We start from the raw sequence: 40908 nt of genomic DNA on the forward strand, positions 1-40908 counted from the left end.
GCAGGTGGCATCTCCAAGCTGCTGACCGCCACGGCGGCGCTGCAACTGGTGGAGCAGCAACACCTGGCGCTGGATGCGCCGATCCAGCAGACCCTGCGTGAGTTCTACGTAAGGTCCCGCTTTCACAAGGCGATTACGGCGCAATCATCCGCTACCTGCAAACCCGCATTCCCCGGGAGATGGCTCGGGACAATGTGGCGGGATTGTCGATTGCCCTGGTCAATGGCCAGGAGCTGATCTGGGCCCGCGGCTTTGGCCTGGCTGACAAAGACCTGGGGGTGCCGGTCACGCCCAATACCGCGTTTCGCGCAGGTGGCATCTCCAAGCTGCTGACCGCCACGGCGGCGCTGCAACTGGTGGAGCAGCAACACCTGGCGCTGGATGCGCCGATCCAGCAGACCCTGCGTGAGTTCTACGTAAGGTCCCGCTTTCACAGTGACCAGGCCGAGGCGGATCGAGCGATCACCTTGCGGCGCTTGCTCAGCCATCAATCCGGCTTGCCCAGCGAGCACCTGCGCGACCTGCGCAGCACCTATGCCATGGGGCAAATGCCGATGCGTGTGTCGGGTGTGTGGCTGAGCAGCCTGCCGGGCTCCCAGGTGGCGTATTCCAACCTTGGCTATGCCTTGGTGGGCGCCGCCATTGAGCGCAGCAGCGGCAAAAGCTTCGAAGCCCAGTTACAAAGCAGCCTGCTCACACCCTTGCGAATGAACCAGTCCAGTTTCCTGGGTACCGGTGCGCAAATGAGCTATCGCGCCCACGGCTACGAGGATGGCAAGGCCAGCACCGACCCCCAGGTGCGTGACCTCGCCGCCGGCGGCCTGTGGACCAGCCCCAAAGACCTCAGCCGCTACGTACGCATGCTGTTTGCCAAGGGCACCTACAAGGGCAGCCACATCCTCGGCAGCACGTCTATCGACGCCATGTTTACCCAGCAAAACACCGGCAATGCCTTGGATTTCGACTGCCAGATGGGCTTGGGCTGGTTCTTGGCGCCCTGTGGTGACGAGCCCATCGGCCCCGGTGTGCGCACCTACCAGCACAGCGGTGGCGGCGACGACTTCGTGGCCCAGTTGACCCTGCTGCCGGATCAGCAACTGGCCGTGGTCATCATGGCCAACGACAGCAACGCCGAAGACATGGTGGTGTCGCTGACCACCGACAGCCTGCGCCTGATGCTCCAGGCTCAGACCGGCAAGCCCGTATGCGCCGATGACTGCCAGGCCCCCAGCCACGGCCTCAAGCTGCGCCATGTACCGGCGGCGGTGGATCGCAAGCGCCTGGCAGGCTTCTACGCGACCGCCTGGGGCGTGTTCCGCATCAGGGATGAGCATGCGCGCTTGAGCGGCGAACTGGCCGGCTACGATTTCCAGCTATTGCGTGATGAGCAAGGCTGGCTGCGGGCGCAGAAAAAGATACTGGGTTTCTGGCGCAAGGACCTCGGCGAGTTGGGCCGCGTGCAGTTGGATGTGGTCACGGTACAAGGCCGCCAAATGCTCACCGCCCGCAGCCACGGCCAACGCATTGCCATCGGCGAGCGCATCGAGCCGCCGCCCTTGTCCGCCGCGTGGGCCAACACGGTCGGCACCTACCAGGTGCTCAGCAGCCATGAACCCGACGCGCCATTGAGTGGCATCAGCGTGCGCCAGGAGGACGGTTTCCTGGTGATTCGCGGCCAATTGCACGGCGAGCCGCTGACCGACTACATCCTGCTGCCCATCGACAACGCCCATGCGGTGCTGGCCGGCAACGGCTACGGCCTGGGCGATACCGTCAGCCGCCAGGTCAACGGCCTGAGTGCTTCGGGCTACTCGTTCAAACGCACCCATTCACCTTTGAAGCTCTAGTGGGACGGTTAGACTCGCGCCCTTCCCCATGCCAGGTATTCACATTAGAACTACTCAGCATATGCCCACGTCATCCGAAACGACGCCCCGCCCCACTCCGAATCCAGCACTTCGACTTGCCCTCCATGCCACTGGCTGACACGCTTGACCAGCGCCAGGCCCAGACCAAATCCGCCTGTGCGGCGGTCGCGGCTGGCGTCAAGGCGCAGGAAGGGTTCGAATATCTTGGTACGGCCCTCCAGCGGCACCCCAGGCCCATCGTCGTTGACCCGCACTTCGTAACCGCTGCCAAACTTGACCAGCGACACTTCCACGCGGCGATCGGCATAACGAATCGCGTTGCGCAGCAGGTTGATCACGGCCCGCGCCATAAAGCGTGGCTCGATCTGGATAACGTCCACCTCGCAGGTGCGCAACAACAACTGCACCCCTTCCGCTTCGGCCTCCAGGGCCACGCTGCCGATCACACTGTCGAGCCAACTGTGGGCCTCGATTTGCTCGCGGGTGACCTGGGTAGCGCCCGGCTCAAGGCTGGCATAGGTCAACAGCTCGGAGACCATTTCTTCCAGTTCACCGAGGTCGGCGTACATGTCGTTGATCAACGCTCGGCTTTGTCGTGGGTCACTCTGCTGCCTGAGCTGGTCCAGCTCGAATGACAGCCGCGCAATCGGCGTACGCAATTCGTGGGAGACCGCGTTGGTGAGTTCGCGCTGGTTGGCGATCAAACCTTCGATGCGCTCGGCCATCTGGTTGAAGTGCCCGGCCAGTGAACGCACGGTGGAGCGAGTCGGCAGCAAGATGCGCGAGCCCAGGTCATTGTCACCGAAACGTTGCGCTGCCAGGCGGATGTGCTCCAGGTCGCGCCAGTGTGGACGCACCCAGAAATACAGGACGATGGCCAGGCTCACGCCCAGGAAAGCGTAGGCCCAGAGGTACAACCACTTGGGTTCTTCCGGCAACCTGATTTCGAGCAGTTGCGGGCCGTCGTCGATAGGCGCAAGAAATTTCATGAAGTCTTCGCGCACCACCACCTGACCAGCCGCCAGGAGTTTCTGTTCCCGTTCGCTCAAATTCTGGGCGTCGCGCTGCACCAGTTCGAGCCGCAAGCCGTAATGCGGTTGCAGTTCGTCCAGGCGTGCCTGGCGCGCCTCTGCCTGCACGGGGCGCAACTGCTCCACCAGGGCCCACGCCGGGCCGCGCAGGGCTTCACGGTTATAGGTCTCGTTGGACTCGGGCATGTAAGCGTCCAGGCCGAAGTTGACCAACCAGATCGACCCGGCCAGACCGAGCGCGAGAATCAAATAGAGGCGCAGGTACAAGCGCAGCATCTACACCTCCCACGCGAACGGATTGAACAGGTAGCCCTTGCCCCAGATGGTCTTGATGCACACCGGCTCGCGGGGGTTGTCATTGAGTTTGCCGCGCAGTTTGCTGATGTACACGTCTACGCTGCGGTTCAGCCCATCAAAGGCAATACCGCGCATGCGATTGAGGATGTCGTCGCGAGAGAGAATCTTGCCCGCGCTGCTGGCCAGCAACCACAGCAACTCGAATTCCATGGTGGTGAGGTCAATGGTCTCGCCGCCCAGGCGGACCACCCGGCAACTGCGATCAATCGACAAGCGGCCAAATTCCAGGGCGCCGCGCACGGTGGGCTCGGGCACCTGGCGGCGCTGCAGCGCACGCAGGCGCGCCAGCAACACCGGCGGTTTGATCGGCTTGATCACGTAGTCGTCAGCACCGGACTCAAGGCCAAGGATATGGTCCAGGTCATCTTCCTTGGCGGTAAGGATCACGATGGGCGTATCCGACACGTTGCGAATCTCGCGGCAGACATGCAGCCCGCTCTGACCCGGCAGCATCAGATCGAGCACGACGATCTTCGGCTTGAAATCCAGGAACGCCACCAGCGCTTCATCGCCCCGGTACACCACCCGTACCTCGAAACCATGCTGCGACAGAAAATGCGAGACCAGCCCTGCCAGCTTTTCATCGTCCTCAACGAGCAGGACCTTGCCCAGACCCAGGTTTTCCATAAGTTCTCAGTGTGAATGCGCGGATTGAAATGGGGCCATTATAGGTGGCAAGCTGGCCGACAGAGGTGGCTGACCAGTCCCCAGCGAAGAAGCTTCATGCTTTTAAGAGTTTTTAACAAATAGCCTGCAGTTTTTAACGCCATTGACAGGGAGTTCCATGCGCAAGGATTACCTGGCGTTCTTCATTTCGCTGTTCCTTTCACGGCTGGCCGACCAGGTTCTGCTGTTTATCGTGCCACTGATCGTGTTCCAGACCACGCAAAGCGTGTCGTGGGCGGGGTTGGCGTTTTTTGTCGAGTCACTGCCGCGCTACCTGGCGTTTCCGGTGTGCGGCGCGTTGTGCGACAGGTTTTCACCGGTGCGCATCCTGCATATCAGCCAGGTGTATCGGGCCCTGGCCTGCGTGGTGGCGATGGCGCTGTATGGGCTGTTCGACGGTATCCATTGGCTGGTGATGCTGTCCGCGTTGTGCGGCGTGCTGACCACCCAAGGCATCATGGCGCGGGAAGTGGTGATGCCGCATATCTTCGGGCAGTACACCTACGCCAAGACCTTGTCCTATTCGCAAATCGCCGACCAGAGCGGGCTGGTGCTCGGGCCGTTGGTGGCGGCGCTGGTGCTGGAAGTCTGGGCGTGGCCTTGGGCGGTGCTGGGGGTGGCCGTGCTGTTTGTGCTGGCGGACCTGGCAATGCTGATCTGGCAGCGCAACACGACGGTGAACCTGGAAATACACCAACAGCGCCCGGGTATCTGGCTGCAACCATTGCGCACCGCCTTCGGCCATATCTTCAGCCGGGTGGAGTTGAAGCGCATCATCGTCCTGGCGGTCGGCGTGAACCTGATAATCGGCGTGACACTGGCCACCTCGGCTGCCATGGTCACCGGCCACTACGCAGCGGGCAAAGACGCCTATGCCCTGCTGCAAGCCGCCGGGGCGCTGGCGACCATCGCGATTCTGTTCTACCTGGCGCGCTCATCACTGAAGCTGAAGGTACTGGGCGGGTTGTCGTACTCGATGATCACCGTCGGCGCGCTGATCACCGCGCTTAGCCCCGGCGTGTGGGCCTACGCGGTGGGTTTCCTGCTGGTGACCGGTTTCGACAAGATGTTCAACGTGTACCTGCGCAGCACCCGCCAACGGGTGATCCCGGTGCAGGACTTCGGCAAGACAGTCGGCGTGATGACCTTGCTCAACAACCTGGCCCAGCCCTTGGCGGGCTTGATGATTGCCGGGCTGGCAGCGCCTTTGGGCACGCCGACGGTGATCCTGTTGCTGACCGGGATCACCGCCTTGATCGGTGTGGCCGTGGCCTCAGGCTGGCACGCCACTGTGAAAGCGGAACTCGACGTCGGGTGATTCGATCAGGTCCTGCTCGGTGGCCCGCACCCGCTCGATCACCTGGGCGATGTCCTTGGCGTCGCCGTACTGGTAAGCCAGCTTCAAGTAGCCCTGGAAGTGCCGCGCCTCGCTTTTGAGCAAGCCGAAATAGAACTTGCCGAGTTCTTCGTCCAAATGCGGCACCAGCGCTTCGAAGCGCTCGCAACTGCGCGCTTCGATAAAGGCGCCCACCACCAGGGTATCCACCAGCTTGACCGGCTCATGGCTGCGCACCACCTTGCGCAAACCCGAGGCGTAACGGCCGGCGTGCAGTTGACGCAGTTCGACCTTGCGCTTTTTCATCAGGCGCATGACCTGCTCGTGGTGCACCAACTCTTCGCGGGCCAGGCGCGACATCATGTTGATCAGGTCAACGTGGCCGTAATACTTGGCCATCAGGCTCAAGGCGGTGCTGGCGGCTTTGAATTCGCAGTTCTTGTGGTCGATCAGCAGAGTTTCCTGATCGGCCAACGCGGCCTGGACCCAGGCATCGGGGGTGCGGCAGCCGAGGAATTCATGGATTTCGGGCAGGTTCATCGGGCTCACGGGCAAAGGATCACAAAAGGGCGCCGATTATACCGACCCCGCCGCAGACCACCAGCCACCGGCCTTGATGTGTATCAACATGACGGCTGCCGGCCAGCAACTATAGTTAACCAACGCCCGCCCTTTTGGAGATCCCGACCATGCAAGCCATCCGCAGCATCCTGGTGGTCATCGAGCCCGAGCATTCGGAAAGCCTGGCCCTCAAGCGTGCCAAGCTGATTGCCAAAGTGACCGACGCGCACCTGCACCTGCTGGTCTGTGACAAGCAGCACGAGCATTCGGCGCTGCTGAGCCTGCTCAAGGAAGGCTTGCAAGAGGACGGCTACAGCGTCACCACCGAGCAGGCCTGGAACGACAGCCTGCATGAAACCATCATCGATGTGCAGCAAGCCGAAGGCTGTGGCCTGGTGATCAAACAACACTTCCCCGACAACCCCCTGAAAAAAGCCCTGCTGACCCCGGCGGACTGGAAGTTGCTGCGCTATTGCCCAACGCCGGTGTTGCTGGTCAAGACCGCCACACCCTGGGCGGGCGGCGTGATCCTGGCGGCCATAGACGTGGGCAACGCCGACGGCGAACACCGCTCGCTGCACAATTCGATCATCGACCATGGCTTTGATATCGCCAGCCTCGCCAAAGCGCAGTTGCATGTAATCAGCGCTCACCCCTCGCCCATGTTGTCGGCGGCAGACCCGACCTTTCAGCTCAAGGAAACCATCGAGGCGCGCTACCGCGAGCAATGCAAGGCCTTCCAGGCCGAGTTCGACGTGGACGACAGGCACCTGCATATCGAGGAAGGCCCGGCCGATGTGCTGATCCCACATATTGCCCATCGGTTGCAGGCGGCGGTGACCATTATCGGCACGGTGGCGCGCACGGGGATTTCCGGGGCGTTGATCGGCAATACCGCAGAAGTGGTGCTGGATGCGGTGCAAGGCGATGTGCTGGTGCTCAAGCCGCAGACGCTGATGGATCATCTGGAAGAGCTGGCGACCAAGCCCTGACACCGAACTTCAGGCAATGTGGATCAAATGTGGGAGCTGGCTTGCCTGCGATTGCGGTGGGTAAGCGGGCGCATTTGCTCCTGATACACCGCTATCGCAGGCAAGCCAGCTCCCACATTGACCTCGCCAGTCAGTTAACCCAGCGCATCTTTCAAGAAGCCCGGCGCGATATAGCGCTGGTAATGCGCCTCGGACAAGATAAAGAACTCGCGATCAATGGCATCGCGCAGTTCAGGCAGCGCCCAGTCGCGAAACTCCGGTAACAGCACCATGCCATAGGCCTCCAGGTTATTGATCACCCGGGCCCCACGGGCGATCAACTGGTAGGCCCAGCAATACTCGGACTGGTGTGGCACAAAGCGAATCTTGCGTTGCTCCAACTGCCCGCGCAGGGTCTTGGGGTCGAAAACCTCGACTTTACCGGCCATGACCTGCACCAATAGTTGCTCAAGCCTGAGCCAGACCGCGCGTTTTTCTTCTTCGTTATAGCCGTTCCACTGGATCACTTCATGGTGGAAGCGCTTGCATCCACGGCACACGAGATCGCCGTAGACCGTGGAACACAGGCCGACGCAGGGGGTCTTGATGGTTTGGTTGGGCATGGGCAGCAACACGCAAATCAGCGAAACAGTGCGCCATGTTAGCCCTTTGTCTAAGGTTGATCACCCAGCAAACTTGAGCAGGCAACTTACCTTTAGATTTTTTTTGCCGTAGAATCACCCGGCCTTGTAAGGCGCCAATAATCCGCTGGAAGCTGTTTTCAAAGCGTCACGAGCACAGTCGTTCCTTCAGAACGGTGTTGGCGCAGGTTCGACCTGGTAGGTCAGAGCCCGCGCCAACCCTCATCAGCTCCGTTCTGCAGGCGTAAAACTTTGAAAGCAGCTTCTGTAAGGAATGCCGGCAGCGCTGGCTTTGCGGCCCAAAAAGCCCCCGAGCGCATGCGTGCCGTTCATTTCTGGATGAGCGTCCCGTGGGACCACTGATGAGGGTAATAACTGTGCTTGAAGCCTACCGCAAACATATCGAAGAGCGTGCAGCACTGGGTATCGTTCCCCAGCCGCTTAACGCCGAACAAACCGCAGGCCTGGTCGAGCTGCTGAAAAATCCTCCGGCTGGCGAAGAAGAATTCCTCGTTGACCTGATCACCAACCGCATTCCACCAGGCGTTGACGAAGCCGCTTACGTCAAGGCCGGTTTCCTGTCTGCCCTGGCCAAGGGCGAAGCCACTTCCCCCCTGATCGACAAGAAGCGCGCTGTTGAACTGCTCGGCACCATGCAGGGCGGCTACAACATCGTGACGTTGGTCGAGCTGCTGGACGACGCCGAACTGGCGCCCGTCGCGGCCGCCCAACTCAAGCACACCCTGCTGATGTTCGATGCGTTCCACGACGTCGCCGAAAAAGCCCGCAACGGCAACGAGCACGCCAAAGGCGTGATCCAGTCCTGGGCTGACGGCGAGTGGTTCCGCAACCGCCCTACCCTGGCCGACAAGATCAGCCTGCGCGTCTTCAAGGTCACCGGCGAAACCAACACCGACGACCTGTCGCCGGCGCCTGACGCCTGGTCCCGCCCTGACATCCCGCTGCACGCCCTGGCCATGCTGAAAATGGCTCGCGAAGGCATCGTGCCGGACGAGCAAGGCAAGACCGGCCCGATGAAGCAGATCGAAGAAATGCGCGGCCAAGGCTTCCCGATCGCCTACGTGGGTGACGTGGTCGGTACCGGTTCGTCGCGTAAGTCGGCGACCAACTCGGTACTGTGGTTCTTCGGTGACGACGTGCCTTACGTGCCGAACAAGCGCGCCGGCGGTTTCTGCTTCGGCAGCAAGATCGCTCCGATCTTCTACAACACCATGGAAGATGCTGGCGCACTGCCAATCGAATTCGACGTCACCAACATGAACATGGGCGACGTGATCGACCTGTACCCGCATGCTGGCAAAGTCTGCAAACACGGCACCGACGAAGTCCTGACCACCTTCGAAATGAAGACCCCAGTGCTGTTGGACGAAGTCCGTGCTGGCGGCCGTATCCCGCTGATCATCGGCCGTGGCCTGACGGACAAGGCACGCGCTGAGCTGGGCCTGGGCCCGACCGACCTGTTCAAGCTGCCTGAAGCGCCTGTCGACACCGGCAAGGGCTTCACCCTGGCGCAGAAAATGGTCGGCAAGGCCTGTGGCCTGCCAGAAGGCAAAGGCGTTCGTCCAGGCACCTACTGCGAGCCGAAGATGACCACCGTGGGGTCCCAGGACACCACCGGCCCAATGACCCGTGATGAACTCAAGGACCTGGCGTGCCTGGGCTTCTCGACCGACCTGGTGATGCAGTCCTTCTGCCACACCGCGGCTTACCCGAAGCCGATCGACGTGACCACCCACCACACCCTGCCTGACTTCATCATGACCCGTGGCGGTGTATCGCTGCGTCCAGGCGACGGCATCATCCACAGCTGGCTGAACCGCATGCTGCTGCCGGACACCGTCGGTACCGGTGGCGACTCCCACACCCGTTTCCCGATGGGCATCTCGTTCCCGGCCGGTTCTGGCCTGGTCGCGTTCGCTGCAGCCACTGGCGTAATGCCACTGGACATGCCGGAATCGATTCTGGTGCGCTTCAAAGGCAAGATGAAGCCTGGCATCACCCTGCGTGACCTGGTGCATGCCATTCCTTACTACGCGATCCAGGCTGGCCTGCTGACCGTAGAAAAGAAAGGCAAGAAGAACGCCTTCTCTGGCCGCATCCTGGAAATCGAAGGCCTGAACGACCTGACGCTGGAACAGGCTTTCGAGCTGTCCGACGCCTCGGCTGAACGTTCGGCTGCCGGTTGCACCATCAAGCTGTCCAAAGAGTCCGTCACCGAGTACCTGAACTCCAACATCACCCTGCTGCGCTGGATGATCGGCGAAGGCTACGGCGATGCACGCACCCTGGAACGTCGCGCCCAAGCGATGGAAGCCTGGGTTGCCAACCCGGAGCTGATGGAAGCCGATGCCGACGCCGAATACGCCGAAATCATCGAGATCGACCTGTCGGAAATCAACGAGCCGATCCTCTGCGCGCCAAACGACCCGGACGACGCCCGTCTGCTGTCCAGCGTCGCTGGCGAGAAGATCGACGAAGTGTTCATCGGTTCGTGCATGACCAACATCGGTCACTTCCGCGCTGCCGGTAAGCTGCTGGAGCAGGTCAAGGGCCAGCTGCCAACTCGTCTGTGGCTGTCGCCGCCGACCAAGATGGACGCTCACCAACTGACCGAAGAAGGCTACTACGGCATCTACGGCAAGGCTGGCGCACGTATGGAAATGCCGGGTTGCTCGCTGTGCATGGGTAACCAGGCACGCGTTGAGCCGAACTCCACCGTCGTGTCGACCTCGACCCGTAACTTCCCGAACCGCCTGGGTGATGGTGCCAACGTCTACCTGGCATCGGCTGAGCTGGCGGCAGTCGCCTCCACTCTGGGCCGCCTGCCGACAGTCGAAGAGTACATGGGCTACGCGGCGAAACTGGACACCATGGCCAGTGACGTCTACCGCTACCTGAACTTCGACCAGATCGCCGAGTTCCGCAAGATCGCAGCAAGCGCCAACATCCCGGTGATTCAAGCTTAACGGTGTGTTGATGTGAAGAACGCCGCGTATCGCAAGGTACGCGGCGTTTTTTTATGCCTGGAATTAACCTTTACTGCCAACACAAAACAAATGTGGGAGCTGGCTGCCCTAATCCAGTGTAGGAGCGAGCTTGCTCGCGAAAAACTCACCGGCGCCGCGTTCATCCAGGAAGCACGCGTTATCGTTGACGTTCTTCGCGAGCAAGCTCGCTCCTACGCAACCAGCGAATACACCAACGCCGTAATGGCAACCAAGCCAACTGCAGTCACAAACACATTCGACGCCTGGCCACGGTACTTGGCCATGGCCGGCACCTTGCGGATGGCGTACATCGGCATCAGGAACAGAATCGACGCAATCACCGGCCCACCCAGGGTCTCGATCATGCCAAGGATGCTCGGGTTAAGCGTGGCGACGATCCAGCACACCACCAGCATGAAGGCGGCGGTCATGCGGTCCAGGGTCTTGGGTGCCGGACGACGGCCAGTCTTGACCACCAGGCCCTTGAGGCCCTCGCTGGCGCCGATGTAGTGGCCCAGGAACGACTTGGCAATCGCCACGAACGCAATCAACGGTGCGGCAAAGGCAATCGTCGGGTTATCGAAGTGGTTGGCCAGGTACGACAGGATCGACAGGTTTTGCGCTTTGGCTTCGGCCAACTGCGCGGGCGACAGGGTCAGCACGCAACTGAACACGAAGAACAGCACCATCGCCACCATCAGCAAGTGCGCGCGGGACAGGATCTGCGAACTGCGCTCCTCGGCGTGAGCCCCGTACTGGCGCTTCTGGTCCACCGCAAAGGCCGAGATGATCGGCGAATGATTGAACGAAAACACCATCACCGGAATCGCCAGCCACAGCGTATTGAGCAAGGCTGAAGGCGCGGGGACTTCACTGGCGGTGCTGAGGATGCCGCCGGTCCAGTGCGGCACCAGGTACACCGCCAGGAACAGCAAGGCCACAATAAACGGGTACACCATCAGGCTCATGGCCTTGACGATCACCTGTTCACCGCAGCGCACAACGGCGAGCAGGCCGAGGATCAATACAAACGCCAGGATCGCCCGGGGCGGCGGCAGGATGTGCAGTTGGTGCTCCATGAAGCTGCTGACGGTATTGGTCAGCGCCACGCTGTAGATCAGCAGGATCGGGAAGATCGCAAAGAAGTACAGCAAGGTGATCAGTGCACCGGCCTTGATACCGAAATGCTCTTCCACCACGTCGGTGATGTCGGAACCTTCGCGGCCGGACAGCACGAAACGGGTCAGCCCACGGTGGGCAAAGAACGTCATCGGGAAGGCCAGCACCGCCAGGATCACCAGCGGCCAGAAGCCCCCCAGGCCCGCGTTGATCGGCAAGAACAAAGTACCGGCGCCAATGGCGGTACCGAACAGCCCGAGCATCCAGGTGGTGTCCTGGCGGCTCCAGCTTGTGAGCGTTGCAGGTGTCGTTGCATAGCGTTCGTCGACGCTATTGGCCTGATCATTCATCCGGTCGGATCTCCGCATTCACACGGCCAGGACGAGTCAGAAAAACCTGACAGGCAGCGCCCTGACCTTAACAGGGGCGCGATTGTCCGGGATTCTTGTGAATAAGCAAAGACTTAGCTGAGGAACGGCAATGCAGTGCAAAGGCTGGAAGGCGGTCCATGGGCAGCTCAGTTGAGTCAACGCCAGATGCGCACCGCCTTTACCCACCTCACGAGCCCCCCCCTGCCGGCGTGGCATTGGGAGGGTCGATCACGCAAGGCCGGCGAAGCTGTGTTTAAACAAACCCAGTCGCTCAAAGTTCTCCAGTGGCAAGCCGCTGACAGAAACCCAACATCAATTAAAGTTACGCCCCTCACATATAAGAAAGTTCTTACAGACAGTTAATCAGCGCATCTGGACTGAAACTCTAATTATTGCGGGTTTTGTTGCAAGGGTTTTCCCAAGCATTGAGAGCCCCTCCTATCACGTCTATATTCCAGCCCAGCCAAAAAAACAAAGTCCTCTAAACCCACGACAGCAGAATTAAAAACCTCACTCGCCAGGAGCGACTTGATGAAAAAACACAACCTTATTTTCTCCCTGATACTTGCCACCGGAATGCTCAGCCCATTGGCCAGTCAAGCACAACCGGCAGTAGAAAACTCCGACGCAAGTGCCCTGGGCACATCCCCCCGCTGGCTGACGACAAAAGTTTATATAGAAGGCGCCCCTGATGTTGACGTCAAGGAGAAGTATCCAGGTGTCGTGGGCATTTCGATGTGGGATCCGGAGCGCAACCGCTACGAATTCTTCTATACCGACACAGGCCAATCCAAGTACGAACACGGCGGCGGCGGGTACTTCATGGTCACAGGCGACAGGAAAACCCACATCCTCGTGCCGGAGAAGGGCCCGTACAGGTCTATCGTGAGGCGGCTTGAGACATTGAACAACCGGGAGTTCACCTATTCACGGGAGGTACCTCGCGACATGGTGGCAACTAACGAAAACGTGCGCATCTATGTGGTCCATGCTCCCTACAAGGGGCCCATCAAAACAACGCCCACTCAGTAAGCAACTGGGACACTACCGTGTCAGTCAAGTTTGTTCGCATCAACAAGTTACTTAGCGCTTCCATAACACTAACAAGAAGGCACACTTATGAAAAACCCACTTAAATTACTACTCCTATCTACAGCTCTTGCGTCAGCCTTTATTTCACCCGGCACTATTGCACAAGGCAAAACACCTGCCCCCGTTAAAGAGACATTTGCCACGCCCGACAATGCGTTGCTACTTACAGTGTTCTTGAGGCACGATCAGTCACGCTCACTGAGTGAGTTGAGGGCTCAACTCCAGAAGCAGGATTTTTTCAAGTCATTCCCTCCACCGGGGGTAGAGGTTGTCAGCTGGAACATCACAATGGGCATCGGCCACATCATTGTGTTGCGCTTGCCCGCGTCCAAACTGGTGGCGCTCAACATGGCGCTGGAAAGTACCGCTTGGGGCCCTTATAAAACAGAGTTCTTTCCCAGCTACGATTACCGGGACATCTTCCAGGGGTTACAAAAGAAGGCTCAGGAAGGCAATTAATCCTCTGGCAACTACCCGGCGCCTCCTGGAACCGAGGCGCTGCTTCTGGATTGCCAAATGGGTCGGGCATAGGCCCAGGCGTCTGTTCGACCAAGCAAACATTCTTTGGGCATTCGGGTTTTAGTGTCGAAAAAATCCCGCATACTCCCAGGATCGAACGCCACCGTAAGAGCTGCGCCATGCCCGCCACTGTCCTGGTCCTAGTTGAAACCATTAACGAATACCTGCAAATCATTGAAAGCAATGACTTTCATGTGATCCTGGCGCCGACCCCCTCTGAGCGCGCCCAGGCGATCAAGGCCCATGGCGGGCAGATCAAGGCCGTGCTGACCCGCGGGCCGCTGGGGTTGTACGCCGAGGAAATTGCCGCGTTGCCACTGCTGGAGATCATCTGCGTGATCGGCGCCGGCTACGAACATGTGGACCTGCAAGCGGCCAGCAACCGCGGGATAGTGGTGACCAACGGTGCCGGCGTGAACGCGCCATCGGTGGCCGATCACGCCATGGCACTGTTGTTGTCGCTGGTGCGCGGGATTCCCCAGACCGATGCCGCCGTGCGGCGTAGCGAATGGCCGAAGGTCATGCGCCCTTCCCTGGCCGGCAAGCAATTGGGCATTATCGGGCTCGGTGCCGTGGGCATGGAGATCGCCAAGCGCGCCGCCTCAGGCTTCGGCATGGAGGTGAGCTATCACAACCGCCAACCCCGCGATGACGTGGACTACACCTACTGCTCAACGGCCGTCGAACTGGCGCGCACCTCGGACTTCCTGATCCTGGCCACCCCCGGTGGGGCCAGCACTCGCCATCTGATCGATAAACACGCGCTGGATGCCCTGGGCCCCAATGGCTACCTAGTGAACATTGGCCGCGGCAGTGTGGTGGTGACCGCCGATCTGGTGGCAGCCCTGGAGCAACGACGTATCGGCGGCGCCGCGCTGGATGTATTCGACGACGAACCCAAAGTACCCGACGCCCTCAAACGCCTGAGCAATACCGTCCTGACCTCCCATGTGGCCGGCCTGTCACCGGAGGCAGCCCATGACACCGTGCAGCGGGTGGCCGACAACCTGGTCGAATACTTCGCCGGTCGTCCGGTGCTCACGCCGGTCGCGCTGCCAGCGCCCGCAAAATGACCAATCAGGCACGCTGATCACCCTTCAACACGCTAACCTATTAAACCGCCCCGACCTTGTCGCTGGGCGACTATGCGCATTAGATTAGGAAATAGTCCAAGGCCTTTAGAATAAGCAGAAGGGATAAGCATGGCGCTGAACGACCAATCGACCCAGATTCGCCCAGGCGAAGAACTTGATGCCAGCCTGATCGATCCCTACCTCAAAGCTCACATTCCGGGCCTGAGCGGTACCGTCAAAATCAGCCAGTTCCCTGGTGGCGCGTCGAACCTGACTTACCTGCTGGAATACCCCGACCAGGAATTTGTGCTGCGTCGCCCGCCGTTTGGTCACAAGGCCAAGTCTGCCCACGACATGGGCCGCGAATACCGCATTCTCAACCAGCTCAAAGATGGCTTCCCGTACTGCCCCAAGGCTTATGTGCACTGCACCGATGAATCGGTGATCGGCGCCGAGTTCTATGTGATGGAGCGCGTCAACGGCATCATCCTGCGTTCCGATCTGCCGGCTGAGCTGGGCCTGGACGCTACCCGCACCGAAGCCTTGTGCAAGAGCTTTATCGACAAGTTCGTCGAACTGCACCAGGTCGACTACCACGCCTGCGGCCTGGCCGACCTGGGCAAGCCCGAAGGCTACGTGGAGCGGCAGATTCGCGGCTGGGGCGAGCGCTATGAAAAAGCCCTGACGCCCGATGCGCCAAAATGGGAGGCGGTACGCGCCTGGCTCAACGACAAGATGCCTGCCGACCACCCCACCTCCAGCATCGTGCACAACGACTACCGCTTCGACAACGTGATCCTCGACCCGCACAACCCGATGCAGATCATCGGGGTGCTGGACTGGGAGCTGACCACCCTGGGCGACCCGCTGATGGACCTGGGCAACACCCTCGCCTACTGGATCGAGGCCGCGGACCCGGCGCCGGTGCAATTGATGCGCCGCCAGCCGAGCAACGCCCCTGGCATGCTCACCCGCCGCCAGTTTGTCGACTACTACGCCGAGCGCTCCGGCATCCAGATCGACAATTTCGATTTCTATTACACCTACGGCCTGTTCCGTCTGGCCGGGATTGTGCAGCAGATCTACTACCGCTTCTTCCATGGCCAAACCCAGGACAAACGCTTCGCGCAGTTCATCCACATGAACAAACTGCTGGAGCAGATGAGCCTGAATGTCATCGGCAAATCAGCGCTCTGAGTGCAACTACAAGGAACCCTCATGTCCAAGACCAACCTGTTCGACCTCGATGGCAAGATTGCGTTTGTTTCCGGCGCCAGCCGTGGCATCGGTGAAGCCATCGCCAAGTTGCTGGCCCAGCAAGGCGCCCATGTGATTGTCTCCAGCCGCAAGCTGGAGGGTTGCCAGCACGTGGCCGATGCGATCATCGCCGAGGGCGGCAAAGCCACGGCCATCGCCTGCCATATTGGTGAAATGGAGCAGATCACCCAGGTGTTCGCCGGCATTCGTGAACAGTTCGGCCGCCTGGATATCCTGGTCAACAACGCCGCTACCAACCCGCAGTTCTGCAACGTACTGGACACCGACCTGGGCGCATTCCAGAAGACCGTTGACGTGAATATCCGTGGTTACTTCTTCATGTCGGTGGAAGCCGGCAAGCTGATGCGCGAGAACGGCGGCGGCAGCATCATCAACGTGGCCTCGATCAACGGCATCTCGCCGGGCGTGTTCCAGGGCATCTACTCGGTGACCAAGGCCGCCGTGATCAACATGACCAAGGTATTCGCCAAGGAGTGCGCGGCGTTCGGTATCCGTTGCAACGCGCTGCTGCCGGGCCTGACCGATACCAAGTTCGCCTCGGCACTGGTCAAGAACGATTCGATCCTGAAAGTTGCCCTGGCGCAGATCCCGCTCAAGCGTGTGGCCGACCCCAGCGAAATGGCTGGCGCGGTGTTGTACCTGGCCAGTGACGCATCGAGCTACACCACGGGCGTTTCGCTCAACGTGGACGGTGGCTTCTTGTCCTGAAGCCGCCGGCACTGTCGGTGGCGAACGGGCTCGCCTGTTTGTCACCGCGCACGTACAGCGCTCATGTCGATCTTAAATAGCACCAGTTTGCCATCTGGCAGGGTCGCACCAATGACCTTGAAAAGCCGTTGACGTGCCAGTGCATCCGCAACCTGCTGCCCGGCACCTGGATCGTGACTGTCCAGTTTGCTCAGGACCCGTGTGACCCAGCCATCCTCCATCTGGAAGTGCTGATTGACCCTGGCCATGCTGACGTGGCCGGATTTGGCATGTTTGACTTCAAGCACATAGACATCGCCCGCCGGCCCCATGAATACCAGATCGAAGCCATTCTGGCTGCCGCCGTAGGTCCCACCGGGAATGATTCGATAGCCATCATTTTTAAGTAACTCACGGTACATTTGCTCATTGGCCGCCCCACGCTGCCTGGTCTGCTTAATGTCCAACGCCCTCCATTGATCAAAAAAATCCTGCTCATCCCCGCGCCTGCCGCGATAGGGATAATGAAGCTGATCATTGACGGCAACGGCCTCTAGATTGAACGTTCCCTCACGACGGGCCGCCACGGTGGCCATGCCTTGAAACGCATCAAACTGCACAACACCCGGTGGTAGTGCGACGCCCTCAGCCCTGGCGTGCATCCCGAGCAACAGGCGCTCATACGGGTAGCCATGGGTCCAGATGTGTGCATCAATCATGCGATCTCGCTGCTGCACGGGCGCGTTGCGGATACGCGGGTTATCGAATGCAATCATCTGCCGCGCATATTGGCGCATATAGCAGTACGTCTGCTTGTCCACGGTCGACATCAAGCCCTGGCTCATATCACTGGTAACACCGGAGTAGCCCAGCGATTTTCGGGCGGCGTTAATGATTGCGCCGATGCTGTCCAGGCGCATTTCGGGCACCCACGATGCCCGGCTGCCGCCAGTATCCAGGTAAATACCCGGCGCGCTGTTGGAACCATTCGGGATCAGTTGGTATTTATTTCTCGTGCTATCAAGCTCGACGCGAACCAGCACGCTCCCCACCTCCAAATAGGCGACGGCCGGGTCACCAGAGAGCTGAATCATCCCGTCTTCGCTGATGGAGCCGCGAGGCTGCAACACACCATTCGCATTCTGCATGTAGAGCCTGTTATCGCCTGCCTTGTAGTGGTCCAACGAAAACAGTTCATCACCGTAGTAGTTTTGCCCGCCAATGACGTACTGTTTTTTCCCCGGGATAGGAGTCCCCGTCGCTGCACCAGCACCTCGCGCATCGTAGAGCTGCAGATCCCACTGCGGATCTCGCGGCCCGGGTGTTGGCATCGTCACTGGCGTGACTATCGGAACACTGGAATGCGCTGCGGTCGTCACGTTTGCCCAGGTTGAAGTATTCCCAACCCTCTGTACCACAGCTGAGCCGGCAGCCAGTTGATGCGCCAAGCGCGTGTGATAAGTACCACTGGCCGGCTGATGGATCACTTGCACCGTTTGCCCGGTATCCAGATTGACGTAACTGCGGCCGTTCACATCATGCATACCCTCGGCATTGACGGCTCCAAGCGTATCGCCTGTCACCCATACAGCCGTTGGCGGTGGCGGCCCAGGCAGATCCAAAGCACTTATTTGCGGGACCCCAAGCAAACCACCATTGCGGTATCGCGTGCGCTGTGCGCCTTGATACGCCGGTTGAGTGGTACTGGTCGGGCGGCCATAGTCCCTGACCATGACAGTGTCGGCACCGTCACCGGCACGCCCAGAGGGTCGGCCGGCAGTTCTGGGCGATTGCGGTTTTTGCTGCATAAATAAAAAATCCCTTTTAATGATCAATCAGACTGGGTCACACCGCTGAACCGCAAGTCCGCAGACGTTACGGTACGCAGCGGATCAACATCCGCCCCCCAGCAATCGCGGCCTGAATCGTAATGAACGCCTGACACCGTGCCGTCGCTCAGCTCCAAGCCGATAACGCGCAGTTTATGCGCCATCAAGGTTGACCACTGGCGAGAGCGCCGCAACGCTTCCCAGACCTCGGCTACAGTCTGATAAGGGGAGGCATCCAATTGCGCGAGATAGATGCCCCCCAGGTCCTGGCGGATGTCGTATTGCTCGCCCTGCTTGGTGAGTACGCTGACTTGTTCCAGCGGTACCGAAGGGTCTGTCACGGGGGGCAGCAGCACCTTCACACTGCCGAGGGTCAGCGTGTTTTCGATCAAGACGATGTGCGCCCGCTCAATCAGCTCGCCAAGCTTGGCCGTATTGATCCGCCAGAACGATGCGTCCGACTTTTTTGCCAGCGCGCCCGGCGTGGACAGGTAGATCGTTGAGCCTGTGCTGGGCACCACTTCATAGGTCGACGCCCGCCCCATCAACGAGTAAGACTTTTGATAATGCGGTGGGGCAGGAATAACGACTTTCTGCGGCGACGATTGCAACCAGACCCCCTTGGCGCTATGCGGTCGAAAAAAACCGTGTATCCCGGGCCTTTTTACCAATGCCGAGCTGCCATCGAAGGTATTGAAACCTGGTGAGGCGCGGTCCTGGCTATAGGTTTGCTGGGCCGCCTGTATCCGGTATGAGACGCCATCATTCATGACCAGTACAAACTGGCAGTCCAGTTTGAGGCTGACCGCGATGATGTTTGACGTCACGTTAGTGCGTATCGAGGATCGATCACTGGCATATTCGCAGAGGACCAACTGACTGCCGTCGGTGAAACTGATGGTTAATTTCACGTCGCTATAGGTCAGCGAATCGAAGTGAACCAACCTGCGTAGGGTTACACGGTAACCGGCCAATACCTGGAGAATCTCCTGCGACGAATAATCCACGTACAACACGCAAGCAGTCGCGTCGCTTTTATGGCGAACTTCGACCACCTTTCTGTGTGGCCCACGTTCGATGAAACAGCGGGTCGAACGCCCATGGGGCACCACGAACGTTCCGGCGTTCAACACCCTGTCCAGGCTGACGTCCTGGCCACCCGCTCTCACGGCGACGGTCACGTTGGCGTCCTCGTTGCCAACCAATGTCGGTTCGAGAATCGGCTCAAGCATGTAGCCGTCCTCCGTGAGAAACAGCAGGCTGTGCTTGTTCAACCAGCGCCGGTCATCACCTTGCGTATAGAGCTGCTCAAGCTTGATCACGTGCTGCGGCAGTTCGCCATTAACGCCCCGCCAGACCACAATGACCAACGCACACCCCTGGATGCCCCAATGGGCGATAGCCGAGAGAGGCCAGCGCATCTCGATCACGGCACCCTCGGCCCAGTCCTGCTCGTATAGCGAGACCGTGCCGCGGTTGGTGGCCAGAACATAACGGTCCTTGCCCGCTCCGCCGTCCACCCAGGCGTTGGAACCCAGCACGATCACCGTATCATTGCCCTGCGCGGCCTCGATCCGATCGCCATCGCCGTTTGCAATTATCGTATTGGCCTGTTCCGAACCCTTGACTTGGCTGGCAACCCCGGCTGGCGTGGCGATATTTTCTATCGAGTCAAGGCTGATCGAGTGATGAGGCAGCGGTTTGTCGATATCTTTGCGCCGCACGACGGTGCCCGCCTGCAGGTCGATGGCATAACCCTGCGTCTGGTGCTCATAGATTGCCGAGTTGGACAGGTAGAGCGTATCGCTGCCTGCCTCGCCACGCAGCTGACTGGCCGGGCGATGTGCGTCGGCCTCGTCCAGTGTGCCCGTCGGCATGTTATAGCTGAATACGTCGTCCCTGGCGCCACCGGTCAGCTGCTTTTGGCCTTCACCGAACTGAAAAATATTGGGGATCTCAGCGAAGCCTTTGACATCGTCATTACCGCCCCCCAACCGCCAAAGCACCGCGGAATTCGCATCACCCTGACCAAGCACCACACCAGGCAGACGGCCAACCGAGGCGCTGGAAGCATCTATTTGATCATTCTGGTCGACGACCATCGGCTCGGTGGTGTCGATGTAGGGATCCTCACCCTCGGCTTCGTTCCATCGATGCTTCCAATGCCGGACCGGGCTCAGCCGCACCTCAAACCCACCATTGACTACCGCCTGTACGGTGCCTCTGAGCGCCCCCCTGAGCCAGGTCTCGGCCTGATTGGTCAGGTGCTGCGCATACCAATTTTCCATCCTGGCCAGGGCGAACCGCTCACGTATTTCTTTCTCCGGTTCCTTGCCCTGAAATGCCAACCAGCCCGTGTGCAGCCGCTCGAAAACACTCAGCTCGATATAGTCATCAATTTCATCCACCTGACGAACCGCCGCATAGAGTTGCGCGCCAAACATCAATACGGCGGCGGCGGCAATACCCAGCGGGCCGGCCACGCCGAATCCAGCCAACGCTGCAACCCCCAGGGCCACACTGACGCTGGCGCTCACGATACTGAAGCCGGCGTTGACGTAATGATCAAGCGCTTCCTTGCCAGTGCTGTTCGCCGCCTTATGCAGCGATTGCTTGGCATTGTGATAGTCAAACGGCAACGTCAGCACCAGAGCGAACAGGCCGGCGCCCCGTCGCAGGATCTGGCCAAGAGAACTGGCGCTGAAACCTGCTAACACCTTATGCCCGTTTTCCAGCAGTCGTCTGCCCAAGTGCTCCAGCGCCAACTCCAATGCCGTGCCCGTGAGGTTGGCAAACAACTCTGCGCCTGTGACTACAGCCTCATTGATATCGCCGGTCTTGATCGCTTCGGCCAAAGCGTTGATCGCACTGTAGTACCCGTAAACCTCAAGCCCGGCACCCATTACCGCCAAGCTTCGGCTTTTCTTCGGCTCGACCCAACCAGGCATTCCCTCCAACTGCGCCGCTTGGTTGAGATTGGTTTTCTGCACTGAACGTAACAGCCTATCGAGCTTGCCCACTGCACCGGGATTGTCGTCTCCCGACTTGACCACCAGTAAAGGCGCAGCTTGTGTAGAGCGCAACGCCGCGAATTCAAACAACACAGCGGCACTGCTTTCACTGACAGAACTACTCCCGCGAAGATAACCCTGCAGTCTGGACGCCGAGAACCGAATTGAATCCAGCAGCGTCTGATCTGCCTCGCGTACCGCCAGACGATGGGTCTTGACCGGTTTTCCCGCCAGCTGGGCACCCATGGCGGCCAGGTCTATACGCGAGACAGTTAACTCGCCAACCACCAGCGGTCCCAGGCTCTGGTCCAGGGCGAGCAAGGTCTCGCGCCTCTTTTTAGTATGTGTTTTCGATGTCGTCATGAATCCGGCTCCCTATGCCATCACGTTGAATAACGCGGGCGGCAGGCAATCGGTGCCTGCAATAGGGGAAATCATGGCGGCCGGTAATAGCCAGGCGACGGTAGATGCTTATACGCAGGGGCGACTGACTCACAGATATTTTGAGCCCGCACCGCAAGCGAGTAATCTTGGCGCGGAGTGAAGCCTTGGGATGAAACATGGAACTGCACGTGGTAATCAATGGCCGCAAGGACCTGGCCGAACAGCTCTACCAGCAGTTGCGCAAAGCCATCGCCACCGGGCAGCTGTCGGCAGGCGCACAACTGCCCCCCAGCCGACTGCTCGCCGAACAACTGGGCATCTCGCGCAAGACGGTGTCGGATACCTACGCCACCTTGACCTACGAGGGCCTGCTGGTTGGCAAGATCGGCCGCGGCACTTTCGTCAATGCGTGGGCGCCACAGCCCGGCCGCGTGCAAACCGCCACCGACCTGGCGTGTGCTGCCAACCTGGGTAAATGGGCGGCACTGCCCTCACCCATGGGCCACCCCGCCCGCGAGGAGATCCTGCGCTACGAATTTATCGGCGGCGCGACGACACGCCACCAATTCCCCCAGGATGAATGGCGGCGTTGCACCCAGGATGCGTTGCGTCGCATCGCCCAGAACAATGGTTTTTACAGCCAGCCAGAAGGCGTGCCCGCCCTGCGCGAAGCCATCGCCGGGCATATCGCATTTTCCCGTGGGGTCAAATGCGGCGCCCGCGATATCGTAGTCACCAACGGTGCACAACAGGCGCTGGACCTGCTTGCCCGCGTGGTGCTTGAACCTGGCAGCCTGGTCGCGATGGAAGACCCTGGCTACAGCCCCGCACGCCAATTGTTCGTCGCGATGGGCGCCCGCGTCGCCAGTGTTGCCGTCGACGAACAGGGCCTGCAGGTCGACCAGATCCCGGATGGCACCCGCCTGATCTATGTGACGCCGTCGCACCAATTCCCCCTTGGCATGCCCATGAGCCAGACGCGCCGCGAGGCCCTGCTGGACCGCGCCATTGCGCTCGGCGCGATCATCATCGAAGACGATTACGACAGCGAATTCCGTTACGAAGGCCGCCCCACCGACTCCCTGCAAAGCATGGATACCCGCGGCGTGGTCACCTACGTCGGCACCTTTTCCAAAACCCTGTCGCCGGAGCTACGCCTGGGCTATGCGGTGCTGCCGCCGGCCATTTATGGTGCGGTGCTCAAGGCCAAGCAATTGACCGACCAGCACAGCGCTACCTTGCCGCAGTGGGCACTGGCCAAGTTCATCAGCGAAGGCTACCTGCTCAAACATATTCGCCGCTGTCACGGCGTCTACGCGGGGCGTCGCGAACGCATCCTGCAGCGTCTGGCGGGCGATCTGTCGCCGTGGTTCGAGGCAGTACCGACGGTGGCGGGCTTTCACCTGGCGGCCCTGTGCAAGGTGCCGGTGAATATTCCATTGCTGATGGAACGGGCGCGTCAGGTCGAGGTGGGTTTATATCCCTTGGACGTGTTTTTTCAAGACCGCCCGGTGCGCTCGGGGCTGATTCTGGGGTTCGGCGCCATCGAGACCCTGGATATCGACCCGGCGCTGGACAAGGTGCGGGATATTCTCCTGCAGATTGGCTAGGCGGTTTTCCGGCGCATTGGTCATTGGTGGCAAGCCCTCGGCGGCGTAGGGTGAAGCGGTCTTTCACCCGATGGAACCCTCATCATGAAACGCTTGTTCGCTGCTACCCTGATGCTCGCCTCCCTCAGTGCATTTGCCCACGACCCGGTCTACAACAAGGAAACGCTCAAGGTGCTGCAAGAACACGCCTTGACCAACGTGCCGGGCAAGAAAACCATCATGCTCACCGTGGACTACGCCCCCGGCCAGGCCACCGTGCCCCACAGCCACACCGGCACCGCCGTGGCTTATGTGCTCGAAGGCGAGATCACCTCGCGGGTCAATGATGAAAAGGCGATCACCTACAAAGCCGGGCAATCGTTCTACGAACCGGCCGGCTCGCGGCATTTTGAATCAAGCAATGCCAGCCAGACCCAACCGGCCAAGCTGCTGGTGGTGATGGTGCTGGATGACAAGGCTGAGGTACTTACCCCACTTCCCAAGTAATCAGCAACACCACAAAACCCATGTGGGAGCTGGCTCCCACAGTTTTTAACCTGCTCTGCCAGTGATTCAGGGACGTTTGAACAGGTTGCGCTGGTGTTCAATGCGCTGGCGGCACTCGCAACCCTCCAGATGATCATTGACCATCCCCATCGCCTGCATCAACGCATACATCGTGGTCGGGCCGACAAAGGTCCAGCCGCGTTTCTTCAGGGCTTTGGACAAGCGCACCGAAGCCGCTGAGGTCGGATTGGCCGTCCAGTAAGCCATGTCCACCACTGCCGGCCGCTCTTGCGCGTCGGGTTCGAACGCCCACAGCCAGCGCGCCAGCGAGCCGGTTTCCTCCACCAGTTCACAGGCCCGGCGCGCGTTGTTGATGGCCGAGACGATCTTCGCGCGATTGCGCACGATGCCCGGGTCGCTCATCAACCGCTCGATGTCCGCCTCGCCGTAGTGCGCCACCCGGCGAAAATCAAAACCCTCGAACGCCTGCCGAAAATTTTCGCGCTTGCGCAGGATGGTGATCCACGCCATCCCCGCCTGAAAGCCCTCCAGGCAGATCTTCTCGTACAAGGCGATGTCATCCGCCACCGGCACGCCCCATTCGTGGTCGTGGTAATGCAGGTAAGCAGGCGCTGCAGTGCGCCAGGCGCAATACATGCGCCCTGCTTCGTCGGTTGTCAGCCCTGATTGGTCCATCCATCACCTCGTATGCCGAGGAAGATGATACGCAAAAAAAATTAATCTCCGCCAACCGCTCAAGCATCGTACTTACCGACCAACTGGTCAGACCGGGACCTGCCAACCGCCAAATATTTACTTGTGATTTGAAAAAAACCGAGCGTAGACTGGCCCCGCACTGGACTTACCGGTAAGACCACAACAATTAAGCCCTGGAACCACCAGGGCACCGAATAGAGATCCCTCCCATGCTCAGATGGTGCTCGCGTTCGATTTTCCTGCAAGTCGTGATTGGCCTGATGCTCGGCATCGCCTGCGGCCTGGCCCTTCCCGAATTCTCCTCGCAACTCAAACCCTTGGGTGACGGCTTTATCAAGCTGATCAAAATGCTGATCGGCCTGATCGTGTTCTGCGTGGTGGTCAGCGGTATTTCCGGCGCGGGCGACTTGAAGAAGGTCGGACGCATCGGCCTCAAGTCGGTGATCTATTTTGAGATGCTGACCACCGTCGCCCTGGTGCTCGGCCTGATCATGGCATTCAGCACCGGCATCGGCAGCGGCGCCAATATTCATCTGGAGCAACTCTCTTCCGCCGGTTTGAATGAACTGGCCGACAAGGGCCAGCACATCCGCGGCACCAGCCAGTTTCTGATGGAGTTGATCCCCAACTCGGTAGTCGGCGCCTTTGCCGATAATAACGTGCTGCAAGTACTGTTGTTTTCGGTGCTGTTCGGCAGCGCGCTGAACCTGGTGGGCGAAGCGGCCAGCGGGATTTCGCGACTGATCAACGAATTGAGCCATGTGATCTTCCGCATCATGGGCATGATCGTGCGCCTGGCGCCGATTGGCGTATTCGGTGCCATCGCCTTCACCACCAGCACCTATGGCCTGGACTCACTGCAACACCTGGGCAGCCTGGTGGGGCTTTTCTACCTGACCTGCTTTGCCTTCGTGGCGGTGATCCTCGGGCTGGTGATGCGCCTGTCGGGCCTGCGCATGTTGCCGCTGCTCAAGTACCTGCGCGAAGAACTGCTGATCGTGATGGGCACCGCTTCGTCCGACGCTGTGCTGCCGCAGATCATGCGCAAGCTGGAACATTTGGGCATTGGCAGCTCCACCGTGGGTTTGGTAATCCCCACCGGATACTCGTTCAACCTCGACGGTTTCTCGATCTACCTGACCCTGGCCATCGTCTTTATCGCCAACGCCACCGGCACACCGCTGTCGATGACCGACTTGCTGACCATCCTCCTGGTATCGTTGATCACCTCCAAGGGCGCCCATGGCATTCCAGGCTCGGCGTTGGTGATCCTGGCGGCAACGCTCACAGCGATTCCGGCGATTCCGGTAGTCGGCCTGGTGTTGGTGCTGGCGGTGGACTGGTTCATGGGCATCGGCCGTGCGCTGACCAACCTGATCGGCAACTGCGTCGCCACTGTGGCGATTGCCCGTTGGGAAAAAGACATTGATATCCAGCGCGCCAACAAGGTGCTCGACGGCCAGCAAGGCTATGCCTTCCAGGCCAAGAAGCCGGTGCTGCCGGCGCATCAGGAGTTCTAGGACAACACCCATTCAATGTGGGAGCCAGCTCCCACATTGGACCTTCGCCAGACTGAATACTGTATGAGCAACATCAAGGAGCCTTCGACGTGATCAGCACCTCAACCGTCGTCAATTCAGTGGTAGAAAAACTGCGCGCCGCCTTGGCGCGAGGCCAGTGGCGCCGCGGTGAAATGCTGCCCGGTCAACGCGAACTGGCCGAACAGCTGGGCATCAGCCGCCCAAGCCTGCGTGAAGCGGTGATCGTGCTGGAAACCCTCGGCCTGGTGCGCTCCATGCCGGGCAAAGGCGTGGTCGTGCTGGAAACTAGCGTCAGCGAGCCGCAATCGAGCGACGCCGTGGCCGATGCCAGTCTCGAGGACATCCTGCAACTGCGCTACACCCTCGAACCCTTCATCGTCGGCCTGGTGGCGCAGTCGATCAGCAGCAAGGAAATCGGCCAACTGCGCCTGACCCTGATGGACATGCGCGAAGCCCTGGATGCCGGCGATGCCGAAGCCGGCATGAACGCCTATATCGACTTCCATGAAGAACTCTTCGCCCTGACCTCCAACCCGATCTTCCAAAACGTGGTGCAGCAAACCAGCACCGCGCTCAAACAAAGCGCCCAGGTACTGCGCAACTCCCCTGAACACCTGGCCGAACGCCTGCAAGAGAACGAAGCCGTGGTACGCGCCATCCGCAACAAGAACAGCGCCCTGGCCAGTGCCGAAATGCGCCGGCACATCCTGCAGGAAGGCCTGCGCATGGGCATTCGCTTGAATATCCCGGACGACCATCTGGGCAGTTGATTTTCGGAGACCGGCCATGAACGCTCACGCCCTGCAACGCGATTCCACCCTCACCTCCCTACGCTGGACGCCCGAAAAAAAGCCCTCGGTGGACGATATCTACCCACGCTTGTTCGACGCCATTCTTGAGCAACGCATTGCGCCCGCCAGCCGCTTCACCGAAGAAGGCCTGGGCGAACTCTTTGGCGTGAGCCGCAGCGTGATTCGCCGGGTGCTCGCCAAGCTGTCCCATCAGCAAGTGGTCATCCTGCGCCCCAACCAGCGCGCCCAGGTCGCCGCGCCGGATGCCCAGCATACACGGCAGATTCTGGAAGCACGGCGCCTCACCGAAATGACCGTGGTGCAACTGGCCTGCGCCCAGGCCACAGCGATGCAAATTCGCCAACTGCGCGAGCTGATTGCACAGGAGCGCAACGCCATTGAGCGTGACCAGCGGGGGCCGGCGATCCGGTTTTCGGGAGAGTTTCATCTGCAACTGGCGCACATGGCAGGCAATGCGCCGTTGGCACAGTTTCTCAACAGCCTGGTGCCGTTGACGTCGTTGATCATTGCGCAATTTGAAAAAAAGGCCTGCACCTATTGCGCGTGGCAGGAGCATGTGGCGATTGTGGATGCCGTGGAACAGCGCGACGCCCACACGGCTGTCGCCCTGATGACCCAGCACCTGGATCACCTGGAAACCCAACTACTCAAACACCACTGACTCCAAGTGAGTAAATTTAAAACTGTGGGAGCTGGCTTGCCTGCGATAGCGGTGTACCAGTGACCAAATTATTAACTGACCCGCCGCTATCGCAGGCAAGCCAGCTCCCACATTGATCGCATTCCAGATCAAATAAAAAGCCCCCGCATCTCACGATGCGGGGGCTTTTGGTTTAGCGAGTCATCAAGCCGGTTGCAACACCGACTGGCCACTCAACGCCAGGTCCAGCAACTCACGGTTGGCCACCGCGTACATGGCGTAGTCCGTGCCCACTGCGGCACGAATTTCCACCATCATGGCGCGCCAGCGATCCGCCATGTCCTGATGCTGCTCAAGCCACAGGGCCACGCGGGCTTCCATGTCTTGTGGCGCATCGGCCATTTGCAAGACCGAAATGGTGATCGCCCGTTGCTGCCAGTCCACGTCATCGCGGAAGGCTTCGCGGGCCTGGGCCTGCCAGTTGTTGGCAACCGGCAGATCACTGATCTGCTGCAGGTACCATGGCAAGTCCAGGGCGCTGCCCACGGCGAAGTAAGCCTTGGCCACTTCGGCGGCGTCATGCCCGGTCACGTCGGCGGCTTCGATGATCGGCAGCAAGGTGTACAGGTGGGTAGTGCCTGCAACCATGCGTGCCAACAACTCCGGTACGCCGGCCTGGGTGTAGGCCTGGTAGCGGTTCTGCCAGCCTTCGCGGGTCGGGCCTTCCAGCAGTTCGTCGAGCTTGAGGCCCAGCGCGGCCAGGTGCGGACCGAAGTGCGCGGTGTCGCGCCCGGCGTCTTGCTCGTTGCGACGGCTGCGCAGGAACCAGCGCGTAGCGCGACGGCCCAGGCGCATCAACTCGTCCATCAGCTCCAGTTGCACGTCAGCGGAAACCTGGTGGTCCAGGGCTTCAATCTGACGGAACCAGTGCGGGAGATGGAAGATGTCCCGCACGATCACATAAGCGCCCGCCACGTTCGCCGGGCTCATGCCGGTCGACTCTTTGAGTCGCTGAACGAAGGTGATGCCCATGTGGTTGACCAGATCGTTGGCGATCTGAGTGCTGACGATCTCGCGCTTCAGACGATGGCGACGCATGGCTTCGCCGAACTTGGCCACCAGGCTCGGTGGGAACGCGGTCTCCATGTCACGGGTCAGGTACTCGTCATCCGGTACCAGCGACTTGAGCAATGCTTCCTTGAGGTCGATCTTGCTGTACGAGATCAGCACCGACAGTTCCGGACGGGTCAGGCCCTTGCCGCTGGAGGCGCGCTCGGTGAGCTGCTCCTCGGTCGGCAGGTACTCGATGGCGCGGTCCAGCTTGCCACGGCCTTCCAGGTCGCTCATCAGGCGCTTGTACTCGGCAGCGCGCTCGTAAGCTTTGCGCGCAGCCAGGGACAGAGCCTGGGTCTGCTTGTAGTTGTTGCCCAACACCAGGTTGCCGACTTCGTCGGTCATGCTCGCCAGCAGCTGGTTGCGCTGCTTGTCGGTCATGTCACCGGCCTGCACCACTTCGTTGAGCAGGATCTTGATGTTCACTTCGTGGTCGGAGCAATCCACGCCACCGGCGTTGTCGATGAAGTCAGTGTTGGAACCGCCGCCATTGAGGCCGAATTCCACACGCCCCAGCTGGGTCATGCCGAGGTTACCGCCCTCGCCCACTACCTTGCAGCGCAGCTCGTTGCCGTTGACGCGCAGTGCGTCGTTGGCCTTGTCGCCCACATCGGCATGGCTCTCGGTGCTGGCCTTGACGTAGGTACCGATACCGCCGTTCCACAACAGGTCCACCGGCGCCTTGAGCAAGGCGTTGAGCAGTTCGGTCGGGGTCAGCTTGTCGGCCTGGATGTCGAAGCGTTCTTTCATCTGTGGCGAGATGGCAATGCTTTTCGCGCTGCGCGAGAAGATACCGCCACCTTCAGACATGATGCTGGTGTCGTAGTCGGTCCAGGCCGAACGCGGCAGTTCGAACAAACGCTTGCGCTCGACGAAGCTGGTGGCCGGGTTCGGGTTCGGGTCGACGAAGATATGCAGGTGGTTGAACGCTGCGACCAGTTGCAGTTTGTCCGACATCAACAAGCCGTTACCGAACACGTCACCGGCCATATCGCCGACGCCTACCACAGTGATGCTGTCTTCCTGCACGTTGATGCCGCGCTCACGGAAGTGACGCTGTACACCTACCCACGCGCCCTTGGCGGTGATGCCCATTTTCTTGTGGTCGTAACCGGCCGAACCACCGGAAGCGAACGCATCGCCCAGCCAGAAGCCGTAGTCGATGGCAATACCATTGGCGATGTCGGAGAAGGTCGCAGTGCCCTTGTCCGCCGCCACCACCAGGTACGGGTCATCGTCGTCATGACGCACGACGTTGGCCGGCGGCACCAGGGCGCCGTCTTTCAGGTTGTCGGTGATGTCCAACAGGCCGGAAATGAAGATGCGGTAGCAGGCGATGCCTTCGGCCGCGATCTCGTCCCGGCTGCCGCCCAATGGCAGGCGACGCGGCAGGAAGCCGCCCTTGGCGCCCACCGGCACGATCACCGAGTTCTTCACTTGCTGGGCTTTTACCAGGCCAAGCACTTCGGTGCGGAAGTCTTCTTCACGGTCCGACCAGCGCAGGCCGCCACGGGCCACGTTGCCAAAGCGCAGGTGCACGCCTTCGACCCGCGGCGAGTACACGAAGATTTCAAACTTCGGCACTGGCTTGGGCAGCTCGGGGATAGCACGCGGGTCGAACTTGAAGCTGAAGTACGACTTGTTCTGGCCGTTGGCATCGGTCTGGTAGAAGTTGGTGCGCAGGGTGGCCTTGATCAGGTCCAGGTAGCGACGCAGGATGCGGTCTTCGTTGAGCACCTGAACGTCGTCCAGGGCGCTGAGGATCGCTTGCTCCAGGCGTTGCTGCTTGTCTTCCAGGTCGTCGGCAGTGAGCTTGCGCGCCAGGTAGAAGCGGGTCTTGAACAACCGGGTCAACTCGCGGGCGATGTCGGTGTGGTTGTTCAGGGTGCTGGCGATGTAACCCAGGTCGAAGCCCAGGCGAATCTGCTTCAGGTAACGGGCATAGGCACGCAGCAGCGCCACGTCGCGCCATGGCAGGCCGGCAGTGAGGACCAGGCGGTTGAACGCATCGTTCTCGGCATCGCCATGCACGATGTGCACAAATGCATCCTGCAGGGTGTCGTTGAGCTGCTGGATATCCAGGTTCACGCCTTCGGCGGCGATGAACGCAAAGTCATGAATCCAGAACTCACGGCCATTGGCATGGCGCAGGCGATACGGGAACTCGCCCAGCACACGCAGGCCGAGGTTTTCCAGAATCGGCAGCACGTCGGACAGCGCCAGCGGCGTGTCAGCGTGGTAGAGCTTGCAATGCAGCTCGCGCTGGCCGGAGACCTGGCCCAGCGGCTGATAGAAGCTCATTACCAGAGGGTTGGCTTCGGTCAGGCTGTTGAGGTGCTGCATGTCGACCACAGCCGAATGCGCGGCGAAACGCTCGCGGTAGCCGGCCGGGAAGCCTTTGGGGAAATCCGCCAGCACGTTGGTGCCCTGGGCTTCGCCGAAGCTTTCCACTACCAGGCTGGCGTAGTCGTCCTGCCAGCTGCGGCAGGCCTGCACCACTTCTTTTTCCAGTTGCAGCGGGTCGATGTCCAGGCGGTTCTTCGGGTCAACCCGCAGAATCAGTTGTACACGGGCAAGCACGGACTCGGAGAAGAAGGTCCAGAACTCGCAGTCCGAGGCCTTCAGACGGTCCATCAGCACTTGCTGGATCTTCTGGCGCACTTCGGTGGAATAGATGTCGCGTGGCACGTACGCCAGGCAGTAGCAGAAACGACCGTAGGGGTCTTTGCGCAGGAACACGCGGATCTTGTTGCGCTCCTGGATCTGCACGATCGACATCACGGTGCTGAACAGTTCGTCGACCGGAGTCTGGAACAGGTCGTCACGGGGCAGTACTTCCACCACCTGGGCAAGCTCTTTACCCAGGTGCGCCTTGGCCTGGAAGCCCGAACGACGTTCGATTTCCGCGACCTTGCGACGGATGTAAGGGATCACCCGCACGCTTTCGCCGTACACCGAGGAGGTGTACAGGCCCATGAAACGGTGTTCCTTGATGACCTTGCCGTCGGCGCTGATCTCGCGGATCGACACGTAGTCCGGGTAGGCCGGGCGGTGCACGCGGCTTGGGTGGGCGGCCTTGGCGAACGACAGCACGGTCGGCTCGCGCAGGTAGGCCACGGCGTAGTCTTCGATGCGCAGGTCTTCGGCGGTGAGGCCGGCGCGCAGCAGCTTGGTCAGACCGAGGAAGGAGCTGGCGTCATATTCGATATGACCGCCGTCCGCCTCGTCACGTACCACGAACTCTTCGTAGCCCAGGAAGGTGAAGTGGTTGCCCACCAGCCATTCGAGGAAGTTCTTGATCTCGGCTTTTTCTTCGCCGTCGATGGCGAACGCGCTGGCGTCGATACCGGCCAGCAAGTCCTGGACCTTGGCTTTCATCGGTTCGAAATCGGCCACGGCCACGCGTACTTCGCCCAGCACCTGCTCAAGCTCTTTGCTTAGCACGTTCAGTTCGGCGGCGTTGGCGCAGCGGTCGATCTCCAGGTACATCAGCGATTCTTGCAGGATGCCTTCGCCCTGGGTGCCCTTGGGCAGGATTTCCAGCAGCTCGCCCTTGCTGCCACGACGCACGCTGAGCACGGTGGTTTGCAGGGTATGGATGCTGTAGCCACGGCGGTTCAGCTCTGTGCGTACCGAATCGACCAGAAAGGGCAGGTCATGGTGCAGCACTTCGACCGCAGTGTGGGTCGATTGCCAGCCATGACGTTCGTAATCGGGGTTGTAGACCCGCACTTGCGGTTGGGTGTGATCAAAGCGCTCAAGCAGGCGCCAGGCAGACAGGGTGCAACCGGCCAGGTCGGAAAGGCGACGCTGGGTCAGTTCGTCCAGAGAAATGATGCCGAAGAATTGTTCAGCGAACAGCGCCACTTGTGGCAGTGCCTGTTCACTGAGGTGCTGCGCCAGTGCCGCTTGCAGTTGATGCTGGAAGTCGGCCTTGCTGGCTGCGGTGAAGAACGCCATCTGTGGTACTCCGCTTGGGCTTGTTATTGATGAAAGCGTCGCGTGTTATCCCCTTGCGGGGAGACCGTCAGCTCTGTTCGCTGGTGTGCTGACAAGCACCATAAACGAATCAGGGTGACAGGTGGGTGAAGCTGGACAGGACAGTCAGGTCACATACAACTTCCATACGGCATGCCGTTGGCCAGATGACGATACGACGGGCAGGTCAGGCGCCTGGCACAGGGCACATCCGTTGCGCAGCTTAACGAGTGTAGGAAGAACGCTGCTTGCAACGCTGCGACATATTCGGTCATCGGTAAGCAGGGTGCCGGTTGCAACTTGGGCAACCTCGGATTTTCGGTAGAAAATCTTGCTACTTTGCACACCATCAGTACCAGAAATGACCGATCCGGCCCGTCAGGTCATGCCCAACTTCCGACACAGGATGAAGCACAAAATTCGCCGCAGTGGCACAATTGCCCTCCCCTACACAGGATTGCCCCATGCTGCAGCTGAAAACCGACGCCCTGATGGCCACCCCGTGCGACGACGAAGAAGACAACATGGCCATGCTTTGCTGCCACGGCAAGAACGGCGAAATGTTCATGCTCACCCGTTACCCGGATGAAGACGAAGTGGAGCTGACCTGGGACTACGAACCTTCGACCCTGGATGGGCTGAAAGTGACGTTGGGCGACACCACCTTATTGATCGAACTGGCGGCCGGCGATGCCGATGCCCTGGGCGGCAAGGACCAGCTGGAGATCACCCACAGCACCGCCGCGTCAGACATGGCCGAAGTGCAGCAAACCCTGCAGAACATCCTCACAGGCACCGGCACGTTCATTCGGACTTGAAACCGGTCACTTGAAACTTCGGCACGACGCTAAATCCGTGGCGAGGGAGCTTGCTCCCGTGACGGCCTGACAGCCGACGCTGATCTGGCTGAGGCACGGCGATCCAAATGTGGGAGCTGGCTTGCCTGCGAAGGTATCGACTCGGTGTGCCTGAATCACCGAGTTGACTGGATCGCAGGCAAGCCAGCTCCCACAGTGACCGTGCTCTACCTACCCAACTGTTATGCCTCTCACACCGCAATCCTGTAAGTTTCGCCAAAAATACCCATCAAGCCGTTAGTCGCCGCACCCCGCGATGCATTAAAGTAAACGCCCCAGGCCCGGTGTTCTGTCACGACACCCAGGCTCATCTTTCCAGGAACCGTCATCGATGGAACATCGTGAAGCGCTGCTTGCGCTGCGAACCTTTCTTTCTACGCAGATTCTCGGCCAGGAAAAACTCATCGATCGCCTGCTGATCGCCCTGCTCGCTGACGGCCATATGCTGGTCGAAGGCGCACCGGGACTGGCCAAGACCAAGGCGATCAAGGAGTTGGCCGAAGGGATCGAAGCGCAGTTCCATCGTATCCAGTTCACCCCCGACCTGTTGCCCGCCGATATCACCGGCACCGAGATCTATCGTCCGGAAACCGGCAGCTTCGTATTCCAGCAGGGGCCGATCTTCCATAACCTGGTGCTCGCAGACGAAATCAACCGTGCCCCGGCCAAGGTGCAGTCGGCCTTGCTCGAAGCCATGGCCGAGCGCCAGGTCAGCGTGGGCCGCAGCACCTATGAGCTGTCGCCGCTGTTCCTGGTGATGGCCACGCAAAACCCCATCGAGCAGGAAGGCACCTACCCGCTGCCCGAAGCGCAGCTCGACCGGTTCCTGATGCACGTCAAGATCGGCTTCCCGGACGCCGCCGTCGAGCGCCGCATCCTGCAGCAAGCTCGTGGCGAAGCACTCAATGGCGAAACCAAGCCCGAGCGCCGGGTCAGCCAACAGGCCATCTTTGCCGCCCGCAAGGAAATCCTCGGCCTGTACATGGCCGATGCCGTGGAGGAATACCTGGTGCAACTGGTGATGGCCACGCGCACCCCTGCCAAGTTCGACCCGGAAATGGCCGAGTGGATCGCCTATGGCGCCAGCCCTCGTGGCTCCATCGCTCTGGACCGTTGTGCCCGGGCCCATGCCTGGTTGGCCGGTCGCGATTTTGTCAGCCCGGAAGATATCCAGGCGGTCTTGTTCGACGTGCTGCGTCACCGCATCATCCTGTCGTTCGAGGCCGAAGCCGCCGGTGTCGACCAGGACCGCGTGGTGCAACGCATTCTCGACGTCGTTGCCGTCGCTTGAAGTCGATGAACGCAAGCGATGGCATCCGCGTAACCCTCAGTGAATTGATTGAGATGCGCCACCGCGTGCGTGAGGTGCAGTTGTTCTCCACGCCTGGCCAGCGTAGCCCACTGGTGGGCCTGCATCACTCCAAGCTGCGCGGGCGTGGCGTCGATTTCGACCAGGTGCGCGTGTACCAGGCCGGCGACGACGTGCGCACCATCGACTGGCGCGTCACCGCGCGTACCCAGGAGCCGCACACCAAGCTGTTCCACGAAGAGCGCGAACGGCCGATTTTCATCATGGTCGAACAAAGTTGCCGGCTGTTTTTCGGCTCGGGGCAAATGTTCAAGTCGGTGCTTGCCGCCCAGGCCGCCAGCCTGATCGGTTGGGCCGCTCTTGGCCATAACGACCGGGTGGGCGGGCTGGTGTTCGGCGACAACGAGCACTACGAGATCAAGCCACGGCGCAGCAAACAGAGCCTGTTGCAACTGCTCAACCGGCTGGTGCGGGTCAACCAGAGCCTGAACACCGAGCGTCAGCCGGAAGCGGATGCCCTGGGCATGGCCTTGCGCCGTGGCCGCGAGGTGCTGCGCCCGGGCAGCCTGGTGGTGGTGATCTGTGATGAGCGCGCCCTCACCGAAGGCGCCGAGCAACAGCTGAGCCTGCTGGCGCGCCATTGCGACCTGCTGTTATTACCGATCTCCGACCCGCTGGACCACGCCCTGCCCGCCGCCGGGCTGCTGCGTTTCGCGCAAAGGGGCGCGCAACTGGAATTGGACACGCTGAACATCGACCTGCGCCAGGCCTACAAGGCCCAGGCCGAAGCGCATATCGCTCGCTGGGAACTGCTCGCGCAGAAACTGCGGCTGTTGTTGATGCCCTTGAGCACCCAGAGTGAAATGGTCGAGCAACTGCGCGAATACCTCAACCCGCAACGCCCGGTTAAAAAACCATGAGCAGCCTGGACCAACTGCAACCGCTGATCGCCCCGCCCGCCATTGGCTTCTGGCCACCTGCGCCGGGCTGGTGGCTGTTGCTGCTGGTGATCCCACTGCTCGGTTGGGGCTTGTGGTGGTTGCGCCGTTTCCTGCCGGCCCGCCGCCCTGTGGCCCGCGCCGAACAACCGCTGGACCCGTTGCGTATCGCCGCCCTGGCCGAGTTGGCTTTGATGCCCAAGCCCTACGACGGTGCGCCTGCGGGCGCCTGGCTGCAGCAACTCAACGGCCTGCTCAAGCGCCTGTGCCGTAACGACTACCCTTATAGCCAGAGCCATACCCTCAACGGGCGCAAATGGCTGGCCTTCCTGGACAACCGCTGCCCCGCCGCCGGCCTGACGCGCTGGATGGTGTTGGTGGAAGGCGCCTACAAACCCGAATGCAAGCTCGACGACAAAGCCATCGCCGGCCTCACCCAAGCCGTCGACACCTGGATTCGCAAACATGTTTGAGTTCGCCTGGCCGTGGATCTTCGCCCTGTTGCCACTGCCCTGGGTCATGCGCCTGGTGCTGCCCGTGGCCGACAGCGGCGAACCGGCGCTCAAAGTCAGCTACCTCAGCGACCTCGAAGGCCTGGCCCGCCGCCGCGCCCGCGTCAACCTGCCCGGCTGGCGCCAGCAAGCCCCATTCGTGGTGCTGTGGTTGCTGCTGTTGACCGCCGCCGCCCGCCCGCAATGGCTGGGCGAACCCTTGCCGATTGCTGCCAGCGGCCGGGATTTGCTGGTGGCGGTGGATGTCTCTGGCTCCATGGATTTTCCCGACATGCATTGGCAGGACGAAGACGTCAGCCGCCTGGCCCTGGTCAAGCACCTGCTGGGAGACTTTCTGGAGGAGCGTGAAGGTGACCGCGTGGGCCTGATCCTGTTCGGCAGCCAAGCCTACCTGCAAGCGCCCCTGACCTTTGACCGCCGCACCGTGCGCACCTGGCTGGATGAAGCGCGCATCGGCATTGCTGGCAAGAACACCGCCATCGGCGACGCCATCGGCCTGGCCATAAAACGCCTGCGCCAGCGCCCGGCGCAAAGCCGTGTGCTGATCCTGGTCACCGACGGCGCCAACAACGCCGGGCAGATCGACCCGTTGACCGCCGCGCGCCTGGCGGCCGAGGAAGGCGTGAAAATCTACCCCATCGGCATCGGCGCCGACCCCGAGCAAACCGGCTCCCTGGGCATCCTTGGCGTAAACCCGAGCCTGGACCTCGACGAACCGGCGCTCAAGGCACTGGCCGAGACCACCGGCGGCCAGTATTTCCGCGCCCGAGACGGCGAGGAACTGCTGAAGATCAAGGACACCCTCGACACCCTGGAGCCCGTGGAACAACAACCCACCCAGGCCCGCCCGGCCCAGGCGCTGTACAGCGGCCCATTGGCCTTGGCGTTGGTGTTGAGCCTGTTGCTGGTGATCCAGGAACGCTGGCCGAACAACGCTTTGCAACGAGCCTTCAACAGGCTATCGAGCAGGAGCATGTTTTTGCAGCAACACCCTGAATGGCGCCAGCGTCTGCAGCGCCTGCGTTTGCGGAGGCGTCGATGATCGCGCTGTGGCCGCACTGGTTGCGCCCCTGGTGGCTGTTGTTGCTGCCCGTGCTTGGCTGGTTGCTGTGGCAGTTGTGGCATCGGCAAAAGCGCGCCGGGCGCTGGCAGATGATCCTGCCGCCGGCGTTCCATGCCGAGTTGCTCAGCGGTGGCAATGGCCGCGAGAGTAAATCGCCGTGGGTGGTGCTCGGCATCGCCTGGCTGTTGGCCGTGCTCGCGTTATTGGGCCCCAGTTGGCAACGGGCTGAACAAGCCAGCCAGAAACCTTCCGACCCCTTGGTGGTGCTGCTGGAACTGACCCCGGAAATGCTCGCCACCGACAGCCCGCCCAACCGCCTGGAACAGGCGCGGCGCAAGCTGTATGACTTGCTGCAAGCGCGCACCGATGCGCAAACAGCCATCATCGTGTACGCCGGCAGCGCCCATACCTTGGTGCCGCTGTCCGATGACCTGGCCACCAGCCGCAACCTGTTGGAAGCCCTGCGCCCCTCGATCATGCCCGAGCCCGGCCATCGTGCCGATCTTGCCGTGGAAAAAGCCCTGGGCCTGCTCAAGCAAGGCGGTCTTGGCCAGGGGCGCCTGCTGCTGATCGGTTCCTCACTGTCCAAACAAGAGCGCCAAGGCATCCGCCTGCAACTGCAAAGTGCCCAGGCTCCAACGTTGTCGATCCTCGGCATCGGCAGTCGCGAAGGTACGCCGGTGACTCAGGAGAGCGGTGAATTCCTCAAGGACGACCAGGGCGCGATCCTGGTGCCGCGTCTCGACAGCCCGACCCTCAAGGCGTTCGCCAGCGAAATGGGCGGCCGCTACCGTGCAGCGCGCCTGGATGACAAGGACCTGCGCCAACTCGGCATGCTCGACAGCGCCCAAGCCCTGCGCGACGACGGCCAACGGCTGCGCCTGGACAGCTGGGCCGACCAGGGTTATTGGCTGCTCTTGCCGTTGTTGCTGCTGGCCGCGTGCGCCGGGCGTCGCGGCTGGCTGTTCTGCCTGCCCTTGCTGCTGATGGGTGCGCCGCAACCCAGCTACGCCTTTGGGTTGCAGGACCTGTGGCTACGCCCCGACCAACAAGGCCAGTACCTGCTCAAGCACAAACGCCCGGCCGAAGCCGCCGAACACTTCCAGGACCCGCAATGGCAAGGCGTGGCGCTGTATGAAGCCGGCAATTACGCCGAGGCCATCAAGCGGTTTGCCCAAGGCAGCGACGCCTATTCCCACTACAACCGCGGCAATGCCCTGGCCAAGTCCGGTGAACTTGAAGCGGCCCTTGATGCGTATGAACAAGCCCTGGAAGCCCAGCCCGATTTGCAGCCGGCGCTGAAAAACAAAGCCTTGGTTGAAGCGCTGATGCAGGAGCAAACGCAGCCCGAGCCGGACCCGCCTGCAAAAAACGAAGATGACGAAACCGCCCAACCCGGCCAAACTGCGCAACCGGGCACCAGCGCACAAACGGCCCAGGGCGGTGAGCAATCGTCCCACGGCCAGGGCGAAGCCGGTACCGCTGAGACTCAGACAGGCGCCGCGCCACAGCCAGGCGGTAATGAAGTGCCTGGCAGCGAACTGGGTGACGAGCAGACCACCACGCCGCCACTGCGCCCCGCCGACACACGCCTGGAAGGCGAGCGCCGCCAAGCACTGGAGCAATGGTTGCAGGAGATCCCGGACAACCCCGGCGAGCTGTTGCGCCGCAAATTCTGGTACGAACAGCAACAACATCAGGACACCACTCGATGAGCCGCCGCACCACCCTTTTGCTCCTGCTCGCGTTGTCGGCAGGCCACGCCCAGGCGGCGGACCTGGTCGCCAGCGTAGACCGCAGCCGCCTCAACTCCGGGGAAACGGTGGAGCTGACGGTGCAATCCAGTGATGTGACCCAGTTTGGCAAACCGGACTTGTCGCCCCTGGACGCGCAGTTCGAAGTCAGCGGCACCCGCCAGATCAACCAACTCACCACGCTGGACGGCGACAACCACGCTACCACCCGTTGGATCATCACCCTGCTGCCCAAGGTGAACGGCAACGTGGTGATTCCGCCGTTGCAGGTGGGCGCACTCAAGACCCAGCCGATCACCCTGCAGGTGGTGGAAAGCGCCAGCCAGAACACCAGCGCCGAACTGGCCCCGGTGTTCATCGAAGCCAGCCTCGACCAGACCAGCGTGTACGTGCAGGCCCAGGCCCTACTGACCGTGCGCGTGTACCACTCGGTGTCGCTGTATGACGACAGCAGCCTCACGCCCTTGCAGATACCGGATGCACGTGTCGAACAACTGGGCGAATCGCGCACCTATGAAAAGGTCATCAACAGCATCCGCCATGGCGTGATCGAAACCCGCTACGCCCTCTACCCGCAACACAGCGGCGCCGTGGTGATTCCGGCGCAGACCTTCAGCGCCACCCTGGTGGAATCGCGCCCGCCCCAGGAAAACACCCTGCAGGGCACCAAGCCGGGCAAGATGATTCACGTCAGCTCCGCGCCCCTGCCCTTGACGGTCAAACCCCAACCGGACGCCTACCCCGCCGACACTCCCTGGCTGCCCGCGCGCAGCCTGACCTTGAGCGAAGGCTGGAACCCCACGCCGGAGCACGTGCAAGTCGGCGACTCCCTGACCCGCAGCCTCACCGTGGAGGCCGAAGGCCTGTCCAGCGCGCAATTGCCGGCGCTGCCCGGCACCGAGGTCAACGGCCTGCGCCGCTACCCCGACCAACCAGTGATGGCTAACCGTACCAGCGACCGCGGCCTGACCGGCAGCCGTGAAGACCGCGAAGCCCTGGTGCCGACCCGCGCCGGCGAGCTGGAACTGCCCGCCGTGGAAGTGGTGTGGTGGAACACCCACGAAGATCATCTGGAACGCACCAGCCTGCCGGCGCGCACCGTGCAAGTGGCGGTGAACCCCAGCCTGGTGGTGGACACCCCGGCGACACCGACCATCATCACCGCCCCCGACGATGACCGCCTGTGGCTGTGGCAACTGAGCACACTGATACTGGCCTGCACCACCCTGCTAGGCTTTGGCCTGTGGTGGCGCGCACGCCGGCAACCGGCGGTACAACGCGCCGCGCAAACCGGCCCCAGCCCACGCACCCTGCTCGACGACCTCAAGCGCGCCACCCAGGCCAACGACCCTCATGCTACCCGCCAGGCCCTTGACGCCTGGGCAAGGCAACAACCCGAAACCCTGGCCGACATGGCCGCACGGTTTGTGCCGCTGTCCGATGCCCTGGATGGCTTGAATGGCGCGCTGTATAGCGAAAGCGGCCAATACTGGTTGGGTGATGACCTGTGGCGAGCGATCAAGGCCATCCCCGTGGCCGAACGCGAGCAAGACCCGGCCACCGACACCACCAGCTTGCCGCCGCTCTACCCCAAGTAACCCAGCCTCAACCGACACCACAAAACCCCTGTGTGGCTTGCCTGCGATGGCCATAGGTATCTACACAACTTCGGCACGACGCTAAATCTGTGGCGAGGGAGCTTGCTCCCGTGACGGCCTGGCAGCCGACACAGATATAACTGATGCCCTGCGATCCAATGTGGGAGCTGGCTTGCCT

Annotated in this window: 31 protein-coding genes; 22 read left to right on the forward strand and 9 right to left on the reverse strand. The window is 60.9% G+C overall.

Features of this window, described 5'->3' with window-relative positions:
- On the forward strand, positions 1 to 237 hold a 237-nt coding region (locus tag JJD66_RS22910; protein ID WP_200649110.1), incomplete at its 5' end, for a serine hydrolase.
- Positions 180 to 1847, forward strand: coding sequence for a serine hydrolase domain-containing protein (locus tag JJD66_RS22915; RefSeq protein ID WP_200649111.1), 1668 nt, complete (start codon positions 180 to 182; stop codon positions 1845 to 1847). The genes JJD66_RS22910 and JJD66_RS22915, both read left to right, overlap by 58 nt.
- Positions 1848 to 1897: 50 nt before the next feature.
- Here JJD66_RS22915 and JJD66_RS22920 read toward each other — a convergent pair whose 3' ends face one another.
- Positions 1898 to 3175, reverse strand: a complete 1278-nt coding sequence (locus JJD66_RS22920; protein ID WP_198716212.1) for an ATP-binding protein — start codon at positions 3173 to 3175, stop codon at positions 1898 to 1900.
- Positions 3176 to 3883: a winged helix-turn-helix domain-containing protein gene (locus JJD66_RS22925; protein WP_054921321.1), complete on the reverse strand. Its 708-nt coding sequence runs from the start codon at positions 3881 to 3883 to the stop codon at positions 3176 to 3178.
- Positions 3884 to 4040: 157 nt separating this feature from the next.
- Here JJD66_RS22925 and JJD66_RS22930 point away from each other — a divergent pair, with 157 nt between their 5' ends.
- Entirely contained in the window at positions 4041 to 5240 is a 1200-nt protein-coding gene (locus tag JJD66_RS22930) for an MFS transporter (RefSeq protein WP_200649112.1), read from the forward strand.
- Here the strand turns inward: JJD66_RS22930 and JJD66_RS22935 are convergent.
- The gene (locus JJD66_RS22935; RefSeq protein ID WP_032892116.1) at positions 5196 to 5798 is read right to left on the reverse strand and encodes a tRNA-(ms[2]io[6]A)-hydroxylase; all 603 of its coding nucleotides are present in this window, start codon (positions 5796 to 5798) and stop codon (positions 5196 to 5198) included. The genes JJD66_RS22930 and JJD66_RS22935 overlap by 45 nt on opposite strands.
- 149 nt (positions 5799 to 5947) lie before the next feature.
- Here JJD66_RS22935 and JJD66_RS22940 point away from each other — a divergent pair, with 149 nt between their 5' ends.
- Positions 5948 to 6811, forward strand: coding sequence for a universal stress protein (locus tag JJD66_RS22940; protein WP_198716214.1), 864 nt, complete (start codon positions 5948 to 5950; stop codon positions 6809 to 6811).
- 134 nt (positions 6812 to 6945) lie between these two features.
- Here the strand turns inward: JJD66_RS22940 and JJD66_RS22945 are convergent, their stop codons facing one another.
- Entirely contained in the window at positions 6946 to 7413 is a 468-nt protein-coding gene (locus tag JJD66_RS22945; protein ID WP_003190830.1) for a DUF1289 domain-containing protein, read from the reverse strand.
- Positions 7414 to 7808: 395 nt separating this feature from the next.
- Here JJD66_RS22945 and acnB point away from each other — a divergent pair, with 395 nt between their 5' ends.
- On the forward strand, positions 7809 to 10418 hold the full coding sequence (gene acnB, locus JJD66_RS22950) for a bifunctional aconitate hydratase 2/2-methylisocitrate dehydratase (protein WP_003190828.1): 2610 nt from the start codon (positions 7809 to 7811) through the stop codon (positions 10416 to 10418).
- A gap of 212 nt (positions 10419 to 10630) precedes the next feature.
- On the opposite strand, the gene JJD66_RS22955 is transcribed toward acnB, so the two are convergent.
- The gene (locus JJD66_RS22955; protein WP_105227001.1) at positions 10631 to 11908 is read right to left on the reverse strand and encodes a serine/threonine transporter; all 1278 of its coding nucleotides are present in this window, start codon (positions 11906 to 11908) and stop codon (positions 10631 to 10633) included.
- Between the two features lie 552 nt (positions 11909 to 12460).
- On the opposite strand from JJD66_RS22955, the gene JJD66_RS22960 reads away from it, so the two are divergent.
- The 5 genes from JJD66_RS22960 to JJD66_RS22980 all read left to right on the forward strand — a co-directional run bounded on the left by JJD66_RS22960 (position 12461) and on the right by JJD66_RS22980 (position 16599).
- A complete protein-coding gene (locus tag JJD66_RS22960; protein WP_200649113.1) occupies positions 12461 to 12961 on the forward strand; it encodes a DUF4822 domain-containing protein in 501 nt (166 codons plus the stop codon).
- Between the two features lie 87 nt (positions 12962 to 13048).
- Positions 13049 to 13480, forward strand: a complete 432-nt coding sequence (locus JJD66_RS22965; RefSeq protein WP_200649114.1) for a hypothetical protein — start codon at positions 13049 to 13051, stop codon at positions 13478 to 13480.
- Positions 13481 to 13659: 179 nt separating this feature from the next.
- Positions 13660 to 14613, forward strand: a complete 954-nt coding sequence (locus JJD66_RS22970; protein ID WP_200649115.1) for a 2-hydroxyacid dehydrogenase — start codon at positions 13660 to 13662, stop codon at positions 14611 to 14613.
- Between the two features lie 129 nt (positions 14614 to 14742).
- Entirely contained in the window at positions 14743 to 15810 is a 1068-nt protein-coding gene (locus tag JJD66_RS22975) for a phosphotransferase family protein (protein ID WP_200649116.1), read from the forward strand.
- A 21-nt stretch (positions 15811 to 15831) separates the two neighbouring features.
- Positions 15832 to 16599 (forward strand): SDR family oxidoreductase, encoded by a 768-nt coding sequence (locus tag JJD66_RS22980; protein WP_034126013.1) that lies wholly within the window; start codon positions 15832 to 15834, stop codon positions 16597 to 16599.
- Between the two features lie 41 nt (positions 16600 to 16640).
- On the opposite strand, the gene JJD66_RS22985 is transcribed toward JJD66_RS22980, so the two are convergent.
- Complete coding sequence (locus JJD66_RS22985) at positions 16641 to 18122, reverse strand: hypothetical protein (protein WP_234452305.1); 1482 nt, start codon at positions 18120 to 18122, stop codon at positions 16641 to 16643.
- Between the two features lie 287 nt (positions 18123 to 18409).
- Positions 18410 to 21781, reverse strand: coding sequence for a calcium-binding protein (locus JJD66_RS22990; protein WP_200649118.1), 3372 nt, complete (start codon positions 21779 to 21781; stop codon positions 18410 to 18412).
- A 197-nt stretch (positions 21782 to 21978) separates the two neighbouring features.
- On the opposite strand from JJD66_RS22990, the gene pdxR reads away from it, so the two are divergent.
- Together pdxR and JJD66_RS23000 are read left to right on the forward strand one after the other, a co-directional pair.
- Positions 21979 to 23412: a MocR-like pyridoxine biosynthesis transcription factor PdxR gene (pdxR, locus tag JJD66_RS22995; RefSeq protein ID WP_200649119.1), complete on the forward strand. Its 1434-nt coding sequence runs from the start codon at positions 21979 to 21981 to the stop codon at positions 23410 to 23412.
- 84 nt (positions 23413 to 23496) lie between these two features.
- On the forward strand, positions 23497 to 23898 hold the full coding sequence (locus tag JJD66_RS23000) for a cupin domain-containing protein (protein WP_019820196.1): 402 nt from the start codon (positions 23497 to 23499) through the stop codon (positions 23896 to 23898).
- A 66-nt stretch (positions 23899 to 23964) separates the two neighbouring features.
- Here the strand turns inward: JJD66_RS23000 and JJD66_RS23005 are convergent, their stop codons facing one another.
- On the reverse strand, positions 23965 to 24594 hold the full coding sequence (locus tag JJD66_RS23005) for a DNA-3-methyladenine glycosylase I (protein ID WP_200649120.1): 630 nt from the start codon (positions 24592 to 24594) through the stop codon (positions 23965 to 23967).
- Positions 24595 to 24809: 215 nt separating this feature from the next.
- On the opposite strand from JJD66_RS23005, the gene JJD66_RS23010 reads away from it, so the two are divergent.
- The 3 genes from JJD66_RS23010 to JJD66_RS23020 all read left to right on the forward strand — a co-directional run bounded on the left by JJD66_RS23010 (position 24810) and on the right by JJD66_RS23020 (position 27629).
- Positions 24810 to 26135, forward strand: coding sequence for a C4-dicarboxylate transporter DctA (locus tag JJD66_RS23010; RefSeq protein WP_169855370.1), 1326 nt, complete (start codon positions 24810 to 24812; stop codon positions 26133 to 26135).
- A gap of 89 nt (positions 26136 to 26224) precedes the next feature.
- Complete coding sequence (locus JJD66_RS23015; RefSeq protein WP_014718317.1) at positions 26225 to 26926, forward strand: FadR/GntR family transcriptional regulator; 702 nt, start codon at positions 26225 to 26227, stop codon at positions 26924 to 26926.
- Positions 26927 to 26942: 16 nt separating this feature from the next.
- Positions 26943 to 27629 carry a GntR family transcriptional regulator gene (locus JJD66_RS23020; protein ID WP_200649121.1) on the forward strand — a complete coding sequence of 229 codons (687 nt, stop codon included), beginning with the start codon at positions 26943 to 26945 and terminating at the stop codon, positions 27627 to 27629.
- Positions 27630 to 27812: 183 nt separating this feature from the next.
- Here JJD66_RS23020 and JJD66_RS23025 read toward each other — a convergent pair whose 3' ends face one another.
- Positions 27813 to 32681 carry an NAD-glutamate dehydrogenase gene (locus JJD66_RS23025; RefSeq protein WP_054897965.1) on the reverse strand — a complete coding sequence of 1623 codons (4869 nt, stop codon included), beginning with the start codon at positions 32679 to 32681 and terminating at the stop codon, positions 27813 to 27815.
- A gap of 482 nt (positions 32682 to 33163) precedes the next feature.
- Between JJD66_RS23025 and JJD66_RS23030 the strand changes: the two genes are divergently transcribed.
- The 7 genes from JJD66_RS23030 (at position 33164) to JJD66_RS23060 (ending at position 40730) form a co-directional block, all read left to right on the forward strand.
- Positions 33164 to 33517, forward strand: a complete 354-nt coding sequence (locus tag JJD66_RS23030) for a hypothetical protein (RefSeq protein WP_198716398.1) — start codon at positions 33164 to 33166, stop codon at positions 33515 to 33517.
- Positions 33518 to 33887: 370 nt separating this feature from the next.
- Positions 33888 to 34847 (forward strand): AAA family ATPase, encoded by a 960-nt coding sequence (locus tag JJD66_RS23035; protein ID WP_020301524.1) that lies wholly within the window; start codon positions 33888 to 33890, stop codon positions 34845 to 34847.
- 5 nt (positions 34848 to 34852) lie between these two features.
- Positions 34853 to 35785 carry a DUF58 domain-containing protein gene (locus JJD66_RS23040; RefSeq protein WP_200649122.1) on the forward strand — a complete coding sequence of 311 codons (933 nt, stop codon included), beginning with the start codon at positions 34853 to 34855 and terminating at the stop codon, positions 35783 to 35785.
- The gene (locus JJD66_RS23045) at positions 35782 to 36276 is read left to right on the forward strand and encodes a DUF4381 domain-containing protein (protein WP_003190798.1); all 495 of its coding nucleotides are present in this window, start codon (positions 35782 to 35784) and stop codon (positions 36274 to 36276) included. The genes JJD66_RS23040 and JJD66_RS23045 overlap by 4 nt, the downstream gene beginning before the upstream one ends.
- Entirely contained in the window at positions 36269 to 37357 is a 1089-nt protein-coding gene (locus JJD66_RS23050) for a vWA domain-containing protein (RefSeq protein WP_200649123.1), read from the forward strand. The genes JJD66_RS23045 and JJD66_RS23050 overlap by 8 nt, the downstream gene beginning before the upstream one ends.
- Positions 37354 to 39093 carry a tetratricopeptide repeat protein gene (locus tag JJD66_RS23055; protein ID WP_200649124.1) on the forward strand — a complete coding sequence of 580 codons (1740 nt, stop codon included), beginning with the start codon at positions 37354 to 37356 and terminating at the stop codon, positions 39091 to 39093. Before JJD66_RS23050 ends, JJD66_RS23055 begins: the two co-directional genes overlap by 4 nt.
- Positions 39090 to 40730: a BatD family protein gene (locus JJD66_RS23060; RefSeq protein ID WP_200649125.1), complete on the forward strand. Its 1641-nt coding sequence runs from the start codon at positions 39090 to 39092 to the stop codon at positions 40728 to 40730. The genes JJD66_RS23055 and JJD66_RS23060 overlap by 4 nt, the downstream gene beginning before the upstream one ends.
- The last annotated feature ends 178 nt before the right edge of the window (positions 40731 to 40908 follow it).

It is taken from the genome of Pseudomonas sp. MF6751 (assembly GCF_016613265.1).
In the GTDB taxonomy this organism is placed as follows: domain Bacteria; phylum Pseudomonadota; class Gammaproteobacteria; order Pseudomonadales; family Pseudomonadaceae; genus Aquipseudomonas; species Aquipseudomonas fluorescens_BV.

What these genes read in the sequence shown, in the direction of transcription:
- JJD66_RS22915 (WP_200649111.1), top strand. Translation starts at nt 180, where the DNA reads ATGGCTCGGGACAATGTGGCGGGATTGTCGATTGCCCTGGTCAATGGC.
- JJD66_RS22920 (WP_198716212.1), bottom strand. Translation starts at nt 3,175, where the DNA reads ATGCTGCGCTTGTACCTGCGCCTCTATTTGATTCTCGCGCTCGGTCTG.
- JJD66_RS22925 (WP_054921321.1), bottom strand. Translation starts at nt 3,883, where the DNA reads ATGGAAAACCTGGGTCTGGGCAAGGTCCTGCTCGTTGAGGACGATGAA.
- JJD66_RS22930 (WP_200649112.1), top strand. Translation starts at nt 4,041, where the DNA reads ATGCGCAAGGATTACCTGGCGTTCTTCATTTCGCTGTTCCTTTCACGG.
- JJD66_RS22935 (WP_032892116.1), bottom strand. Translation starts at nt 5,798, where the DNA reads ATGAACCTGCCCGAAATCCATGAATTCCTCGGCTGCCGCACCCCCGAT.
- JJD66_RS22940 (WP_198716214.1), top strand. Translation starts at nt 5,948, where the DNA reads ATGCAAGCCATCCGCAGCATCCTGGTGGTCATCGAGCCCGAGCATTCG.
- JJD66_RS22945 (WP_003190830.1), bottom strand. Translation starts at nt 7,413, where the DNA reads ATGCCCAACCAAACCATCAAGACCCCCTGCGTCGGCCTGTGTTCCACG.
- JJD66_RS22955 (WP_105227001.1), bottom strand. Translation starts at nt 11,908, where the DNA reads ATGAATGATCAGGCCAATAGCGTCGACGAACGCTATGCAACGACACCT.
- JJD66_RS22960 (WP_200649113.1), top strand. Translation starts at nt 12,461, where the DNA reads ATGAAAAAACACAACCTTATTTTCTCCCTGATACTTGCCACCGGAATG.
- JJD66_RS22965 (WP_200649114.1), top strand. Translation starts at nt 13,049, where the DNA reads ATGAAAAACCCACTTAAATTACTACTCCTATCTACAGCTCTTGCGTCA.
- JJD66_RS22970 (WP_200649115.1), top strand. Translation starts at nt 13,660, where the DNA reads ATGCCCGCCACTGTCCTGGTCCTAGTTGAAACCATTAACGAATACCTG.
- JJD66_RS22975 (WP_200649116.1), top strand. Translation starts at nt 14,743, where the DNA reads ATGGCGCTGAACGACCAATCGACCCAGATTCGCCCAGGCGAAGAACTT.
- JJD66_RS22980 (WP_034126013.1), top strand. Translation starts at nt 15,832, where the DNA reads ATGTCCAAGACCAACCTGTTCGACCTCGATGGCAAGATTGCGTTTGTT.
- JJD66_RS22985 (WP_234452305.1), bottom strand. Translation starts at nt 18,122, where the DNA reads ATGCATGATGTGAACGGCCGCAGTTACGTCAATCTGGATACCGGGCAA.
- JJD66_RS22990 (WP_200649118.1), bottom strand. Translation starts at nt 21,781, where the DNA reads ATGACGACATCGAAAACACATACTAAAAAGAGGCGCGAGACCTTGCTC.
- pdxR (WP_200649119.1), top strand. Translation starts at nt 21,979, where the DNA reads ATGGAACTGCACGTGGTAATCAATGGCCGCAAGGACCTGGCCGAACAG.
- JJD66_RS23000 (WP_019820196.1), top strand. Translation starts at nt 23,497, where the DNA reads ATGAAACGCTTGTTCGCTGCTACCCTGATGCTCGCCTCCCTCAGTGCA.
- JJD66_RS23005 (WP_200649120.1), bottom strand. Translation starts at nt 24,594, where the DNA reads ATGGACCAATCAGGGCTGACAACCGACGAAGCAGGGCGCATGTATTGC.
- JJD66_RS23020 (WP_200649121.1), top strand. Translation starts at nt 26,943, where the DNA reads ATGAACGCTCACGCCCTGCAACGCGATTCCACCCTCACCTCCCTACGC.
- JJD66_RS23025 (WP_054897965.1), bottom strand. Translation starts at nt 32,681, where the DNA reads ATGGCGTTCTTCACCGCAGCCAGCAAGGCCGACTTCCAGCATCAACTG.
- JJD66_RS23030 (WP_198716398.1), top strand. Translation starts at nt 33,164, where the DNA reads ATGCTGCAGCTGAAAACCGACGCCCTGATGGCCACCCCGTGCGACGAC.
- JJD66_RS23035 (WP_020301524.1), top strand. Translation starts at nt 33,888, where the DNA reads ATGGAACATCGTGAAGCGCTGCTTGCGCTGCGAACCTTTCTTTCTACG.
- JJD66_RS23040 (WP_200649122.1), top strand. Translation starts at nt 34,853, where the DNA reads ATGAACGCAAGCGATGGCATCCGCGTAACCCTCAGTGAATTGATTGAG.
- JJD66_RS23045 (WP_003190798.1), top strand. Translation starts at nt 35,782, where the DNA reads ATGAGCAGCCTGGACCAACTGCAACCGCTGATCGCCCCGCCCGCCATT.
- JJD66_RS23050 (WP_200649123.1), top strand. Translation starts at nt 36,269, where the DNA reads ATGTTTGAGTTCGCCTGGCCGTGGATCTTCGCCCTGTTGCCACTGCCC.
- JJD66_RS23055 (WP_200649124.1), top strand. Translation starts at nt 37,354, where the DNA reads ATGATCGCGCTGTGGCCGCACTGGTTGCGCCCCTGGTGGCTGTTGTTG.
- JJD66_RS23060 (WP_200649125.1), top strand. Translation starts at nt 39,090, where the DNA reads ATGAGCCGCCGCACCACCCTTTTGCTCCTGCTCGCGTTGTCGGCAGGC.